The following is a 57532-nucleotide window of genomic DNA, read 5'->3' on the forward strand; positions in this document are numbered from 1 at the left end:
GGGCGGTAATCATAAAAAGCGGAAGGATAATAAGGCGAACTGTAGCCGAACGCTCCAAAGCCTGGACCTCCGAAACCATCGAGGCCAACGCCAAAACCCCCGAAGGCTGGAGCAAAACCCCATCCTGGTCCCCATCCGGGCCACGCATGGGCATAATGAGGGCCATCTCTTTCATGATGGCCTTGGCCCTCGGCTCCCTGGTGCCCCGCGCCGCTGTCATCTCCGCCGTCGGTACCGGCGTCATCTCCTTCATCGTGACCATCATCATCCCAGCTATCAAAGTCGCCATCGTGCCCATCAAATGCGCACGCCGGGTCACCAGGAGTCAGTCCCAGCAGAAGAACCGTAAAAAATGGAAGAAATAATCGCCTAATCTTCACGTAAGCCTTTGTTCCAGGCCATGTGGTGCCGACGCTCATCCTCGTTTCTGGTCGAGGCATATTGATAAGGGCCCCGTGCAACCATGTCTATCCAATCATTACGATGGATTTCCCGTCCGCCACGAGTGCCAACCGATGAGTACGGTGTGGACGCAAATCAAATAACGCACGGTCCGGCTATGCGATGACATTTTGCAGGGCTTGCCTGAATGCCGAAAGCATAGGAGAATCCAAAGCTTCGAGGGAAATCGGCGTCGGCCTTACGCACATTGGCACTATACGTTCACCGGGGCCATTACACAGCCATCCGGCATCCAGGCGGGCTTATCCATTCCGAATACCGAACTTAACCGGGGAGGAAAAATCAAAAGGATCACGCCTGACGATATGACCCGAGCGAGATGATGGCGTAAGAGTCATAGAAGGTAATAGAGGTTACCCGAAGGTTTATCTGCCAAGCGATGATAGAAACGTCGCGCGGCGAGAAGATTTTAAGTAATTGCAGGCTTGGTTGTAAAATCCGAGGCTCCATCGTGACATGGAAACTCGTTCAATAATCGGAGGAAAACTGAATGAACATTTCCAGACGTCATCCCTTGCTATTAGGCAGCGCCGTTGCCATCGCGATATTTTCGGGTTCTCTTGCAGCCCAGGGCTTGGGGCAGTTGAAAGACATCACAGGCGGGGGCGGCCTCGGTGGCGCAGCTTCGTCATTGGGATCATTGTCATCCATAACATCCGGAAGCACAGGCAATGCCGCGGGAATTATCGAATTCTGCATGAAGAACAATTACCTGAGCGGCGATACCGCCTCTTCGGTCAAGGACCAGTTGATGGGAAAGATCACGAGTGAGGGGAATCAACCAGCCCAGAGTAACCCCGACTATATCAGCGGGGCGCAGGGTATTGTGACCGGCAGCGGTGGTCAGAGCGTCGATTTGAGTATGGCCGGCCTGAAAGCTGCGGCAGTGAAAAAAGTATGCCAGAAGATACTTGACCAGGCCAAGTCCATGTTTTAATTGCCGGTCTCCGAAATACGGTGACCATGCTGGTATTTTGCGGCGGGCTTTGGAATTATCGCCCGCCCGCCTGCAGGTACCAATGAGCAAAACGGAGCACCTGTAGGAATGGACGGATGAGCGCTACCCATCTACCCATCTGCCCATCTGGGCATCTGGTCGAAGATGGCGGTTTAGGCCTGTAAGCCCGCACCCTTCCTAATGCTCAAATCAGGCAGAAATAGGGGCTGCTTTCCGGGTCGCTCCCCGCGGGTTTCTTATGCGTGTGACGAGTTTGCTCAATTCGCGCAACCAGAGCACTGAACTGGCTACAAGCATGCAAAATAGCCAATCCTCCCATCTCAACGCAACGGTTGAGAATGCTTGTTGCAGGAACGGGACGTAAACCACCGCCGCTTGCAGCAGAATCGCCAGGAGAAGCGAGCCCCAGAGCCATTTGTTCGTGAACATTCCAATGAATGCGCTTTGTTCGTCGGAACGTGCGTTGAAAACGGTGAAAACCGAAAACAGCACCAAGGTAGTAAATGCCATGGTCTGGGCGTAGCGCATGCTGCCTGAGCCTTCTATGAAGCCGCCGGGCAGGCTGGCATCCAGTACCAGCAGCGTTCCGACAGCCATGATGACACCGACAAAGAGGATACCGAACCACATTTCGGGTGTGATAACGCCTTCGCCCTGCGGTCGGGGTGGTGTGCGCATGACATTTTCCCCCGGCGGATCGACGCCCAGGGCAAGTGCCGGCGCGCCATCCGTCACGAGATTTATCCAGAGGAGTTGCGTCGCAAGAACCGGCAGCACAATCGTTTGGCCTTCGGGCTTCAAACCGATAATATCCGCTAACACCACGCCGAAGAACATCGTCAGCACTTCACCGATGTTGGACGAGAGCAGGTAGCGCAAAAACTTTTGAATGTTGGAGAAGATGGCGCGCCCTTCCTCAACAGCGGCGACGATGGAGGCAAAATTGTCGTCGGCAAGCACCATGTCGGCAGCTTCTCTGGAAACATCGGTTCCGGTGATCCCCATTGCTATACCGATGTCTGCAGTTTTAAGGGCGGGCGCATCATTAACCCCATCGCCCGTCATCGCCACGACCGCGCCGCCGCGCTGCAACGCCTGGACGATGCGAAGCTTATGTTCGGGGCTGACGCGCGCATAGACCGAAACTTCCCTGACCGCTTGATCCAGAGCCTCGTCCGTCATCTTTTCCAGTTCGGCACCGTTGATTGCGCGCGTCTCCTTGATGATTCCGAGCTGGGTGGCGATAACAGCCGCGGTGGTAGGATGATCGCCTGTTATCATGATCGGCCTTATCCCCGCCGTTTCCGCGCGAGCCACCGCTTCTCCCGCTTCGGGACGAGGGGGGTCGATCATGCCAATCAATCCGGCGAATACGAGATCCTGCTCGATACGTTCGTCAACTTCATCAGCCGAGAGCGCGTCGACGGGCAGCGAACGGTAGGCAACACCGATGGAACGCAGGGCATCGCCCGCAAGCTCTTCGTTCGCCGTGGCGATCGCGGCGCGGCGGTCCGCTGTCAACGGCCGCGTTTCTTCGCCCACGAGCTCATGCGAGCATCGCCCGAGCAAAAGGTCGGGTGCGCCTTTGGTGAAAATGAGCAGGTGTTCGTGCTTATGAGCATCGGTATGAACCGTTGTCATGAGTTTGCGCGCGGATGAGAAGGGAACTTCTCCAATACGCTTGAAGCGCGCATCGAGCGCTTCAGCTTCCAGTCCCGCTTTACGCGCCGCGACTATCAGCGCGCCTTCTGTCGGGTCGCCCTGGACCATCCAGCGCCCGTCGCGCTCGAACAGCACGGCGTTGTTGGCGCGGTCGGCGACCGCAAGCGCGCGCTCCAGTTCGATGCGCAGTGCCCCGGAAATGGCTTCCGGCGCGCCATTGCCGTCCTGCCGCACTTCACCTTCGGGCGAATATCCGCTGCCCCCCATCGTGACGCGGCCGCTCGCAGTAACCACGACGCGCACCGTCATCTCGTTCTTCGTCAGCGTGCCGGTCTTATCGGAAGCAATAACGTCCGCCGAGCCGAGCGTTTCAACTGCCGGGAGCCGCCGCACGATGGCATGGCGCCGGGCCATGCGCTGAACGCCAATCGACAGGACGGCAGTGGTGACTGCCGGCAGTCCTTCCGGTATCGCGGCCACAGCCAGCGCCACCCCGAGAATGAGTACATCGAAAATCGCCGCAAAGCCGGTCACATGCTCAACGATCATGATGGTCGCGATCATAATGGCCGCGATAACAACAACGATCACCCCCAGCAGCTTTCCGATGTGGGCGAGTTCCTTTTGCAGTGGCGTTACCTCTGCGGCCGCTTGCTCTAATAACCCGGCGATGTGGCCCATCTGAGTCTGCATTGCGGTCGCAACCACTGTTGCGTGCCCCCGCCCAAACGTCACGTGGGTGCCGCTGAAGACCATGTTGTGGCGATCACCCAGCTCGGCGTCTTCGGTAATCGCAAGCGTGTCCTTTGCTACGGGCAGGCTTTCCCCGGTGAGCGCGGCCTCCGCGGTTTGCAGGGCCGCCGAATGTATCACGCGCGCATCGGCGGGGACAGTATCACCCTCTTCAATTACTATGATATCGCCCGGCACCAATTCCGCTGCGTCGATGCTTCGCTGCTTGCCGTCCCGGATCACTTTGGCCTGTGCTGCAGACATCTGGCGCAGCGCCGCTACCGCTTCCTCCGCTCGCGACTCCTGTATGTAGCCCATGACCGCGTTGAGCAGTACGACCGCGAAGATAGCGATGGCTTCATAGGGCCAGGCCGACTCCCGCTCAAGCAACCAAATTCCCGCCGAAATGGCCGTCGCGACCAATAGAAGGATAACCAGCACATTCTGGAACTGGGCCAGGAATTTTTTCCACTTGGGTATGGGCTTTTCCGAGGCCAGTTCATTCCTGCCGTACCGACTCAGCCGGGCTCGCGCTTCATCTTCGGTCAAACCCCGGTGAGCATGGGTGGCGAATGCCGCCACGAGGTCTTCAACGGATTGCTGATAGGGATGTTTTTGGGCCTGCCCGGCATTTGAGGAAACCATCTGCGTGCTTTATACCGCCATTTGTGGCTGATAGCCGGCTCCAATCTCATGGCCGAAGAAATCAAAGGCGGGAATCTGAAAGAGGCAAACTTCAGCTCGTTTCCGCGCCATGAATATCAGTTTTAAGTAAGGCGATAAGATGTAGCGGCGAAGCCGGGCCCTACCGGAATGCGCTCCAATTAACTCATGCAATATGGTCGCTTTGCTATACGGAAGAATCTTCCCGCAAAGCTTAGTGTTCTGCCGCAGTCCGGCGCATTTTGCGCGTCATCCATGTCGCGCATTCCACAAATGCCGCGAACGCCGGGGCGATCAATCCTGCCCCCAATAAGGAATAGATTTTCATGGAAATTCCCTCGGGAAAAGCATTATTTGGTGTTTTTTTTCGCGCCGGGAAGCGTAATGACGATTTTGGGCGGGCTGGAAACCTTCACGGCGGCGTGCGCTGCGTCGAGGGGTGCGATTAATCCTTGAAGTTCTTCCAGCCCCTTGACAGACGCGAGGTTCGCGAGGAGCCGCGGGCCACCTGAAATATCAATTTCTTCCAACTGAGCCGGAGGCGCATCGGGATGCAACAGTCGAAACAGGGAGTGGTTATAGCCGGCAGGCAGGTCAATTTCTATCTGCTCAGCGCGATCGAGCAGCGGGGGCACGGCTTCGACCGTTTCACGGCCACGCCAAGTCAACTTCGTCAGAGGCTCTTTTTCCATTATTCTGCTCGTGGTTAAGGCTCAATCTTTGGGAAAACGCATCTCAGTTTCCGTTCGCTGCCGTACATAACTGCCTGTGCTGGCGAAGCACTTGGACAGTCCAAATGAAGGGACTCAAATTTCTGTTCAGGCTGCATTCTGTGAGTGTCCCGAGCGTTTGGAAGTAGCGGTTTGGTATCAGGGCGAGGTTATTGTAGGCTTGGTAGTGCGCTCTAAATAACAGATTAAAGGGCTCCTGAAGCCCCTACAGCGTTTTTATCCTCAGGGGCCCATTAAATATTAGAAGCGGTTTTGCCGGCCGATTGTTCCAGCTCGTCAATGGCTTTATCGAGCGCCTCGGCATCTTCACCACTTTCGATTCTGAGTATATTGAGTGGCTCGAAATAGACGTTTGCAATGTTTTCGCTGGTAATGACCAGGAAGGGTTTTGTCGTCCGCACGCCGGATTCGACATCGAGCGGTATGGAGTTTTTCGAGTGCGCCGGGCCGCTTGCGGTAATTTCCATGGCCGAGGTGTTGGCATCGTGCAGAACAATATAACTGATGGTGCCGTCCGCCTTGGCAAAGAAATCCTGTAGTATGCCGTCGTAAAATACGACGGTGTTCAGGTTCTGGGTACGGGACAGGACGTACGCGCGCACAAGCTCGGATTCTTCGCTTTTTCTTCCTTTCTCCAGCAGAAACAGGTACCGGTGACGGGTAAAGCCGCGGAGATGGCCGTGTTCGATCAGTTTGCCGGCTCCGAATCCAGCCAGACCTGTTAGAGCTCCCGTTGCAAGAAAATAGAGGAGGATCCAGAAAATATACCGGTCCAGCATGGCGCGGAATGTGGGGTGGGGGGTGCCGGGCAGGGTGAAGGCATCGATGCGGACCAGAGCGGAGAGTTCATCGAAATCCACGCACGGTACGGCGATCGGCGGGAAATTCACGCAAAGTGCTGTGTTGATGGTGAGATAAGCGAACGCATGGACGAAAAAGCTGATAATCACCACGCCGGCCAACTGCGCGAGGGGGCTGGCGGGAGAGACTTCCCGTGTGACCTGGTTCGGGGCGTAGAGTCCCCAGAAGAAAGCGAATCCGGGCAGCAGCAGGACAACGATGACTACCGTCGCCCAGGCTATGGACATGCCGGGTTATACGGTTGCCGCTTGGGGCAGGGAGGGAGCGGTAGCGGGTTTGTGAATATTGCGAAGCGCTTCAATTTCCTTGATTGCCGTTTTGAGGTCAACGGAAGACCTATGCGGATTTGATAGAACCTTTATGACAATTCCCGAGTCGCCACCCGCCAATCGCACCAGCTTGTCATACAGAATCCGGTCTTTTTCCTTTAGAACTCTCATATTAGCTCGCATATTATCAGTGAAATCTGATACAGGAGTTCTAATTATCATATTGCCCGATTGGCGTCAAGATTTTTTGATCTAATCCTCCCAAGTCCGATTGGCGCGGTCCAGCGCCTCAAGCCTTTCCCGAAGCGCTTCGATCTCATCCAGCAATTGCAGGGCCAGTGCCACGCCGGCAAGGTTGATACCAAGATCGACTTGCAATCTGGATGCCCTGCGGGCACGGCGCATCTGGGCCCCCGTAAAACGCCAGAAGTGAGGTGCTTCCCCGGGGCTGATCTCCGGGCCGCTTTCAGGAGTCAGCAAACCTTCGTCGACCAGCTCGATGATATAGCCGGTTTGCACGGAGCAGGCCTGGCTGATCTCGGTCAGCGTCAGAAGGTGTTCCTCGTCCAGAATGACTCCGCTCAGTTTTGGGCCATGTGGCTGGTCCTGCCCGCCTGCCTCCCGTTCACTTTCGCCTGTCATCATTTCACCCCCAATCCGGCTCGCGGGTTGTAAGATTTGAATTGCTCGGCCATTTTGCGGTAAAACGCTTTATCTGCCTCATCGGAGGCGGGGGGGGTGTCGATGCGCAGCACGACAAAAAAATCGCCTGGCGTTTTGCTGGGTATACCACGGCCTTTCAATCGCAGCTTCCGCCCCGTAGTGGAGCCCGCAGGTATCTTGAGCTCGACGACCCCGCCGGGGGTCGGCGCTTTTACGGTTGCCCCCAAGGCTGCCTCCCACGGCGCGACCGGCAGATCGAGATAAACATCGGCGCCGTCCACACGATAGTATGGATGCGGCCGGAATTCAACTTCCAGGTACAGATCGCCGCGCTTGCCTTGTCCTCCCGCCGAAGGTGCGCCTTGCCCGGGAAGCCGGATATACTGCTTTGCGCGAATTCCCCGGGGAATAACGACGTTGAGCCTGTGTTCGCGAGTCGTTAAATGTCCCTGCGCGTCCACTTCGGGCACCTGGAGCGTTATGGTGCGGGTCGCCCCCGTATAGGAATCTTCCAGGTCGATCATTACCTTGGCATAGTGATCCTCGCCTGGGGCGTGAAAATCGTGGGTGCCTCCGCGGCCGGGTGCGGCTCCCTCTCTGCCGGCTTGGGTAAAACGGAAAGAACGGCCGAAGAGAGATTCGAAAAAGTCGCTATACTGCGACGCATCACCGCCTGCAAACCCCCGCTCCGAAAACTCGAAGCCCGCGTTCCAGTCTGGCGGCGGCCGAAACTCCTGATTCTCTTTCCAGTTGGTGCCAAGGCGGTCGTAGGCCACGCGTTTTTCCGGATCTTTTAGCACTTCATAGGCCTCGCCCAATTCCTTGAAGCGCGCCTCCGCCTGGGGTTCCTTGCTTACATCGGGGTGATATTTGCGTGCGAGCTTCCGGTAAGCCCGCCTGATGTCGTCCTGAGACGCATCCCGTGGCACGCCCATGATTTTGTAATAATCCTTGAATTCCATCTAATTTTGGGCAGGGGAGAAAACAAAAACTTCTGGATTTCATGCAAGATACCGGCAACTCTCTTCTGTTACAAGCGGATTTCGGCTTATATCGGCATCGGCGGGGCGAAAGCGCCAACCCGGAGCCTCACGGCATTTTATTGCGGCAGCTCATTGCGCGGCGACGGTATTCACCGGGCAGACGGCCGTCATGGGCGAGAGCAGCCACGTGGTGAATCTACTTGACTGCTCTCATACTTCTATAACTTCCTATACTGTGACCAGCTACTGTGCATAAACGAAGGTGGGCAATTTTTTGAGCGCTCCTTTGGTAGCACCGGGAAGTATTGCCTTGGGTGCGATCTGGGTGAATTGGCGCACGGGTATTGCGACCCGGTGTTTACCCACCCCAAGGAAGCCTCCAACGTCCACGATAGCCACGGATAGGGTTCCGTCCGGCGCCAGGATCAAGTCCTCGATTTTTCCGATCTTATCGCTGGACTCATTATAGACGTCGGCACCAATCAGCTTTGACGCTCGCCAGCCGGTGGCGATGAGCTCGGTCTCAACTACCGTGACACCCAGCATAACCTTACCCGCGGGTACCGGTGGTACGACAGTTTCCTTTTTTTCTTCGGCGGCGAAGGCAGAACTACTCAATGCCATGCTGCAAAGCGCGGCGATGACGATGTTTCTTCCGAGTTGCATATTCATGATATAGCTCCTATTGAAGTTCACTTTCTACTACGTTCACTTACTACCATAGCGCGCCAGCATAGGCTAACCGCGCCACCTCCTCGCAGCCCCCAGGTTGCATGAGTGCCTCATCGCACGTTTCATCGCACCAGGCGGCCGCGAATTCATAATGCCTATGCTGTCGCCTTTAGCGCATTCACGAGGGAAGGTTCGTCCCAGCTGCCTTCATAACGCTCTCCATTGATGAAAAACGTTGGGGTCCCCGCCACGCCACTGCGTACGCCGCCCATGAAGTCGCGTTTAACGTGCTCGCGGAATCGCCGGGACGCCAAGTCCTTTTCGAAACGCTCCATATCGAGCTGAAGTCCCTGCGCAAGAGCTCCTATCAATGCTGGACTCAGCGCTGGTTGATTTTCATAAAGCGCGTCATGCATTTCCCAAAACATGCTTTGCGCGCCAGCGGCTTCAGCCGCTTCGGCAGCGAGTTCCGCCTGCGGATGAACCTGGCTGAGCGGAAAATTTCGGAATACGAAGCGGAGGAGGGGGCCAAGCTGATGCTGGACCCGCTTGACGATCACATACGCATTTGCGCAGTATGGGCATTGGTAATCGCCATACTCGACCAAGGTAATCGGCGCGGTCTCAGGGCCTTGTATGTGATCATCCGCACCCACAGGGATAGTCAGGCTCATGATGCGCTCCGCGGAAGTGATTCCAAAGCGTGCAAAACGCCGTCCACGCCTGGGTTAACGCCAATCGGCGACACATGGCTCCAATGGATCACACCATCGGGTTTGATGACGAACAGAGCACGCTCGCATACGCCTTCCTTGCTTCTGTAGACCCCATACTGGCGCGCCACTTCGCCCTTGGGTTCAAAATCGGCTAGCAGCGTCATATGGTAGCCCCGATCTTTGGCAAAGGCGGTATGGCACCACGCTCCGTCCACGGAAATTCCCAGCAGCGAGGCGTCGAATTTGGCGAACTCATCGCGAAGCTCGTTGAACAGCGCGAGTTCGTCGCCGCACACGGGGCTCCAATCGGCCGGGTAGAAGATCAGTACAACGGGCCGTCCGCGTAACTCGGAGAGCGCGACGCGCTGGTCGGGGGTGCTCGGTAATGAGAATTCGGGGGCGGATGTGCCCGCCTTGAGTGCATCCATAAGGTTCTGCCCTCCAATAATATTCAGGTCGAATGGAGACAAGCGAGGAAACGAGAGACCAGCGTCCACTCATGTCGATACCAGTACGTGCATGCATGCTTTGCCGGCAGCGGGTCGCTGAGCTATGGACTTATCGTGATTTTATTTACCACTTTTGTTACGCCCGGGGCCAACCATGCAACTCTTTCCGCTTCCTGGCGTTCCGCCCAGGAACGAACGGTGCCCCGCAGGGTGACCTCACTTCCATCTGTAACGACTATGATGTTCTTCGCATCAACTTCCGCGTTCCGCTTGAAGGCATCTTCGATCTTCTGCTTGATGTCGGTCGGCTGAGCCTTCGGCAGCAGACCGATCAGATTAGTGACGCCTGTAACTCCCCTCAGCCGCTGTACCGCCCGTTCAGCGCTTTTTCGCTCTGAGTCCCACTCGACATTGCCTTCCAGCGTGACCCATCCGTCTCTGACAATTACCTTGATGCGTTCCGCAGAACCGGGCACGTCTAGCTGAATCGCCGTAATAGCGTCCCGCGCGATTTCAGGGTCTGGTCTCTTGCTGCTGCTGGGCAACCGCACCTCAATATCGTTTGCCACTCCGCGCACGCCAGCAACGCGTTTGGCGTCGATTTCCGCAAGAGATTTGTCAACGTAGGCTTTTACGTAGCCGGTCAGGGTGACTATGCCGTTTTTTACCGCCACGGCGATATCAGTCGGGTCGATGTCGTGATCCAACCTGAGTTCCAGTTCCACGTCGTGTTTGATGTCACTATCAGATCTCATGTTGCCTCCTAAAATATTTTCATGAAACGGTGTTTCATTTCAGATTTTCATGGAGCATACAATCGCGTTTCATCTGCCCAAACCGGGGATGTGGCAAAAATAACGGGGTCGTCATAAAGGGTGGTCATAACGGGGTCGTCAACGAACGTATTCAAATTCAGGCATATTTTTCAACGCAGTCTTGCTGGCGCCGGGCAGGACCGCCTCAGGGGCGAGCGGACGGAACTGGCTCACCGGGATGGCAACCCGATGTTTACCCACCCCCCCAAGGAAGCCCCCTACCTCGACAATTGCCACCGATAAATCTCCCTTGGGTGTGGTAATCACGTCCTCGATCTTGCCGATTTTCTCTTCGCTGTCGTTGTATACCGGGGCGCCCATAAGCTTGGAGACACGCGAACCGATGGCAATGAGGTCGGCCTCGACCACGTCGACCCCAAGGACCATCCTGCCCGCTACTGCCGGGGGTATGACGGCTTTTTTTTCCGATTTGGACTCCGGCGCCTTCTCCGTAGTCTTCTCCCTGGGCTCCTGTGCGATGGCGCCTCCTATCAGTGCAACGCTGCAAACAGCGAATACGACGGTTATTTTGACGAGTTTCAAGTTCATGATTAACTCCTGTTGAAGTTCCTTCCCTACCATGCAACCGCATAGCTGGCGGCGCCTCCTGTGTGGCTGGCGCCTGCCGGCACATGACCTTATGCCGAATCAGGCTCCTCCCAAGTCCTTTTTCATGCGCTTGTCATCCCCATCTCTTTCCCTACATTCCTAAATATCTTGTGTCTCGTGGCTCTCGGTCGGCTCGCGGTCGGCGTTCGCCAATGTTAACCGTGAGCCGGGAGACTCTCCGGGGGTGTCCCGTGTTCGCTTGTCCAGCTGCGCACGCGCCAGGCCAGCGCAAGAAGCAGCATTCCCGTGACGATCGCATACATGCTGATCAGCCATACCATGGCCAGCGCTCCCGCACCGGGAAAGAAGAAAACAAATACGCCAAACAGGATGGAGACGATGCCGTTCAGAATCAGAAACCCCTCGCCCTGAATGACTTTGCGCAAGCGGATTGCCATGGCAATATCGACAATGCCACTTGCCAATGCCGTTGCACCCATCAAGAGCACCAGCATCAGCGCCGTCAATCCCGGATAAAGGATCGTGGTTGCGCCAGCCGCAAGCCCTATAAGTCCCAACACGAGCAACATCCACCAGTCATCATTGCTTTTCCGATTTCGCACAGCAGCCGACATGGATACCGCACCCCAGATCAGCGCGTATGCGGCAAACATGACGATCAACCACATGAGCGTAAGACCTGGCCACAATGCCGCCAGGACACCGAACAACAGCGAGACTGCGCCACGCAAGGCCAATACTTTCCAGGATTTCAAGAGTAGTTCATTCATGATGTCACCTCTCAGTTTTGGTAGTGCAAGGGAGCAGGTTAGGGAGTGATAACCCTACTTTCTGTACGGAAACGAACGTAGTGGATGTTTCAAAAACGACCGGTCACGCCGCATCGCTCTTCCTAAAGTGGTCCCGTAAATGGGTCGCTGCACGTCGGATGGTGACGGCTTTACTCATAATCCAGGCTACAAGGCGGAGACAAAAGCAAAGCCTGACGAAGAGAACAAAGCCACAGTCAGGGAGTCACATCAAACTTGCATATAGCGCTGCGCGGCGATAAAACGCTGATCAAAATAGTGCATCGAGACGGCAATTGCTGGAACGAGCCGGATTTGAAGGGCGGAGATTGGGTAGCAGGCCTGGAGATCGATCAGTATGAGGAGTTAAATATGCGCCTACGAGCCAGGACGTGCCGCGCGCGGCGAGATCAGACCGATCTGGTTTACAATGCCGCCAGGTCCATACAGTGCGCTTGACGGTAGCACACCGGATGCGTTTTACTCTGGATGGTATTATGGACAGCCATCCGTGCTGGAACATGCGCCGTAGGTCGATAGACCGGGCACCCTGCGCGCAAGCTCTTGCCCTGCACAGAGGCAACGCCCTGTATAGCCTTACATCAGGTTCTGCTGTTCCACGACTCTTACACGACATTATTCCCCGCCTCACCTCAAGTTTGGCGCGAATTCAATTCAACTCATTTCTTACGTATGTTATGTATGACACCGAACGGAAGCCGGGTGCGGGCCATGAGACTATCCACTTTTTTCCTTGGATGGGGTTGAATATATATTTATTCATTGTGATGCATGCCTGTGAACTCATAATTCTTTGATAGGAGGAACACGTGGCTGAATTAATCGTACTGGGCTTCGACAATACTGAAGAAGCCGATCGGGTTTTGCTGAAACTCAGCGAGTTAAAAAAGGAATATCTGATAGATATTGAGGATGCTGTCGTTGCCGTCCGCGACAAGGAAGGCAAGGTTCACCTCAAGCAAAGCATTAATACTGTCGCAGCGGGAGCAACTTCCGGTTTTCTTAGCGGCGGTTTATGGGGCACTTTAGTCGGACTGCTATTCATGAATCCAGCTGCCGGCTTTTTACTCGGTGGTGCAGTCGGCGCCGGGGCGGGAGCGCTGACTGGCTCTCTCGTCGATTACGGTATCAACGATGATTTTATCAAGTCAATAGCCGAAACGCTTCCGGTCAACTCATCGGCGCTTTTCATTCTGGTGCGCAAGGTACAACCGGAAAAGGTTCTGGCTGAACTCTCCGGCATTAAAGCCAAGGTGCTGCGGACCTCCCTATCACCTGAGCAAGAGAGAAAGCTTCAGGAAGCACTGGAAAGCCAGAGGGCGGCAGGCCCGGCATAATATCGCCAGATTTGTAACCACGAAGCTGCGGGTCGCTCAAGAGGTATGAAATGATTGTCGGGTTAGCGGGCGTAACCCGATAATCCGCCTATACACATACACCGCTTCCCTTTTTCTTCCTCTTTGCTTCCCTTTGCTTCCTCTTTCTTTTCCATTTAAACGGCTGGGAAATGGATTAAATATGCGGAAGTGAACAGCAACATGGGTGAGGAGCGAGCGGCGCCGTGAATAATCCTATATCCGCAACGCGCACTTATCGACGCAACTATTAACTGCAATTCCTGTCCAGGCAACCGGGCTGCCTCTTCCGATCTGCATGAGCCTTGCTACTAATTTTTGCTACCCTATGTTTGGCGGTGCGCAGCGGGCAGGTGAGATAGTCAGAACATCCTCAAAGGTTGAGTTGAGCACATGAGCGATCGGAACAGAAAGGGAAACAGCGGTAACGTCATCCCGCCTCAAAAGGAACATCCAAAGGAGCTTCAAAAGGAGTCTCAAGAGGAGATTCAAGGGGAAACCGGTATACGGACACCGCGGGTGGACTTACCCAATCCGAACCCGCAGGCACCGCATCAAACAGAGGAACAACCGTTATTGCCCCACGAGCGGGATCAGACAACCCGGCCCACGGGCACCAGTCTGGGTACTTCGAATAAGCAATCCCAAGACGTCATTGAGCAAGCCAGGGAAGATACCGAGCATGGGCTCAAGGATACGGATCGGCGCGGCATCCCGTCGGATATCATCGCATCGGATGCTTCCTCAAATAATGGCAAAAGCGCCAGCAAACGAGACGATAAAAATGGGGACAAAAAGAAGAAGTGACGGCTCTTGGGTAAAATCAACCCATCTTTACTGGAGGTGATTCTGACATGAAAACTGCTCTTACATTCCTTGTTCGACTATCGATCATCCTGGCGAGTGTTTTCCCTACTTTAGTTCTTGCTCAGGATAAAAGCTCATCGCTTCCGCCAGTGCAAACACAAGGTCAGACTGAGTTTCTTACCGGCGGAATCGGACAAGACGAGGCGGAGGCGATATCGCGGGCAGCAAGCTCATGGCCATTAACGATTGAATTGTCGCAGGCGGCGGCTCCTCGAGCCGAGTACATCAGTGATGTTCAGATAACGATCAAGGATAAATCGGGCAATATTGTTCTGGACACGAATGCCGAAGGGCCGTACGTCCTGGTGAAGCTCCCCCCCGCCAAATATTCCCTTGACGCCGTTTATGGTTCCAAAACCCTTCACCGGGATATCACGCTCCAGAAAGGACGCAGCAAGAGAATCTCATTGATGTGGCCCGCCGCTCCCCAGTGATGAGATGAGCGCCGACCGAACCGGGCCCGATAGCAGATCGCATCGAGTTCGAGTGAAGGCGGCCCAAGCCCGTTTATAAGCGTCGCCTCCTCATTGATGTTAAATGAGTTTGCGTTCAAGGCGGTCGACCACGTCATCGGCGGCGATCCCCGGCGTCTTGTCCTGTAGCGCTTCGTGTCAAAGATGGCGCAGTTCGCGATTCCCTGTTCTCGCAGGGTGCGCTTGTATGTCCAGTCTTCCGCTATTTTGCAATCCGCTGTCGAGTAGAGTTCGATAGTGCTCTTAACTTAGCCTAGTCGTCATGCAGCATCTCGAAACGCTGTGCGAGAAAATCAATTAACGCGCGCACAGATGGCAGAAGACCGCGTCGGGACGGAAACACTGCATGAATGATTTCCCTGCGCGGCCCAGTCGGGTACCAGCCTAACCAATAAACCAGCCGTCAGCTGGTCTCGTGCCATGACCACTGGGCAGTTGCACCACGCCAACACCGGCCACAGCAGCATTTCTTAGCGCAATCATATCCGTCGTCACGAAGCGTGGCGTATGATGAAGTGTTGCTTGTGCGCCATCCGGCCCATGCTGCACCCAGCTATGGATTTGTTGTGAGGTCCCCAGGCCCAGGCTCGGCCAATTGCTCAAAGTCGCTGGTACAGCGGGAAAGCCGAGCCGCTGTACAAGGGCGGGGCTAGCCACCAAACATTGGCCCACCGGGATTGCCCAGGTGCTCCTCCCATTTTTTGGCGTATTCGGGGGGAAAACTGCAGTTAGGACTTAAGGTCCGTAATATATAAACAGAATATTATGATAACAATCAAAACACGTGACTTTTATTTATAGTAATACTGAGTACAATTATGAAGCTTCTTCATGCATGTGCATCAGGGTTCCACCGAGTATAAAACCAGTGTTTCCCTAATGTTCCAATGTCACGGACCGCATTAGGATGGAGCGGCTATCCCTTCATCCATTTCATTGGAGTCTACCTATCATGGAAAAAGAAATAATGAAGTTTGTAGCGGCTATATCCATGCTGGGCCTACTAGCAGCCTGCTCGGAGAACGGTGCAATCGAAGCAAAGAAGGATGACGCGAGTGTGTCCGTACAAAATATCAGGTCTTTTGTCGACCACGACGGCCTCGCCAGGCGGTATGAAAACCGGGCCAGGAAACTGCTGGAAATAGCAGCGGAACACGAGAAACGGCTCCAGTATTACGAGGACAAAAGCTACCTCTACGGGAGACAGGGGCAGGATTCACAAGCGCATGCCATCGCCCTAGTGCAAAGATACAAGCTGGCGGCCGAGAAAGCCACCGAATCTGCTTTTCACCACAGGATGGTGTCGCAACTTGCGAAACGCGATTATATTGCTTCGAGGGCGTCACATTGATTTGGATTGCCCCAAGGAGCTAAGCGGTGACCCTGGCTGGAACTGGTGTCAGCTTTGCTTTCCCCTTCCGGGTTTCCCGGTGCGTAGTTCAGAGCCGTCTTGCCAATTTCATCTTCCTCATTAACACGGGCCCCCTGTTTCAGCAAAATTTAAATAGTGCTTGGAATGAATCAATGAGCGGCCGATTCCAGGTTTTTGCGCAGTTCCCTGCGGTATTCGTCAATTATATTTCTTTTGAATGCCACTATATATTGAAACACCACTAATTGAATCCCGCTCGATTAGCCGTAAAGTGGGTCAATCCATTTGGCTGAAAATGGAGTCCGCGCAACCATCCGGCTCTTTCAAAACCCGAGGAATAGGCTATGCTTGCGAAGAATATTTAAAACGAGGAGCAAAACGCTTTATTGCGTCATCGGGCGGAAATGCGGGACTGGCGGTCGCCTTTGCTGGGCGGCGCCTTTCGGTTCCTGTAATCGTCATCGTGCCGGAGACAGCTTCAAAGCGGGCGGTAAATTTGATGTGTTTAGAGAATGCGGAAGTTATAGTCCATGGGAAGTCTTTGGACGAAGCACACCGATTTGCGCTGTCACTCATGCAACCTACCGATGCATATATACATCCTTTCGATGATCCGCTGATTTGGAGAGGTCATGCCAGTCTAATTGATGAAATATTCCGTGCTGGTTTAAAGCCTGATGCAATCGTTCTGTCAGTCGGCGGTGGCGGCCTCCTTTGCGGTGTTATAGAAGGATTGAAGCGGAATGGAGGTTCCGATGTGCCTGTCATCGCTGTTGAAACTGAAGGTGCAGATTCCTATGGGAAATCCTTAAATGCAGGATTCCTTATCGAGCTTGCAAACATATCGAGTATTGCGACGACGCTAGGAGCGCGCATAGTTTGTGAACAAGCATTGGCGTACTCCAAAAATCACCGTATCGAAAGCGTTGTGTTGCCGGACAAGTTGGCCGTTTCTGCTTCTTTGCAGTTTTTGCAAGATCATGGAATTGTCGTTGAGCCTGCTTGCGGCGTTGCGCTCGCTGCGGTGTACGAAAAAGTTGGAGCGTTATCAGGGTATAAAACGGTATTAGTTATCGTATGCGGCGGCGTTGGTTCTACCGCTGATGACTTAGTTGAGTTGGCACGTCTGGAATGTGACGTAGCAAAATGTTAAGTATTCAGTGTGCCTCATTCCCAAGGAGGACAAGGGAGAAAACGTTTGTAAAAACAATTAATTTATTTTGCTGTTTTACAGTTGATAAGTATTTTATCAATTGTTCTCTATCCACAGACCCATGATATCGCGTGTGCCGTCCGGCAGCACGCCCAATGCTAAATAGATCGCCCGCGCGCAAGGGGCTAGCGTTTAGGTAATCTGTCCAGCCGGTTGTGAATGTCCGTGGCGGCAATCGCGGAATGGCCCATCGCCACGCTGATCTGATTCAATTGGTCAACCACATCCCCTGCCGCGTATAAGCCGGGAACGGTCGTGCGCTGATATCGGTCCACGATCAGTTTCCCGTCCCTGTTGCATCGAGCACCCAGTTGAGTAGCCAACCCGGATCTGGGACTTTCGCCCAGCATGGGATAGATGACATCGAATTGCAGTTCTCTCCCATTCGAAAGCACGATGGTGGGCCTCGCCCGCCCAGTAATGCTAATTTCACGCGGCGTATCCTCAACCACATCAATTTTCGCCCTTCGCAACCGTCTCTGATCAACTGCCGCCAATGTGGTTTCAGAGAGGATCAAAGTCAGGGTGCGGGTATAGATCCGCAAAAATAGCGCATGGTTTACCCCTCTCCTTGCGGAGGAGGATAGCACTGCCATGTCTTGATCCTTTGCCTCATACGCATCGCAAATGGGACATAAGCGGATCAGGCCGCGTTTCACGCCCATGGTCCAGTCGGGAATATTGCGGATACTGTCGACGGTGCCTGTCGCCAGTAAAATTGTCGTGGCGCGCAGGGTCGCAGGGGACCCGTCGCCGTTGCCGGGACGACGGTCAAGGGTTGCCTCGAATCTCTGTTCGATTTTCTTCAACTCGGTAACCTCGCCTGTCTTCACTTCAACCCCGAAATGCGTGCCCTGAACGCGCAAAAGACGCAGCAATTCCTCCCCCGATACGCCCTCCGGAAAACCGGGGCAATTATGGCTGGCAGGAATAAGCGAGGCGCGGCTAAAGCCGCTGTCCACAATCGCAATGCTTCGGCGGAAGCGTGCGAGATAGATTGCCGCTGTCAGCCCGGCGGGCCCGGCACCGATAATGAGGCAATCGGTGGATTTCAGCGGCTGGGTTTTCTTGCCTGTCATAGGGGGCTGGCGATCAACCCGGACTTTAACCGGATGGCTGCTGGCTTATGGATTCTTAAGATAGTGTAGGGCGTTCTGTCTCAAGTTCCGAACAGAGTGACAGAGTGCAAACGACAGAGTGCAGGCGGCACAGTGCGGTAGCTGCCGTTTAAATGGCTGCTCAGTCCCTACCTCAGTGCCTACCTGAGTTTGCACAATAAAGCTCCTGTTGCAGCGTGTATGTTTGATGTCGCACGGATAGAGTCGAGAGACCCACATAAACTTACGCGCTAACAAAACCATATCTCAATTCCCCCTTCCCCGATTCCTTAGGAGCCTCCCAACATGAAATCAAAAACAGGCGGTAAAACCGACAATCGATCCACCATCGGGGGGCCTTCCCGTCCGGAAGGTGAACCGGCGAATGATTTTACGGCCAAGCTTGCCGCGGCACAGGACCTTGCCGCAGCCATGGCGTATAACGCAAACAAGGCGCTTGAGTATGGAGAGGTCTCTGGTCTGCCTGAGAAAGGGCAGACAGTGGAGCCTCCCAATCCTTCCGCTACCGGCAGTACCTTAACCGAAACCATGAGTTCGCATAAAGTGGGCATCGGAAATACCCGGCCCGGCTTCAATCCCGGCAACGAGCCGCTTGACCGGGTGCGGGTCGACTCGAGCGATAGAACATTAACGACCAATCAGGGTGTACCGGTTGCCGATAACCAAAATTCCTTGAAGGCCGGTTATCGCGGGCCGGCGCTGCTGGAAGATTTCATCCTCCGGGAGAAGATCACTCATTTCGATCATGAGCGCATACCCGAGCGCATCGTGCATGCCCGGGGTTCAGCCGCGCACGGATATTTTGAATGTTATGAGCCACTGCAGCACTATACCCGGGCTTCCCTGTTCTCGGCTGCGGGAAAGCGAACGCCGGTCTTCGTGCGCTTCTCGACGGTATTCGGGGAGCGCGGGTCCGCCGATACCGCGCGTGATGCCCGCGGTTTCGCGGTGAAGTTCTATACCGACGAAGGTAACTGGGATCTGGTAGGGAACAATATTCCGGTATTTTTTATCCAGGATGCAATGAAATTCCCCGATCTGGTTCATGCGGCCAAGCCCGAACCGCACTTTGCCATGCCGCAGGCTTCCACCGCCCACGATACGTTTTGGGATTTTGTCTCGCTCATGCCCGAATCCGTGCACATGCTGATGTGGGTGATGTCGGATCGCGCCATTCCTCGCAGTTTTCGTATGATGCAAGGTTTTGGCGTTCACACTTTTCGCCTGGTAACAGCCGATGGCGAATCGCGATTTGTAAAGTTCCATTGGCGGCCCCTTGCGGGGACCCACTCGCTCGAGTGGGACGAGGCGGTCAAGATCGCGGGGGCCGATGCCGATTTCCACCGCCGCGATTTATGGGAAGCCATCGAGTGCGGGGCCTTCCCCGAATATGAACTGGGGATGCAAATATTTACTGAAGCACAAGCCGAGGAATTCAGTTTCGATGTGCTCGACGCCACCAAGATCATTCCGGAAGAGCTGGTATCCGTTAAACCGGTAGGAAAACTGGTTCTCAACCGTAACCCGGATAACTTCTTTGCGGAAACGGAGCAGGTGGCTTTTTGCGCGGCGCACATCGTGCCCGGACTGGATTTCAGCAGTGATCCGCTGCTGGCCGGCCGCATTCATTCATACGTCGATACGCAGATATCGCGGCTGGGTGGACCCAATTTTCATGAAATACCCATCAATTCACCCGTTGCCCAGGTTCACAACAACCAGCGCGATGGAATGCATCGTCAGGCTATCAATAGGGGCCGGGTCGCCTATGAGCCCAATTCGCTCGGAGGAGGTTGTCCCTTCCAGGCCGGCGCAGCCGGTTTCACGTCATTCCGCGAACCCGTGGCCGGGGATAAAGTGCGGGGAAAGCCGGAGCGGTTCGCGGATCACTATACGCAGGCCACGTTGTTCTGGAACAGCCAGACCGCGGTCGAGCAGGAACATATTATCCGCGCCTTCCGTTTCGAGTTGACCCGGGTGCAGACACCGGCCATACGGGAACGCACATTGGCCATGCTTGCCAACGTCGCGCAGGAACTTGCGGCAAGCATCGCGGAAGGGCTTGGCATGGCGTTACCGCCGGCTCAACCGAGAGCGATGCAAGACCCGCCGGTTCCGGAGGTCGCGTCGTCGCCCGCGCTTTCGCTGTTTTCACGGCCCGGCGATGGCAGTATTCGCATGCGCAGGATAGCTATCCTGGTCGCTGACGGTGTAAGCGGCAAGGCCGCCGCTGCGCTGCACGCAGGGCTCTCCCGAGAACAGGCTGTCCCGCGTTTCGTGGGCGCGCGGTTGGGTACCGTGCGAAGCGCGGATGGCGATGAAATTGAAGCTGACATAACCTTTGAGACTATGCCATCGGTCCTTTTTGATGCTGTGGCGGTGCCCGGCGGCCATCAGGAAAGCACGGCCCTGGTTCATTCGGGAGAAGCAATCGAATTCATCAGGGACCAGTATCGCCACTGCAAGCCCATTCTGGTTCTGGATGGCGGGATAAGCCTGATCGAGAGCGCGGACGTGAAATTGACGCTACCCTCGGGGGAACTCGACCCGGGAGTGCTTTATTTCGAGAATGTGAACGATGCGGACATTCTGCCCCAGTTCATTGAAGCAATCGCTGCGCATCGCCATTTTGAAAGGGAAATCGAGCCGCCTCGTCCTTAGATCCCATGATGAGCCTCCGTGGCGCCGCATGTGCCGAAAATGCGGCGCCCAGCGAGGAAGCGGTTCACCATGATCGTGACGAGCGCGACAAGCAATAGCGGGCGTGGGTGCCCGACTTTTCGACTTCTCCGCCATTTGCGGAACCAGTGATCCTCCTACCCGGATCGCACTACAGGGATCACTCTACTGTCACACTACCAATATCGCACTACCAGCCCAAATCGTACTTCTGCCCATTCTTTTGTTGGCTACGCTTGCCAGCAGAACTTCGAACGGAGCCGAGCCGAGGTGCCGATTCGAGATCTGTCGAGTTAATGGTAAAGAAAAGCAAAACCGTGTGATTGTTGAAATGGGTCTCGGCCAGAAAGGGGGGGGTCGATTGGACGAACGTACCTCCCGGCAATTCAAAAATATCCATGTGGAATTTGACGTAGCCTGTTTGATATTGGGCTTTGTAGAGCGCCAGCTCCGGCAGCGAAAAGGGGATAAGCTGACTGGTGACAGGCGGCATGCCGAAAAAACTGTTGCCTAATTCGGTGCCCAAGGCGCCCACTATTACGCTGACCCGATAATCTGCTTTATCCTCATTTTTCTGAACAGCATATCCTTGCTGCCCCAACCATCCTCCTAAAGTCCTTTGTAGCAGAATCTGGTCCGCACTTATTCCCGACGTATCGATTACCACGCGCGCGCCCTGGGGAATCGAAAGGATGCCGTCCGAGTCCTGCGGAAGACTTCGAAGCACCGCTTCGCTAATAAGAAGTTGCTCGATAGCTGCTCTTTGAGATTGGGTCGCACTATGCATGGTTGAGCAACCTGCTGCGAATAGCATTGAAACCACAATCAAGGTCAGGTTTTTAGGCATAGTTGTCATCTTCCACCCCAATATTGCATTCAATTCCGCGATAGATCTCGTTCCCACCACTCATTCTGACTGATGAACCGGCGCTGCGTTGCAATAAATATGATCGTTCCTCATCAATTACCCGTTGTGAACCTTTGTGAACTTTATCCTTCAGCCGTTATCCATGACTGATATGCCGGAATGCCATGCCTGAACGCCACGTTGAAGGTCTGAAATCCCGGCCCAAGCGATCAGCCGCCCTGGTCTATTAGCCGCCCTGGTCGCCTGATAACCTGCGACAATAGAGGACACCTTGTCTTACTCTACCTACAGATAGATGAGCTGGACCAACCTAAAGTATAACGCTCCTGCCTCCGGGCTCCTCGATTTATCCGAGGTGCATTTCGAGAACTGTTTCGTGCGGCAGCTGCCGGCCGATCCAATGACTGACAATGTACCGCGTGCGGTACGCAATGCCTGCTATACGCTCGTTAACCCGACGCCGGTACATGCACCACGGCTGCTGGCATGGGCCGATCCAGTGGGCGAAATGCTCGGGATCGCGCGACCAGACTCGCCAATTGGTTTTGCAGCCGAGGTGCTGGGGGGCAATCGCATCCTCTCCGGAATGCAGCCTTATGCGGCGCGATACGGTGGCCACCAGTTCGGCCACTGGGCGGGCCAGCTCGGCGATGGCCGCGCCATTACTTTAGGCGAGATGCTCGGCCCAGATGGCGTGAGGCGGGAGCTGCAGCTCAAGGGAGCGGGAAAAACGCCTTATTCCCGCACTGCGGACGGCCGTGCCGTGCTGCGCTCGTCCGTGCGCGAATTCCTGTGCAGCGAGGCCATGCATTATCTGGGCGTACCCACAACCCGGGCATTGAGTCTGGTCGCGACCGGTGAACGCGTGGTGAGAGACATGTTTTATGATGGTCATCCGCAGGCGGAAAGCGGCGCCATCGTATGCCGGGTGTCTCCATCGTTTGTACGCTTCGGCAATTTTGAAATACTTGCCGCGCAGAATGAGCCGGATGTGCTCAAGACCCTGACTGATTACATTATAGCCGAATATTTTCCCGAATTGACCTCGCCACCGGATCCCTCGCCGGCCCTTTATGCACGATGGTTCGAAGAAATCTGCCGCCGTACCGGGGTACTTATCGCACACTGGATGCGGGTCGGTTTCGTACATGGGGTGATGAATACCGACAATATGTCGATATTGGGATTGACGATCGATTATGGCCCCTATGGCTGGCTGGAGGGCTTCGATTTCAGCTGGACGCCCAATACGACGGACGCCCACGGGCGACGATACGCCTTCGGCAACCAACCGCGGATCGCTCACTGGAATCTGACCCGGCTTGCCGCCGCGCTGGCTCCGCTGATCGAGGATGATGCTGCGTTGGAGCAGGGGCTGGCGGTTTTTGGCGAAACGTTTAACAACACATGGCGAAGCATGCTGGCAGACAAGCTCGGTTTGAGTTCGCTCGGGCACGCGGATGACGATGTGCTGGTAAACGATCTGTTCGAGCTGCTGCAACAGGTCGAGACAGACATGACCCTGTTCTTCCGTTGCCTGATGAAAATTCCTGTAGATATCTCAGTGAACGATGGGGCCGGCAATGCGATGAGAGACGCGTATCACTTGGGGGACAGGGAGGACAGCGCTTTGGCCGGGCTGTTCCGCCCCGCGTTTTATGATGAACAGCAGGCATTTTCCCCGGAGCAGCTTGCCCGCCTGGCAGGCTGGCTGCGCCGTTATCTCGCGCGGGTGCGCCTGGACGCACAACCCGCGGAACTCCGTTATCAGCGGATGAGGCGCGCAAACCCCAAGTATGTGCTGCGCAACTATATGGCGCAGCAGGCGATCGAGGCGCTGGAGCAGGGCGACGCGTCTGTCATTAACCGCCTCATGGAGGTGTTGCAGCGTCCTTATGACGAGCAACCGGAGCATGAGGAACTTGCGGGCAGGCGCCCGGAGTGGGCGCGTAACAAGCCCGGATGCTCGGCATTGTCATGCAGTTCGTGAGCTGGATCGTTATAGCCGTGGCTGGGCAACTGAACTCCCGTATTGCGGGCCGCTTATGACACACTCGCCGGTTTTCGGGCGCAACCTGCTTGATTGAACCAAGCTTATTGTTAGCTCGCTATAGCAGGCTCTCATCCCGGTCGCCCACCGGTGCCGGCCGCGTGGCAAAGTATTGTCCTTCGGTATTGAAGCTGATCGGACCTTCATACCTGAACATATCCGACAGGGCCAGAAAATCACCGGCGGAAAGCGTTAGCTGGTGAGCTGTGCTGTCACCCTCCAGTTCATAGTAGAAATAGAATTGCTTGAGCTGAACATTGTATCCGAGGCTGTACCGTTCCACCGTCTTCCAGGCCATCATGTCGTTTCTTCCTTCTGGTTAAATGGTCTTGCCTGTTTGTGTCTGTTCGATCTGCCGGTTGCCGCAAGCCATTCAGAAACCGTTGTTTGCCCATTATTTAAATAGAGCATGTGGCAGCCATAATCAAGATATCTTGCTATTGAATGCGATGTTACCAGTTCAGTGTTCCTCTAAAGTTTATTTTCTAATTCTTTCCTGCACTGGGCGCGGGACTCCGGTCAGCCGGTAGCCGTTCTCGTCGGTCTGTCGAGCACCCAAATTTCACGTTGGCAGCTTGCCGGGTGGCTGCCAAAGCTGGCCGGGGCGAAACCGTCACGCTTGTGGAGTAGGGCAATTACAGGGGCGATCCTCATATTGAGAGGCAACATTGCACCCAGCCCACCTTGCGCCATGCGGATGGAGCGGTTGCAGTGTGAGGAATAAAGCAGTACGCTCAGCAGTTGCAACTCCGCGCAGAGGGTGCGTCCCGACACTTTCTGAGCCGAGCATTTCCGCTTGCCTGGAGCGTTTTATGAGTATCAGCCATCGCATCCTGCTAATTTTTGTACTCTCCCTGTCGTTGGGCGGATGCGCGACTCAGCCAATGTCATTTTTAGGCGCCTCATTTGCCCCGATATCATATACGGATATAAGGAAGCGGGACGTTCCGCTGCGGCTGAAGCTGACTGTCGAATTTCAGCGGAATGGCGAGCATTTCCCGAAAGGCGACGTTCCTTTGAAGGATTATGCCACGCGAATACTCAAGGACGCTGGCGTAATCAGCCCCGTCGAAGATCGGCAAGAAGGGGAGGTCAAGGTGGTGCTGAACAATATCGCGGACAGGGGCACGGTTGCCGCGGAACAATCCGGAGCAAGGCATCCTTTATGGATGATTGGAACGACCATTACCGACGCCTACGAGCTGTCGATTTTCATCACCAGCCAGGGGAAGACAATCGGGCGGACCGGCATCAGGCACGCGGTGCATACCGCGCTCGGCAACATAAGCATACCCGACTATATCCAAACCTTTCCTCATGACCAGGCTTTTGGAAAAGTCCTGGAACAGATGATCCTGCGCGGGTTGCAGAGTATGCAAAAGAGCGGAGAACTGGCGAAGCTGAATTCGCTGGGCGCTTACCATTTCGGCAAGCAAATCGGATAATGGTCGGGTGCCGATGGGCAGAGCATGGCGGAGCAAAGCATGCGGAGCAGGACGGGCGACGTCCGTCGAGTGCATAACACCCCAATCCGCTTGGCTGTTACTGTCCTGGCAGAAACCGGCGTTGCAGCGGCTCGGTCGCAGGTCCTTCGATCACCGTCCCGTCGGGCGCGAAGCGGCTTCCGTGGCAGGGGCAATCCCAGCTCGTTTCCACGCCGTTCCAATGAACTTTGCACTTCATGTGGGTGCATACCGGCGAGACCGCGAACAATGAGCCGGTGGGGTCTCTGTATGCGGCGAGGGTTTCATTTTCGAACTCAACGATTGCGCCCTCGCCCGAAGTAAGTTGCGAGAGCGGAATAGTCTTCCGGTCGGTCACATAGTCTTTGATCAGCGACTTTATTACCGTGATGTTTTCCTCGACCATACCCTTGGCGCCTCTTACCGGCTGGAAGCGGCTCGCCTTCACCATGGGTGCGAACACATTGTCGCGGCCGGCGATCTCGTCGGCGATAAGCGATGCGGCAACCGTTCCATAGGTCAGACCATCGGTTTCAAAACCGGTGGCAATGAAGCAATCGGTCGTGTCCCGGCCAATGTAGGGCAAGCCATCGGCGGGACTGTAATTCTGGGCAGACCACCGCAGCTCCACCTCGCGTATATCGAGATGCGCGCGCGCCGCCGTTTCGAGCCGGTCAAAGCTGATATCGGTGTCTTCCTGCCCCGTCTTATGTTCTTCGCCTACGCAAACCAGGAAGTTCGCATCATCGGTATCCACAGTACGCACCGAGAGCCGGTCCACGCCACTGCCCCAGAAGATTCCGGCAGGGAAAGAATCCTTGGATACGCGCGTGGCCAGTCCGTATTCACGGTTTACCACCATTTCCGCCTGCACAAGGTGGAAGCCCTTGGGCGTATGCGTCGCAAATACGATTTCCTTGGCTGTTACCTTGCCACTGGCGGTCCGCACGAGGCGCTGGTCGGTATCCACATCGAGCACCGTCGAGTTTTCAAAGATACGGCAGCCGTGGCTCGCAGCCTGGCGGGCGAGCCCGCGGACATAAGCTTGCGGGTGAAACTGAGCCTGGTTGTCCAGGACCAGCACCCGGCCATGCGGCGCCGGAAAAGGGGGAGGAAGCGTATTTTCGAGACGCACCAATAAACCTGCCTTGAGCGATCCTTGATATTCCGTGCCCACGCGTTCCTGCGCATCGTCGGAGGTCGCATAGCGGTATAACGGACAGCGCCGGAAGCCACAGGCGATATCATGTTTATGAACGCGGTGCTCAATCTGCTCCAGTGCGGAACGCCGTGCAGTGCTTACCGCGTGTGCAACGTCCTGGCCCCACCGGTCGACAATACGGTGAATGCCTCGGCTGATGGTTTCATAAAGATTTCCCGTCGAGTTGCCCGTGCTGCCGAAACCCAGATCGCGGGCTTCCAACAGTACCGCCGAGGTGCCTTGCTCGGCCAGATTCAACGCCAGCGTAACCCCGGTGATACCCCCTCCCACAATCACCACATCGGTGGTGATCTCTTCCTGCAGCATGGGAAAACCAGCTTCGGGCGCGGTGGCGCGCCAGACAGAAATTGTATTCATGATCTGTTCCTTTATTGTTCAGAACTTCTGAAGTTACCGAAGCACCACCCCCTGACGCCTGGGCCGCCGCTTTCAGTGCCTATAACCACCTTCCACCCGGCCGGATCCATATCAACGAATGAATACTCCCATCAGGAAGGAGGGGAGGTGGAGAGTGGCGACTGATCGGTATTTTTGGGTTTCTACAGGAATCGTTCTGTACGCTACGGCACACAGCTAGGAACAACGATTTTGTTGTTAGCAAAGAACGTTGCTGAAGGGTCTGCCAGGCGGGCTGCTAGGTAGCCTGCTACGTAGCCTGGTCGGGATCCGGCGCGGGAAAAGCTTCGAACACCGAAATGGAATAATCCAGAAAACGCTCGATTTTTCGCTTAAGCCCGGAGGACATCGTAATCCGCTTTGAACGCAGGTCTTCCGGGTCTGTGTGCTCGATGAGTAAACCGTGGTCGATTGCAATCTGAACGTATTTGATGGCGGTCCGCTGACTGACATTCGGCATGAGCTGGTGCAGTTCGGACTTGTGGAAGATGTGGTTGTGCTTCAACCACATCTGGGTGAACAGGTCGTAATAGTTCAGATCGTGGAAGAGCTTGTCCCCGAGAATGTCCATCCAATACCGATCCGTACGATTGATCAATTGAACGAACTGGCAGCGTCTCGCGTTGGACTGCCGCTGAGGTATGTCTACGTCTGTATTTCTGCCTTTCGCTCGCATTTTACGGATTAAATTACCGCCGAGGGCGGTCAGGAAATTAATATACTTTATTACATGTAATTTTACATGTAGAATTACGCCTAATAAACGGTGATGCTGAGCTGCTTATACTGAATTTGAGTTGGCCATTGCTGAGTTGTTCATTGCTGAATTCCTTTTCCGGTGATCATAATCATAAAGAGGAGCTAGAAAGAATGCGAGATATTATCGTTAGATTTGAGAACGGGTTCCGCCACAAAGGCAGTCTGCATCCCATCACTTTAGCTCTGCTTTACTGCCAATTGGTTTATTTTGGCGGGGCGGTGCTCATTCTGTCCCTGAATCCGATTTTCATGATGGTGGGCACGCTTGCAATGGCTCATGGCATGGTAATAGCCGCCTACATGATCCACGATTGCGGACACAATACCCTGTTCAAGTCGCCGCGTCACAATGCCATGCTGGGCAAGACGTTAAACTGGCTTACCGGTGGCTGTTATGGAACTTATGAGGAGCTGCGCGCCAACCACATGAAACATCACGTGGATAATGCGGATGTCACTATACTTGACTATAGAGGCTACCTTGCGCGACTCCCGGTTCAACGCAAAATCGTGGAGGTATTGGAGTGGCTATATGTACCAGTTGTAGAGTTTCTCATGCATGGGGCGCTCATCCTGTCGCCCTTTATTTTTAAGGAAAAAAAGGAACAGCGGCTGCGGGTTATCAGGATAATCATGATCAGATTCAGCCTGCTCGCGGTTGTACTCCTCTATTCGGCAGCGGCATACGCGTGCTACCTTCTGGCCTGCGGAATCTTCCTGACTGTTTTACGCTTCATGGATGCGCTACAACACAACTACGGCATTATCCTGGCACCCAACGGCTCTGGTCTGAAGTACAGGGGCGACCGGCGCTATGAGCAATCTCATACATTCAGTAATCCGGTTTCAATCAGATACCCATGGTTAAATCTTGTTACGCTCAATTTCGGCTATCACAATGCCCATCATGCAAGGCCTACAGCGCCCTGGCATGAGTTACCGGGGCTGCATAAAGCGCTGTATGGTGACCAGGCAGGGTTCGTCATCCCGTTTAACAAGCAATTATCAAGTTTTCATAAGGGACGGGTAGCGCGCATATTCGGCGATCCGAGCGAAATGCAAGGAAACCGGTTTGCGCAACGCCTTCAAGACGGCGGCGCGGTAGGCGTTAGCGGTGTATCTTTTCTGACACCGCTTTGAAAAACGAAAAAATCAATCTCGACAAGTTTTTCAGAGACCCTAATTCGATTAGTCGAGTCGCGCAACTTTTTTTGCGAAAAAAAATATACTGCGGCGAAATTTTTTATTTTCAGGCCCCTTTAACTAAAACACAGGAGGACTTATGAAACTAGAATCGCTTGCATTGCATCACGGATACACATCTGAGGCTACGACACGCGCTGCGGCAGTGCCCATTTATCAGACGACGTCATATACTTTCGATAATACCCAGCACGGCGCCGATCTGTTCGATCTGAAAGTGCCCGGCAACATCTATACGCGCATCATGAATCCCACCAATGCTGTGCTTGAGCTGCGCGTCGCGGAGATGGAGGGCGGGGTCGGCGCGCTGGCTGTTGCCTCCGGTATGGCGGCAGTTACCTATGCCATTCAGTGCATAACCGCTGTTGGTGAGAATGTCGTGAGCACCAGCCAGCTTTATGGCGGCACGTACAACCTGTTCGCTCACAGCTTTCCACGGCAAGGCATCGATGTGCGCATGGTATCGCATGATGATTATGAGGGCATCGCGCAAAATATTGATGAGAAGACACGGGCGATTTTCTGCGAATCGATCGGCAACCCGGCTGGAAATATCGTCGATCTCGAAAAGCTGGCTGGCATTGCCCATGAACATGGCGTGCCGCTTATTGTTGATAGTACCGTTTCCACGCCGTATCTATGCCAGCCGTTCAAGCTCGGCGCCGACATTGTCGTGCATTCGCTGACAAAGTATATCGGCGGCCATGGAACGACGATTGGAGGCATGATCGTTGATTCGGGGAAATTCGACTGGATAAAATACAAGGAGCGTTTCCCCCTGTTGAATGAGCCCGATCCCTCGTATCACGGCGTGGTTTATACGGAAGCGTTTGGAAATGCCGCTTTTATCGGCCGCTGCCGCGTCGTGCCGCTGCGCAACACCGGCGCGGCGCTATCTCCGCATAGCGCATTTCTAATATTGCAAGGGTTGGAAACGCTGGGCTTGAGGATGGAGCGGCATTGCGAAAATGCATTGAAAGTTGCTCAATACCTTGAGCAGCATTCCAAAGTGGAATGGGTCAATTACGCCGGCTTGCCGAGCAGCAAGTACCATGACCTGTGCAATAGAATAAGCAGGGGAAAGGCCTCGGGTATATTGAGCTTTAGCATCCGAGGTGGGATCAAATCCGGCACCCAATTTATCGATGCGCTGAAGATGATCCTGCGTTTGGTCAATACCGGCGATGCTAAATCGCTGGCCTGTCATCCCGCATCCACGACGCACAGGCAGTTGAGCCCTGATGAATTAAAAGCTTCAGGGGTGACCGAGGGTCTTGTCAGGATATCGGTAGGTATCGAACATATCGACGACATCATTGATGATATCGCCCAGGCGCTTGATGCAGTTGATTGAACTAACCCGGCATTTACTCGCCTGGCATGAGCGGGGCGACATCCCGGCCAAGCGCAAGCTGAAGTTCAGCATTTGTTACGCATCGATGCAACTTCAGCCCATTGCGCTAGCCGAGTAGCAGAGTCCTCTTTCAGGCTGTGCTTGCCAATTCCTCGCTTGTCCCCAGTATAATCTTCGATGCGAGCGCAGTGCCGAGCACTCGAGCCCGTATCTTTTCAAATGCGGTGTCACGGCTTGTGGAAATATCATCGCAGAAAGGCGAGAAGCCACAATCGTCTGTTGTGCCCAATTGGTCGAGGGGGATGTATTCGGCTGCTTCGAGAATCTGGTCCCGTATTTCTTCCGGACTTTCTATGCGTGGGTTGATCGGGGCAGTAACCCCGATAAAAATACGCTGGTCCGGCTTCATGTGGGCTCGTATGATCTTCAGCACGCGCGTACGATCCTGTTCGCCAGCGAGCGCGATATAAAAGTTCCTCGCTTTCAAATGGAAGAGGCTCGGTAACAGTTCCCCATAATCCACATCGGCGCTATGCGTCGAATCGCGGTCGGCGCCCGGGCAAGTGTGCACTCCGATCCACGCAAGCTCTTCCTGGCTGAAACGCGACAGCGCCAGGTTATTCAGATCGATAAAACTATTAAGAAGCCCGCCGCTGGGATCGAGCTTTATTGCCAGTCGACCCTCCGTGAAATCTATCTGAACTTTATGCGCGCCCTTATCGAGGCAGCGGCGAACCTCGGTTTCGTGTTCCCGCAGCAGGTCATCGATAAACTCCGCGCGCGAGTAGCCGGGAATCTCCTCCGCCGGATACATGAGGCTCAACGCGGAGGGCGAGATAACAGCCTGCTTGATAGGTACCTTTGAGTACCGCATCGCGATATCCATATAGTGATCCGCGTAGACGCGATAGCGAAACGGTCCGGACGTCAGCTTTGGCATGCGGCGTTGATGACCCATAAAAGGAATTGTGAAACCATTGGGAGCCGTATTGGCGAGCCCATCTACGCTGTAAGTCCAGAAATTGTGGTATTTCTTTTGTTCGCCGTCGGTAATAACCGGCGAGCCGGTGGCTTCGAATCTTTCAACGGTGTCACGTATGGCGAGTTCATAAAGACTATCCAGCTTGGGGTCCAGTGGGTTCCGTGCAAGCGCCTCGATCAACTCGAGAGGGCGGGGAATGCTACCGATGGGTTCAGTTGGTATCAACATGTCAGGCCTCCTCTCGTCGTGAAATAATTAGGGTTGAAATGGATTTCAATCACCATTCAAACGCCAGAGTAAAAACGAGTGACAAATTATATGCTACTCATATATATAAGGGCTGCTGCTGAGGTTTCAAGACAGCGATCGTCCTCAGCCGCCTGTCTGAAACAAAATGCCGAAGACGTATTGGGAAGCTTCTGCCGAGCGACTAGATAGAGGCGAGAAGGGACGTTTCCGGGAAGGGCAGCACAGGAGCCAAGCTACAGGGCCAGGCGAACGAATTGCGGAATATTTGTGTACTAGTATATTTCAATTATACGTGTACTAGTATATTTCAATTATTCGTGTTTGTGTATCCTCGCGTCAAAGTTCTGATTGTGGCAATCAACTCGTGCGATTCGACGGGTTTGGAAAGATGTCTTTGGTAGCCCGCTATCGATGTCTTCATCTTATCTTCAGGACGAACAAACGCGGTGAGCGCGATAGCCGGTATTTTTCCGCCGCAGTTTGCGGCGAGTGCCCTGACTTCGCGAATGAGCTGGTAGCCATCCTTACCCGGCATGCCAATATCGCTTATTATGATATCCAGCTTATTGCGTTTTATGATCTCCAGCCCTTCGTCAGCACTGGCGGCGCAGACCACCTCCGCTTCAGATGTTGTCAGCACTTCATGAATGAGTCCGCGGGAATCCTCCTGGTCATCGATGACGAGAATTCTAACGCCGGGAAGGGTAATCTGCTCGCCGTCCTTGGGGGACGATCTGGAGGATGCGAGGCGCAGGTGAGTCTTGGGTTCAGCAATGGCGGCGACAGGAAGGCTTACAATAAATGAAGCCCCCTTGCCCGCCCCAGCGCTTTCAGCATGAACCGTCCCCCCATGAAGTCCCACGAGCTGCTTGACAATGGCGAGCCCGAGGCCGAGGCCTCCATACTGCCGGGTGAGGGAAGAGTCCGCCTGGCGGAACCGGTCAAAAATATAGGGCAGAAACTCCGGTTGAATACCCGCCCCCGAGTCCTTCACCGTGAGTTCCAAACGGGACGCGATGCGCTCGACTATAATATCGACCTTCCCATTCTTGGGTGTGAACTTGACTGCGTTGGACAAAAGATTCCAGGCTATCTGCTGGAGCCGATGGTTATCGCCGAGGATCAGCCCAGCGGTGGGATCAATCAATTTTATCAGGCTGATCCCTTTGGCTTGTGCTGCCGGGGCTATTGACTCGACAGCCGCCTCGACCACATGAGCGAGGTCCAATCGCTGCACGTCCAGCCTGACCTTGCCGGAGATGATGCTGCTCATTTCGAGCAGATCCGCGATAAGCTGGTTCTGCGCTCGGGCGTTTCTTTCTATGGTTTCCAAAGCTCTTTGGACGCCTTCCGGCTTCATCGTACCCTGCAAGACAAGTTGCGACCACCCAAGAATGGCGTTAAGCGGGGTCCTGAGCTCGTGAGATAAGGTTGCGAGGAATTCATCCTTGAGCTGGCTGGCCCGCTCGGCTTCGGCACGGGCGATCCGCTCGCTCTCAAGGAGCTGCTTCCTCTCTTCATCCGCCCGTTTTATTGCATCAATATCAATACTGGACCCTACCCACATCGATATATGACCGTTGGCGTCGCGCTTGGCCTGTGCCCGGGTCAGATGCCAGCGATACTTGCCGTCAACATGCCGGATTCGGTTTTCCGTCTGGAACAACTCGCCCGCCGCCACACAACGGCGCCAGTGCGCAAGGGTTCCATCGATATCATCCGGATGGATGAGTTTCATCCATTCCCCGCCCATTAACTGCTCAAAGGTAAGACCGGTATAGTCTGCCCACTGCTGGTTAAAATAATCGCCCGTACCATCGGCCTGAGCGGTAAAAATCTTGAAAGGAAGCGCCTCGGCCATGAAGCGCAACCGGTCACTGCTTTCCTGTACAGCTTGCTCAGCGCGCCGCCGTGCCGTGATATCCCTGAAGCTCCAGACGCGGCCTATATGCTGGCCCTCGACATGTTGCTTCTTGGAAAAGCGTTCCAACACCGTTCCATCGAGAAGCTCCAGCATGTCATAGGTATCGGTTGGCCAGGATGCATAAATTTCGGCGGATCTGTCCAGGAACTTCTGCGGCTCTTTCATTTGTTTGCAGCAGAACTTCAACAGTTGCCAATGCTCGCGGAAATTGGCTGTCTCGCGAGGGATCTGCCACATTTGCATATACCGTTCGTTGAAACGAAGTACAGTGCCATCCTCGTCGGTCACCAGAATGCCATCGGCGGTGGCTTCTATCGTCGCGCGCAGGATAGACAGAGAGTGATCAAGCTGCCTCGTCTTTTCCTCCAGCTCCTTCTTGGCTTGTTTAAGCTCATGCTCGGCGCGCAGCCTCGCCTGGAGAATAACGCGCGAGGTTTGCAAGGCAACAGAGCGGAGAAGCGTCTCTTCGTTATCGTCTATCATTGCCATCATTCATGTACCCCTTTATGATCGCCCGTGAAACGAGGCAAACAGCAAGCATCTGCAGTCACCCACAAAGTATAAACTCATTCTTGAGGAAATAGCAGCGCGTCGAAAATGAACAGCTAGCGAAAACAGTACACATGCTCGGAAAAAACGCAGGTACAGTTTCCCGCTCCGGCTTGCCTGGGCATGAGCCATGGCGTTATCCATACGGCTCGTCCCCCCCGATGTTCAACAGTTCACGGGGTTTGGCAATATTCCCGTGGAATATCAATGGAATATCGTTGAAGACGAGGAATATATCTTGCTGGAGCAGTGCATCAAGGCTGCTTGTGCAAATACCACCCCAGAAAATCCGATATCCGATTCTCATACTCCTTGCCCGCATAGGTATGCATGTTGAAGTGGCCACCGCCGGGAACGATCCATATTTCTTTTGGCCGCCGCGCGGCATCAAATAGCCGCTGGGTTTCAGCTACTGGTGTATGGCGATCATCTGTTCCGGAGACCAGCATGAGGGGCGCGTTGAGATCGCCTATTCGATTGATGGGGTTCAACTCCTCGGGAGAGATATTCAGACGCAGCGATATCTGGAACAGCAGAAGCGGTGCGAGCATCGGGCCTAAACGGCCAAGGTGAAGCCTCAACCGATTTTCGACCGCTTCCCGAATGGTGGGGTGGAGCGATTCGAGCACCACGGCATCCAGCCTTAAGGGGTGTTTCGCGAGCACAATGGCGGCTGCCCCTAGCGAAACGCCGATGGCTCCAATGCGTTCGCCGGGGAACGTGTTCCGCAGATAGTCTATCGCAGCCTCCACATTTTCCGCTTCGCGTGCGCCGAAAGTGATCCGATCTCCCGGCGTCTCGCCATGTGCCTGAAGATCGATGAGGAGCGCCCCATACCCCTGCTCGTTCAGGAATCTTGCACGGCTCAGCATCTCCACGCGGTTGCTGCGGATCGAATGCACGAGCAGGACCATTCCGCGACCACGTACGCCGCGCGTCAGCCACCCGTGTATGTTTGCATCGGCATCTCGCCCATCAGAATTAACCGGAATCCGTACCGGCTCAACCGGCAAATCGGTCGATAGCGTATTGACTGCTGTGGGGACGCTGCCTGATAAAAGCTCACCCACGCCAAGCGCCGCAAGCAATAGTGCCGCGATGAAGGAAAACAAACCGATCAGAATCCAGCGGCGCATTCGCAATATTGACGAACTGATTGGAGAACCGGCTATGTTGCCACGTGGGCGGGATGGTCCGCTGGGGGAATGTATCAGCAGTAGTTGCCGATGGCCAGACCGAGAATGTAGACCTCCACCCGGTGCCAGTTTACCAGCGACTGGATAAAATTTTGTGTCTATTACGCAGAATGCCTTTTCCATCCGGTCAAATTCGCGACGGCGGCTACCAGTTCGTGCGACTGGACAGGCTTCGACAGATGCATCTGATAGCCGGCAAGCATGGCTTTCGTCCGGTCTTCGGAGTGCGCTAACGCGGTCAACGCAATAGCGGGGGTTTTCCCCCCCTGAGTTGCAGGAAAACTTCTTACTTCGCGTATGAGCTGAAAGCCATCTCTTTCGGGCATGCCAATGTCGCTGATCATCACATCCGGTTTCTCCTTCACCAGGATTTCCAGCGCTTCGTCGGCATTGGCGGCAGTCATTACAATCGCCTCGCATTGCGTAAGAACTTCCTTGATGAGTCTGCGAGCGTCCTGCTCGTCATCAACAACGAGCACCTTTATCCCGGACAGCATAAAGTGCTCGTTATCCGCTGCGAGTGGCTCCGCCAGAGTATGACCGCGGTCTTTTCTGTCACCGATGGGCGCGAGCGGGAGGGTCATGACAAATGACGCACCCTTGCCCTCGCCTTCGCTTTCCGCGCGAACGGTTCCTCCGTGGAGATACACAAGTTGTTTCACCATGGCCAGTCCCAAGCCGAGGCCGCCATGGTTCCGGGTAAGGGAAGAATCCTCCTGGCGAAAGCGGTCGAAAACATGCGGCAGGAATTCAGGCTTGATACCCAAACCCGAATCTTTGATCGTGACCTCAAGGTGTGAAGAGACGCGCTCGACGACAATATCGATACTGCCCTCTTTCGGGGTAAATTTAACTGCGTTGGAGAGCAGGTTCCAGATTATCTGCTGGAGCCGGTTGTTATCGCCTGAAACCAACCCTGCCGCAAGGTCAATTTTTTTCCGAATATGAATCCCCTTGGCTTCCGCAGCCGGGGTTACGGACTCGACCGCCGCTTCGGCGATACTGGCCAGATCCAACCGCTGAACATTTAGCCTGACTTTCCCCGAAATGATGCTGCTCATTTCGAGGAGATCCTCTATCAGCTTATTTTGTGCATGAGCATTTCGCGCAATGATCTCCAATCCCCGCTGGATATGCTCCTTACTCATGGTTCCCTGGAGGATGAGCTGTGACCACCCAAGGATCGCGTTGAGGGGAGTCCTGAGCTCATGCGAAAGTGTCGCCAGAAATTCATCCTTTAACTGGCTGGCACGCTCAGCCTCATTCCTGGCGTCACGTTCGTTTTCGAGAAATTGTCTCCGCTCCTCGTCCGCCCGCTTTATGGTATCGATATCAATGTTCGAACCTACCCATGTTGATATATTGCCCTTGCTGTCCCGTTTAGCCCAGGCCCGCATCAAATGCCAACGGTACTCCCCGTTAGCCTGCCGGAAGCGGCATTCCATCTGAAAAGGCTCTCCCGTGTTCAGCGAATGGCGCCATTGCCTGATCGTTTCATCGGCTTCATCCGAATGGATGAGCTTCGTCCACTCCCATCCATGCATCTGCTCGGGAGCCAGCCCGGCATAATCCCTCCACTGCTGATTGAAGTAATCCAGTGCTCCGTCCGGCCGGGCGGTGAATATTTTCTGTGGCATTACTTCAGCCATAAAGCACAGGCGCTCGTCGCTTTCCCGTACGGCTTCTTCGGCATGCCTACGTGCTGTGATGTCCCGAAAATTCCAGACGCGTCCTATGCTCTGCCCATCGCTGGAGTGAATTTGAGATATGCGCTCGAACACCCTGCCATCGACAAGCTCCAGTAGATCGTAACTGTCCGGTGGCCAGTCCGCGTAAATCTTAGTCGTCCGATCCAGGAACTGCTGCGGAGCCGCAAGATACCGGCAACAGAGATTCAGCAGTTGTTGATGTCGTCTCGCATCGGTCTCCCGGTCAATAGCCCACATGCTCAGGTAGCGCTCATTGAAGTGAAGCACCTGGCCTTCTTTATCGGTTACCAGAATTCCATCGGCCGTTGCTTCAATTGTCGCGCGCAGGATCAATAGGGAGCGATGGAGCTGCCGTGTCTCTTCCACGGTACCGTTCGTCGGAACTGATTCACGCTCCACGTGCTTGCGTGCCAGGGAGCCGGTACTGAAATCTTGGGAATCGTGGGAATCCTGGGGGGCAACCGAACGCAGCAATTTTTCCTCATTATCCTTCATTATGGCTACCTTAAATTCATCAAATCACGCAACAGCATGTTTGCCGGGCCGAAGAAACAACTTGCGCCCCAATATAAATAAGACCGCGAATTGCAGTTCCTGGCACAACTACATACCCGCCGGACAGCACCACAGTTTCTCTGAAATATTCGTATTCCATCATGATGTTTTATTCCAGCCCCTTTCTTCTATTCGGTTGCGCACAGAACGCCACAGAACGCTTGGGGGAACCTCTGTCGCGCCGCATGGAACTTATTCAGAGGTTCCTGATCAAGACAGGGCGCTGGAAAAAGTTATTCTTATGTTTGAGCTACCCATAGCCAAGCCGTTCCGTAAATGCGGCACGAGGTCAGGCTGCGCTTGCCGGCAGGCAACCCAGGGCAAAAACCTCACGAATATGATTGCGGGTGGGAATACGCAGCAAGCTTGAACCCAGACCAGTATTGCGCCCGGCGTTTCCGGGCAGGAGCAGAATTCATCGGGTAGCTGTCGGGTAGTTGTTCCCAGGCATTATGGCCCGTTGTTTTAACGTATGATACGGCGTAAACAAGCGCTGGCGCGCAGGAATACAAGCGAAATACTGATGGGGCACGGCTTATCCCATACTTTAAAAGGGGAGATTATTCAGAAAAATGATATCGAAATCTGTAGACCAGTCCGAGATGCCTCAGTGGCTGCGCGGCAGTGAAATGGGCGAGCTGATGTTTATCCGCGACTGGACCGAATCCGGCCTGGGTTCTATCCATGCATGGCCACCACATCTTCAACTCGTGGTCAACATCGTGCTACTGCTGCCGTCGGCCGCAATATTGCTGTGGGGACCAAACCTCATACAGATATACAACGACCGCTTTCGCGATGTGATGGGCTGCAAGCACCCCAGGGGGCTCGGCCAGATGGTAAGTGAATGTTGGCCGGAGGCCTGGAATTTCGTGGGGCCTGTTTGCGAAGGCGTAATGCAGCGGAGCGAATCGGTGACATTCGATGAGCAGAGACTGGTCCTGAACCGTAATGGAGGTCCGGAAGAGGCATTCTTCAGGCTTACTTACAGCCCTGTCCCCGACGGGATGCCCGGCGATGCGGTATACGAAACAGGTGTGCCAGGGGGTGTGCTCGTAACGGTAACCGAGACGACAGAGTTGGTTCGCGCACGGGCCCGGGAGGCTGAGCAAATCCGGTTGAAGGAAGCGCTGCAGTCCAAGCGAATCGGTCTGCTTGAAGAGATATTTCGCAACGCGCCATCCTTCCTCTATGTGCTTCAAGGCCCCGAGCTCGTCTTCGAGTTTGCCAACGAAGCTTTTTACCAGCTTGTCGGGCACCGCGAGCTGATTGGGCGCCCAGCCTTCGCAGCAATCCCTGAGGCTGCCGAATCCGGCTGCAAGGACAAGCTCATCCAGGTCATGGCAACAGGCGAACCCTTCGCAGGATTCCAACTGCCGGTAACGGTTGCCCGAAAACCTGGCGAACCCCCTGAGGAGCGTTTTATCGATGGCATTTATCTGCCCCTGTTCGATGAGGATGGCACTTGCCAGCGCGTACTGGGGCATGGCATCGACGTGACCGCGCATGTGCAAATGCGCGAGCAAGCCGAGGAGGCATTGCGCGCGAGCGAGGAGCGTTTCCGGCGGGCGCTCGAGGTTGACACCGTGGGCGTCATTTTCTTCGATAAGGAAGGCAAGTTTATCGAGGCAAACGATGCCTTTCTGCAGATGAGCGGGCTCAGCAGGGAGGATGGGAGGGCGGGTCTGTTGCGATGCGACGCGGAAACGCCGCCGGAATGGACGGAAATTTTCTTGCGGGCTGCAGACGAATCCGAGGAAAAGGGTCGCATCATTCCTTATGAGCAGGAATTTCTTCGCAAAGACGGCTCGCGCTGGTGGGCATCGTTTACCGCAAAACAGCTCGACGAGAAAGAGGGCGTGGGATACGTTACCGATATTACGAAGCGGAAGCATGCCGAACAGGGTTTGCGCGAGAGCGAGGCCAGATTCCGCGCCTTGGCCGAGGCATCGCCCGCGCTGACCTGGCAGGTGGATGTGCGGGGCAATGCCGTTTATTTGAATCAACGATATTTCGACGTGGTCGGAAAGACTTTTGAAGAGTTGATGGCGGCAGGCTGGCGGACAGTACTTCATCCGGAAGACGCGCCGGCCTACATGGCGGCGTTCGAGCAGGCCTTGCACAATCGCTCCCGCTTCCAGCACCGGGTCCGCATCAAGACCGCAACAGGAGAATGGCGCTGGCTGAAATCGTATGCCCTTCCATGGTTTACGGCTGCGGGAGAAGAATATGCCGGGCACGTTGGCGTGTCTGTGGACATTACTGATGCGGTCAACGCAGAAACAGCCCTGCTGGAAGCAGATCGCCGCAAGGATGAGTTTCTTGCCACACTCGCGCATGAGCTGCGCAATCCGCTTGCACCCATAACCACCGCGCTGGCGTTGATGGCGCGTCCGGATGGCGCCTCGGCTGTTCCCCATCTATTGCCGGTCATCAGCCGGCAGGTCAGTTATATGGTTCGGCTGGTGGATGATTTGCTTGAGATATCACGGATCACCAGCGGCAAGGTTGAATTGCGGCGGACTGCCACGGATTTGAATGTGCTGTTGCGCAATGCGGTTGAAGCGAGCTTGACACTGATCAATGAGAACGAGCACAAATTGAGCGTGTCCCTTACCGAGGTACCGTTGATTGTTGATGCTGATGGTGTGCGCCTGGAACAGGTGTTTACAAATCTGATCAACAATGCCGCACGATATACGCGGAAAGGCGGACAGATTTGGCTGGCTACCCGCCAGGAAGGCCCTAGCGCTATAGTATCCGTGCGCGACAACGGCATCGGGATCTTGCCGGGGATGCTGCCCCGCTTGTTCGATATGTTCGCCCAGGAGCGCCGCAATGGAATGGGAACGCAGGAGGGATTGGGAATCGGACTCAACCTGGTCTATCGCCTGGTCAAAATGCATGGCGGGACTGTCGAAGCCATGAGCGAGGGGAGGGATCTGGGCAGCGAATTTGTCGTGCGTCTGCCCTTGTCGGAAGTACCCGCTCGCGAAAAAAATGACGAACCGGGGAAAACGGCCGGCGCGGCTGCTGCCGCACCTGAAGGACTGCGCATATTGGTCGTTGACGATAATACCGATGCAGCCGAAGTCCTGCGCATGCTGCTTGAGTCAATTGGCATCAATGCTCAGGCGATCAATAGCGGCGCGGGGGCACTTGCCGCCATTCCGTCCTATCGGCCAGATGTAATCCTGATGGATATCGGCATGCCGGGAATGAATGGCCACGATGTGGCGCGTCGCATCCGCGAACAACCGGAGTTCAATAATATCAAGCTGGTCGCCTTGACCGGCTGGGGTCAGGAGGAAGACCGTCGTCAGTCGAAAGCCAGCGGCTTCGATCATCACCTCACCAAACCGGTAAACTTCAAGGTCCTCAAGGATCTGCTCGCCACAATGTAGAACTGCAGGAAACATCGCCGGGGTTATCGGTCGACTCCTTATCAGGTTCGTAAGCGTCGCTGAACAAGTCCCGGCGCTGTCTCTTGTACGGAGTTCTGCTCCAGTGCCGCGATGGATTATATGTGCGTTCCTGCACGGTTGCCTGCGGTCGATGTTTCTACTCTTCCAGGATGCAGATCTATTCCCCTGCGCGGCGGCACTGCCGAATTTTCGTTGTGGGATGAAATCTCATGTCAGTTACCGTTTGTTCGATTTTTTGTCAAGGAGAAATCATGTCCACTTCTCTTAAACCCCTGAATCAGCAAGTGATGGTTATTACCGGCTGTTCCAGCGGTATCGGCCTGTGCACGGCAAAGTTGGCCGCTGAACGAGGCGCCAGGCTGGTCCTGATTGCGCGCAGCGCTGAAACGCTCAGGAAGCTGGCGGCACAGATCACAAATGCCGGTGGCGAAGCAATTTATATTGTCGCGGATGTTGCCGACCGCGAAAAAATGCAGGCCGCGGTCCAGGAGGCTATAGCTCGCTTTGACCGGATCGACACCTGGATTAACAATGCGGGCGTATCGATTTACGGCCGTCTGGATGAAGTAAGCGATGCCGACAGCCGGCGGCTTTTCGATACCAACTTTTGGGGCGTGGTGAATGGTTCGCTCGCGGCTTTGCCTCATTTAAAGGCGCGTGGCGGATCGCTCATTAACATAGGAAGCGAAGTATCCGAAGCCATCGTGCCTTTGCTGGGCATGTACTCGGCATCCAAGCATGCGGTGAAGGGTTTTACAGATGCGCTTCGCGTGGAAATCGAAGAACTCGACAAGGCGCCCGTGTCGGTTACGCTGATTCAACCGACAGCCGTTAACACGCCATTTCCGCAACACGCAAGAAATTATATGGATAAGGAACCCAGGTTGCCCCCACCGTTGATCAATCCGGAACAAGTTGCCGAAGCAATCCTCAAAGCCGCAACGGAAGGCGGCCGTGATGTGAAGGTCGGTGCGATGGCGGTCGTCAATACCGCGGTGTCGAAGCTGATGCCCAGCCTCGGCGATAAAATGTCCGCCAGGAGAGAAAGCGAGCAACAGGAGAAGATTCCCCCGCTTCACCCGCAGGGCACGCTCTATGAAGCCGGAGAGTCGGGGTCCGCCCGAGGTTATATATCCTCATGATTATCCTCATGACGAGAGAATGATCTATGTTGCCGCCGAATTTGCATTTTTTATTTTTATCTGTTTCGAGCGAATGACTTGATTTTTTTGAATTTATGTGCGTCTCCGTACATAAAAAAGCACGGCTGTTTATTAAGATGTAATCGCATCTCGGCCTATGACGTTATGACGGCGGAGATAAAGCTTCCGGAGACAGATCGGTTCGCTGCGACTGCAAGCACAATGTCAACGGGATTTTTTTATTTTTTTGCTTACCAGGAGATAAATATGCCCTCAGCAAAAGGCGGCGGCCACGATACCAGCAAACGCGGTTTTGCGTCCATGGATGAAGCTAAGCAACGCGAAATTGCAAGCAAAGGTGGCAAAGCGGCTCACGAAAAAGGTACCGCACATGAGTTTGATTCTGAAGAGGCTCGCGAAGCCGGCCGGAAAGGCGGTGAAGCCTCTCATGGCGGACACGGAAGAAGCAGCTCCAGCAGCCGTTCTTCATCTTCTTCATCCAGGGGCGGTTCGTCTGCCCAGCATGCGAAGGCCGGCAGCCAAAGCCATAAAAATGGCTAGTAGCCATTGGTGGCCCGTGACTGATTAGTAGATTGAAGAAAAAAGGTGGGTTTTCTCACCTTTTTTCTTTCCAATCTTATCTTGAGGAGTTTTCCATGAATCGCATTTTAATATTTAAAAACAAGGCCATCCTCTCCATAGCAGCCGCGGCGCTGGTTCTGGCAGGAGCAGGTACTGTGCATGCGCAGGGCAGTGCTTCGGATCAGGGAACGATGGGCGGGCAATCCGGATCATCTACGGGACAGTATGACAAGGGTTCGGGTTATCATAAAGATCAGGGATCCGAAAAGCGTCACGGCCAAGGACATCACAAGAAAGGCGCCCATTCTAAAAAAGACACCGATGTGGGCCGGCGGGGAGATGAGGGCTCTTCCCGGTATGGATCTGGCAGCTCAGGAGGGACCGGGGCGGGCGGTTCTCAGCCGGGAAGCGCCAGCGGCGGGGGGGCGCAAACCGACCGGGACCCAGTATTAAAATAGGTAGTAGGTGGTACTAGCGAGTACTAATGATTGAATTCGAATTCGCTGCGACCGATGTGACCAAATCGATAAGGTTGCCTGCCTGAGCCTGATAAGGCTGAAAAACACGAGAGACAGGCATATAAACGGGGAAGAGGCTGAAACCTCTCCCCCGTTTCTTTAGTGCTGGTTATTCCTAGTCGTTTTTATGGCTTTGGCTGCCAGCTTTGGCGTGCTGCTCGGATGAGCCGCCGCGAGTGGAACGCGACTCGTCGTCCCGATCCTTATCGCCTTTATGACTTTGGCTACCGGCCTTGGCATGCTGTTCCGACGTGCCGCCATGGCTGTGTTCGCCGCCTTTCCGGCCAATATCCGACATGTGCTCCCGATCATGGCTGACCGATTCGCCGCCTTTTCGTCCGATTTCAGACATGTGTTCCCGGTCCTGGCTGACGGACTCACCGCCCTTGCGGCCGATCTCCGCCATATGCCCTTTATCCTGGCTGACCGTTTCACCGCCCTTGCGGCCGATTTCCGCCATGTGTTCTCTATCCTGGCTGACTGCTTCGCCGCCTTTATGGCCGGCCTCGCGCGCTTCCTCGGAATTGAACTCGTGTGCGGTCCCTTTCTCATGAGCGGCATGGCCGCCCTTGCTGGCTATCTCGCGCTGCTTATCCTCATCCATCGATGCAAAACCACGCTTGCTTCCACCGCTCTTGTCGTCGTTGTCCTTTCTGTTATCTGAACTCATGTTAATCTCCAAGTGTGCTGGTTATGGAACATCCCCAGCTGAGTTGAAATTACTATGGCTCTATCGGCTGGGACCCTAGCATTATTAGATTTGTTAATTCTTATAACATCCAGGAGTAGTTACATCCGTGCGCCAACGTACATTGATTGCCTCTGGTTGAAATGGTCAGGCTTTTCAGATTACTCATTTTTGGTTTCCATCAACTCCTCTTTGCGTTCCGCTATTTCAGAGCCGATTTCCTCAAGATCCATCCTGGATTTCTGCACCTTCGGGAACATCTTGCTCTCCTCTTCTTCCACATGATGGTTGACGTACTCGCCCAGCACCGTTACCACAGCGTCATACATGGGATCGGAAACCTTCATGGATTGGATCTCCGATATCAGATCCTTGGCGGACGAGTGCTCAACTAATGCCTCGTTCAGCAGGCTGTCATCCTTTATTGCCTCGCGCGCAGCGGGATAAAATATTTCTTCCTCCAGTTGCGCATGAATAGTCAATTCCTCGCAGATCTGTTGCGCCAGCTCTTGCTTTCCTTCATCGTCGTTCTTCTTGCATAGCTTTTCATATTCCTTGAACATTTTCTTTACCTTATTATGGTCTTCGGTTAACAGCTTGATCGCATCTTTTTGCGTCTTGCTTGCCGTTTTGCCAGTTGAAGGTCGTCGGGTTGTGGTCCTGTTTGTGGTGGCGCTTGGGGATGTTGGCATGATACCTCCAGATGGGAATGATGAATTGGAAAGAGTTTGATGTCGATTGGATATATCTGTCTGGTATGAGCGGCAAGTTATTCTTTGCGGCTTATCTGCAATTCCAGCGAGGCTAAAACTAACCTTTGATGCGTTGAAGTTCTGTTCGGTAAGCCACACTTGTCTCCAACAGTGTCGCCAATTCTGGATTTATTACCTTTGCATATGACGGATGACGCCTCGTTATGTCTCCTTCCGAACAGATACAACCTCTTTTGCTGAGTACGATACGGGTATCTCTACTATTTATTGTTAGAGATAAGGATCCCACAGGCAAGGAGGCAAAGATGGAATCTTGTCCCGCGAGGATAATGATTGACATTCGAGATCAGGAGATTCGATGATGGCTTCAGGTAGAGATAGCGATAGACAAGGCAGCGAAAAGGAAGATAAAAGCGGCAGAGCCGGCGAACAGGGAACCAGCAAACGCGGTTTTGCTTCCATGGATGAGGATAAGCAGCGCGAGATAGCAAGCAAAGGCGGTAAGGCCGCCCATGAGAAGGGCACAGCTCATGAGTTTGATTCGGAAGAGGCGCGCGAGGCGGGCAAGGCCGCTCATGAAAAGGGTACAGCGCATGAGTTTTCGTCCGATGAGGCCCGCGAAGCTGGGCGTAAGGGCGGACATGCGGCACATGAGAAGGGAACCGCGCACGAGTTCAGTTCCGAGGAGGCTCGTGAAGCCGGCCGTAAAGGTGGGGAATCTTCCCATGGGGGACAGGGACGAGGCGGGTCCCACCGAAGTGACTCTTCGTCTTCAACCCGCGGTGGAACTTCCGAGCAGCACGCCAAGGCCGGCAGTCAAAGCCATAAAAACAAATAGCAACCCTATTGGCGGGTGGGTTCACTGCCCGCCATTATTTCGTCCGGAATTGGCGCAGGCTCATCCCATGAAGCCACGGCACGAAGGAGCAACCGGAAGCAAATACTTCCTGTCATTACCGGCCGTTTCGAAACCAGGCGAGGAAACGAGGGCGGAAATGAGGAATGTAGGGACTCTGGTTTAATCACTTTTGTTGGCACCGCAACGATCATCATTCACTATGCGCGATTGACCATTCTTATGGACCGCAATATCTCCTATCATTACTACGGAAGAGTCGGCGGGGATGCTGAAAGGTTGGCGTCCGCGAAGCTTCTGCGTATCGCTGGCTGCGCAGTTTCCATATTCCGGTTTGAGTTTTATTCCATATGCATAGCAATCGAGGCGATGCAGACTTCGTACGGAAGCGTACGGAAGGATTCCGCCATCTGTTTAGTATGGCAATGCAGCAATTTTGCTGAATGACAGATATGGAGGACATCATGGAAAATATTTTCACCCTCAAAAATACGGTCCGGTCCGCGTTATTCGCGAGTATTCTCGTTTTAGGTGCTGCCGGCACGGCTCGCGCCGCGGGCGCCGGAGACCAGGTAGGAGAGCATGGGGATATGTCCGGGCAGGGCGGCCCGGTATCCAAGCAGCGCGGCTCTCAGGCTGGCTCTCAGGCCGGTTCGCAGAGCGGTTCCATGGGAGATCAGCCCAAACCCGGGCAAAGAGATTCCTCTTCAGGCCAAGGCAGCGATCGGCCAAGACCGGATCGCTCCGCACCACGAGACTCCTCCTCGGGCCAAAGTGGCTCGGGGGGGCAGTCTGGCGGTTATTGACGCGGTTTGAACATGGGTGGCGGCGGTCCGTAAAGCGTGTACGTATCGTTGCTGTGCAGGTCGGGCGACCGGACCATGATGCCACTCATCCGGGCGCCTGAATTTTCTGCATATCTTTTTTCCTGCACATTTCCGACACATTTTCTCCTACAGTTCACCTTTCGAAAATTCCACCGATTCGGCGGGTTGCCCGCCTACCCAGCCTTTGCCTTTATCACGCGTCCTTGCATTTATCGTCGTCCGAATGGGCGTTCAGGTGGGTCCAGGCGTCAGATCACGTGAACGCTTGTTCATCATTGCGTTGAACATATGCCGATAAATACCGTCTAATCTATTGATGAAGATCGGTAATTCTTCCATACAATTTCAATAGGCCTGTGCCGAGCCCGGCTGCCGGGTGAAGTGCTGGCTCCAATCCTGAGCGATACGGGCCGTCCTCATCAGTTCCGGACTGACGTATCGATGACTTTTGATCGCAGCTGACCGTATCTTTTCTCCCGGTCTTCAGTCAGGAAGGTTGCGTACAGGCTGACTCGAATGAATTCCTGCCGAGCCTTGCGTGGAATACCGTATTTCCGATATTCAACAATTACTATTCAGGCAAATTACAATGGACGGGAAAAAAGGCCAGAGCTTCGGTGATGACCTGATGCTCTGGGGTGGTCTCGAATGTACGATCAATCGTGTAGGAGATGAATATTTCAGCCAGTTGGATCGCAATGGCCACGGTGTAAGGTTGTGCGACCTTGACAGGTTTGCGTATCTGGGCATCCGCGCCATCCGTTATCCGGTGCTGTGGGAATACATTGCCCCCAATGGGCTCGCTGTAGCCAACTGGTCGTGGCCGGATGCACGCCTGCCCGCGTTGAAAGAACGCGGCGTAATGCCGATTGTAGGGTTGGTGCACCACGGCAGCGGGCCGGCAAATACGAGTTTGGTCGACCCGAGTTTTGCGGACCGGCTCGCTGAATTTGCGGGTGCCGTGGCTCACCGGTACCCTTGGGTGGAATATTACACGCCGGTGAACGAGCCACTGACCACCGCCCGATTCAGCGGCCTGTACGGATTCTGGTATCCCCACGGACGTGATGATCGAATTTTTATTCAGGCATTGCTGAACCAATGCCGTGCTGTGGTTCTCTCGATGCGGGCTATCCGCCGGGTGAACTCCCGTGCCAAGCTTGTCCAGACAGATGATCTGGGTAAATTCTACAGTACTCCGCAATTGTCCGAGCTTGCCGATTTTTACAATATCCGTCGCTGGCTAAGCTGGGATTTGCTATGCGGAAAAGTTGGGCGGGAACATCCGCTCTGGGAATACCTCATCAGTATGGGGATCGATCCATCGCAACTTCTATGGTTCGAGGAGAACGCTTGCAAGCCGGATATTATCGGGGTCAATTACTACATTACCAGCGAGCGATGGCTGGATCACCGTACCGAACGCTATGCTGGCTGGCCGGTTTCAAATTATCGCGATCATCGTTACATCGATACCGAGCCGGTACGCGTGCTTGCCACCCCCACTCCCGGGATTGGACCTTTGCTTGAGGAAGCCTGGGAACGATATCAGCTGCCATTGGCTGTTACAGAGGCGCATATGAACGGGAGCCGCGAAGATCAGATGCGGTGGCTTGTCGAGATCTGGCAGGCGGCCAAAAATGCAAAGCAGCAAGGTGTTGATATACGCGCGGTTACAGTATGGGCGCTTTTAGGGTCATACGACTGGAACTGTCTTGTTACGGCTTGCAAGGGATATTACGAGCCTGGTCCATTTGATGTCCGCTCAGGCACGCCGCGCGCCACGGCTCTGGCGGCTCTCATGCGGGATCTGACCGCAGGGCGGCCCCTTTCTCATCCGGCATTGGGAGGGCAGGGCTGGTGGCGCCGCGCAGGCCGGACCAACGTGCAGCCGGTCGCGACACGTGCAGCCATTGCTTCGCTTCATCCAGAGCATCGGTCGGAGGGCAAAATGGCCCAGCCGATTCTCATCACAGGAGCCGCAGGCACGCTGGGCAGGGCGTTCGCAAAAATCTGCAGGGGCCGAGATCTGACCTGCGTGGTGCTGGACCGGCAGGAGATGGATATCGCGCTCCCTGCATCGGTCGAGTCTGCCGTTTCCCGGTATCGGCCGTGGGCGATCGTCAATGCAAGCGGTTATGTCAACGTCGACAATGCGGAACACGAAGTGGACCGCTGCTTTCGCGAAAATGTGATTGGGCCTTCTGTCCTGGCGGCGATATGCGCCGAGCACGGGATCCAGTTGCTGACTTTTTCCAGCGATCTCGTATTCGATGGCAAACAGCAATCGCCTTATCTGGAAAGCCATCCGGTTGCGCCATTGAACAGCTATGGCAGGAGCAAAGCAGAAGCGGAGCGAAAGGTTCTTGAACTGTTTCCGCAAGCCCTGGTGGTGCGCACCAGCGCATTCTTCGGGCCGTGGGACCTCCATAATTTCGTTACCCTTGCGTTGAAGTCCTTGATTGAAGGTATCATATTTACCGCCTCGAAAGACGTTACCGTCACGCCCACCTACGTGCCGGATCTGGTGAACGCAAGCCTCGACCTGCTGGTCGACAAGGAAGCCGGTATCTGGCACCTGACAAATGCCCAGTCGATCACGTGGGCGGATTTCGCCCTTCGGGCTGCCGAAAAGGCGGGTGTGGACGCCAGCATGCTTGATGCCCGGCCCAGCGATGAGCTTGGCTACGTTGCCAGACGCCCCGTATACAGCGCCATGTCCAGCGAACGGGGTCTTCTTTTACCCACGCTGGACGACGCGCTAGATCGTTACATCCAATCGCAGGGGCAGGGCATGATGTCAGGATATTCAGGAAGAAAATCCGGGACGAGCTGAGATAGAGCAACAAAATCGCAAACCCGGCCTGAGTGCCCGCTCGGCTCGGCCATGTGGACGGTTCTCTGCCGCTCCAGCTTCCTCGGAATTTCTTGCTCAAGGTTACTGTCTTTATTTCTCCTCAAAACGATCCCCGCGGCGTAATGCTCAAGCTTTTCGCATACTGTGTGTGCTCCCGAACGGAGGTGCGACCGGTTTAGCAATATTCAGTTTTAATGCAGACTTTTTTTCCCGTGCATGAGTAATAATTGCTTCAGCATTAACCGTGCCAATTCAAAGCGAGCATTATTGTTTTTTAGCCGGAATTCAATCCCTTGGATTAAACTTTTGACATGGGTTTGAAAGACTCCATCGTTATCTCGTCGCTATTTATTTCTTCACGAGCGAACAGGAGGAAAAAATGAAACGCATATCCATCGGAAAGGATAGGGGTTGCGCGACGCAGGTATTGACTCATACTCGCCCAAGTCACATAGGGATAAGATGTATAAATACCCTTGCCATAGATCCATGGCTCACGATTTTACCAGTGGACATTTTTACCCAGGAGCTTCAAGTAAAGTTCCTGAGGTCGTGATCACATTGTAAAACATGATGTGCCCTTAAGATCGAACGTAAAACCGCTTTCCGGAATAGCGCGATACCACCCGCCGATCATAGTCGTTCCTGTCCGGTGAAGTGTACTCGCGAAGGTGATACTGGGCTCAGTTCGGTCGGCCCCGCGCTTATAATGATGCAGTCACAGCTCGGTACCGGCTCGCTTCCTTTGTCCGGATGAGCTATCTTGAGACTGATCTGATGGCAGAGCCGGACAGAGATGATTGGGCGATTGAAAATTGCCTCGGAGGCAACATTGACAACAAACCGTGCATTTTGTCCGCCGTGTTCTCCCAGGACCCGGCAGATACTATACTTTCCGCCGCTTTGATCCTTTCCGCTTGTTGCCGTGGCGTCTCCATCAGAGACTTCTCGCATGCCAGAATAAATTCTTCCGGCGTGGAGGCGATGGAAACCGCACTTCCATAAAGTTCCACTACATCTGCGATATTGGTACTTACGATGGGTAGCTGCGCCGCCATATATTCCAGTGTCTTGGTTGGACTGATAAAACGCGTCGACTCGTTCAGCGCAAATGGAAGGAGACAGGCGTCCCAACCGGCCAGAATTTGCGGCAATTCTTCATAAGGACGCTGGCCCAGGTAATGAATATTTTGCCGTTGAGGCAATTCAGCTACGTCAATTTTTACGACCGGGCCCACCAGTATTATTTGCCATTCGGCGTGCGCGTCAGCAAGCTTAGCAATAAGTCCCAGGTCGAGCCGTTCATCGATTACACCGTAATATCCCAGTCGCGGCCGAGGCAGCATACTGTGCGTCGGATGGGTATTGGTGCGATCCAAAGCCTGGGCAAAATGAGCAACGTCGACGCTGCTTGGGAAACAATGCACATTGGGATGCCGATCACGTTTTGCACGAAAAAGGCTGGGTCCGCCCGTGAACACGATGTCCGCTTTTTTGAATAACGCATTTTCACGTTGCAGCAGCTGCTTAGGTGAATTCTTGAAAGCGGCCAGTTCATCCATGCAATCATATACGACAGAATTGGGATCCATTTCATCCAGCAGAGGCATCGCCATAGGGGTATAGAACCATGCTATATGGTCCTCGTGGTCTTTCGCGAGTTCCCGAACCAGCGGTTTCAAATACGATAACTGATCGTCATGAAAGCCTGCCGCTTTCACCGGCGTATGAGGCGTATATACCGTAACGTTTGGATGAGGTGTCGTAACAACCATCAGATGCTCTTTTTCATGGAATACCGGCTCCTCAAAGAAAACGACGTCGTAATGCTTTGCCAGTCGCGAGAGCAAGTGTTGAGGGCGTTGGTATACAAAATTCCACCTGAGGTGGGACATTACAATGATGACTGACATGGCATCTCCAAAAATTTAAAACGGCGCAATATGAATTGACAGGTCAAATTAGCCGTATCATCGTCATATGACGAAACTTTATGCACTTCAACTCATTTACGCTGACTGAGATCCATGATCGCTGCATGGCAAGCACTGGGCACGAAAGGCTGGCATCCGTGCGGACACTCGCGGAAGATCGCTCCTGCTCGTGCCTGCCTGGATGGAAAGATATTCCCAATGGCTGAAGGGTTCCGTTCGCTAGACCACATTTCCTTACAGCTCAGCATGATGGGCAATATGATGCGAAGGTGCTTAATCGCTATGTCAAAAGTACAAGGCCATCTCCATGAGTTAAACCAGATTGTGTCTGTACCTGCTCGGGAGAGCTCTGTAGTTCGGATGAAATCGTCCTTTATTCCGCGGTGTCCTTCCCAAATACGAGCATGTCTCTCACGGCTGCTTTCATGAATGGAAACATCCGTTCAGGTTATCCAATCTATGATCTCCAGCAAGAAATAATCCTGAAAGGGCGTTCGAGTTTGTGCCGGCAATCTGTTCATGCGGAACCCAATAGATAGATCACAATCGATCTAAAAAAGCGGCTGGGTTGCGACCGACGCGGTAGCTGGTACGCGGGTAGCGTCGATTCCAGGCTTTGGCCACTTTAAAAAATTTGGATGACGATACAGCTGCATGACGATACAGCTGCATACGTGTCGATGTTGTTAGCTCATGGCACCTCATCCGGTTGTGCGCTATCGCACTGAATGGACCGCCAGGCTATAGCATGATCCAATCTGGCGCTTTTGCCGGAATTTACATGGAAACGATTTATGGAAAACTCACAGGAAGACAAACAGGATAATCCGAAAAAAGGCGGGCAGCCGGGCGTAAGTCAGCCGGAGCCTGCCGAGACTCTCGGCCAGCCGGACTCATCGCCGACCGAATCCGACGAAGGCATTCCTGTCAGCGAGGAAACACATGGCAACAGGGTCGAAGAGAAAATCGAAAATCGCGCCAGGAAAAAACAGGAAACGCATGAGGAAGCAAAGTCGATCACAGGATCTGAAGCGCATCACGACCCTCGAAACGAACACCCGGACGCCGGGCCTGCTCCGCTCGACCGGTATTAGTCAGTAATATTGAACCAACTGCGTCACCATTCATGAAGAGTCCAAAATCCGCACCCCCGTCGCCCGGAGACAGAGCCGCAATGCTTACGGTACGCCGCAAGCATAAAATGGCGCGTTCAGTGCATGCTTTCGTTCGAGGCAATACGAGCGAGTTTTATGATTGGCTGGACGGGACGGAAGGCCGGGCAATACCTCAAGGCCCGGCGATCTGGATAGGCGGAGATTGTCATTTAGGCAATCTCGGTCCAGTCGCGAATGCACAGGGTAAAATTGATGTGCAGATCAGGGATCTCGATCAAACCGTGATCGGGAACCCAGCCCATGATTTGATACGCCTCGGTTTGTCGCTTGCAACCGCTGCGCGGGATTCCGATCTCTCGGGGGTCGTTACCGCCCGGATGATGGAACAGTTGACGAAGGGTTATACAAACTGCTTCGATGAAAAAACCGATCGGACGAAAGCGTTCCCCAGCCCGGATACGGTGAGGGTCACCATAAAAGAAGCGGTGAGGCGATCATGGAAGGACCTGGCCAAAGAACGGATCGAGGATACGACTCCACACATCCCTCTGGGGAGGACGTTCTGGCCGATTTCGAAAGAAGAAAGAAAGGCTGTCGAAAAGATATTCGAGGCCAAGAATCTGTTCTGCCATATTACGTGCGCGGGTATCGGAAACGAAAATACATCCGTTAGAATTCTGGACGCAGCGTATTGGGTCAAGGGCTGCAGCTCGTTGGGAAAACTGCGCTATGCCGTCCTGCTTGATGCGGAAACAGCGGGATCTGGGAAAACGCAGCGCTGCCTGATCGACATCAAGGAGGCAGGCCCAGCGGCAGCGCCCCGACAGCCCGGCGCGCGAATGCCGCAGATAAATGGCGAACGCGTGGTCGAGGGCGCGCGCCATCTCTCGCCTTATCTCGGCGATCGCATGGCCGCTGCGGATATTCTGGGCCGCTCTGTATTTGTACGGCAGCTGCTTCCGCAGGACATGAAAGTCGACATAAAAAAAATGCCTCAGGAAGAGGCTGGGAAGATTGCGCATTATCTCGGCACGGTAGTGGGTAATGCCCATGCACGTCAAATGGATAGGGAGGTGCAGAAACTGTGGAAGAAGGAGCTGCAGCGCAACCGGGCGAAAACCCTGCAGGTCCCTATCTGGCTATGGTCCAGTATCGTGGGACTCGTTGCCGGTCACGAAGGGAGCTATCTGGAGCATTGCCGCAAACACGCATTTCACGCGAAACCCTGAGCCAGATGCAGACAAAAGTACCCATGAGAATCCAACATGGTAGAAAAAAGCACAGGAAAGACGAGGAATCGGGCTGCAGGGTGTGACGCGACCCGGGCCTGATCCCCTTCCTATCATTTCCCGATTAGTAGCGCATTTGATCCACGTAAGTGTGGGTTTGGTCGGCATACTCAAGATGCGAGGCAAGAGCAGGACGAATTTTGGCCAGTAAGTCTTGTAACTCCCTACTGCTGGCGCTGGGCATCAGCTGATTGTCGACCACTTGGAGTACTTGCTTGTGAAACGCCAGCTCATCATAGAGGTAGGCCTTATCGAATTTCCTGCCACTCAGCTTTTGTAGCCTGTCGTGAACCCTTTGGCCGTCTGATTTCATACTCTTGCTGATCTTGCTCTCCTCAGGTTTTACATCCAGTTTCCCGGCCAGATCCTTCGTTTGTTTGTTTAGGTCGGTATGCTCGCGGACCATGCGTTGGGCATAGGCTTTAACCTGATCATTCATAGTCTTGGATTCCGCGAGCTTGGCGGCGTCGATAGCCACCTCATTCGCGGCAATGAGGGCTGCGACGATCTGCGCATCACTGAGTGGTCCTTTTTTATCCGCGGCGTGCGCACCAGTGGCAAATGCGGGAACTATCACGGCAAAGATCAGAATCAGCAAATTTTTCATGGGAATCTCCTCGGTCTTGGTATTTGAATTGGAAGAAACGGGCGGCTTGGTCAGTAAGTCGTTGACAATGATGGGGTGTGCGCCAAGACTCTTCTGTTCGATAACATACGCAACCGCGTCAATCTCGTAAAATATTCACTGACAAGACAGTATGCCGGGCTTCTCGAGAACATAGCCGTGATCTTCAATATAGACGATTCAGGGCAAATAGCTAATTCCGCAAACAGGATAATTCCGTGTAAGCACCTTTGCCACCTCTTTCCATCCAGTCGAAAAAAACACGGCACTTCTTGCGAACTGAATAAGTACGTCAAACTCTGCCGTGACCTGCCCATAAGCGATGCGTCCGGCATTTGCTCAACGTCATACACCGCCGCGTGTGTTACCGCACAGATTCTTTTTTTAGCGCAGCTATGCTTTTTCCTCCGCTTATAGAAATTCCTTGAACAGGAGATCGTATGAAGACAAAAATACTTACGTTAGTCGCCTTGCAGCTTACCATGGCGTATGCAGTCTCTGGTTTTGCCGGCGAAGGGGAGGAACTTAAGTGGTCGCAAGTGCCACCCACAGTTCAAAAAACAATCTCGGAAAATATGGGTGGCGGAAAAATAGAAGAAATCAAGAAGGAAACCAGAACAATAGGTGGTAAATCAATCACGATTTATGAAGCCAAGGTCAGAAAACCGGGTATAAGTGGTAAAAAACTCGAAATTGAAGTGGATGAAAACGGCAAACTTGTTGAGCTGGAGGACGAGTAACATACACGTGAAGCGCAGCTGGAAGAAGCATGAGCGAGGGAATAGTTCCGATGCGGAGCGGGCGCTTGCGATTACGCGCGTTTTAATGCGGGGCCCATCCTCTTTCAGCTCTGGACCCTGCCTGAGCATCTGGCTGATTTCTTGTGGATAGGCTACGCCGAAGTGTCTGCATCTTCGGCTAGCTGGAGTTGATGCAGGATGCCGTCAGTGAAGACCTGAAAATTTATATCGTAATACAGGCGATACTGGATCTTTCGCGCTTCAGGCCGGGGCTGCACCGATCCCGGGGTTGCGGTCGTGCCCTGATAGACCTTGGCTGAGAACTCATAACGGAGTGCCGGGCCCACACCCGCGTAAGTTAGCGTCAGTGTCTCCGAATGTATCAGCTTGTCAGAGCCATCGAAGATATGGACGTCAATCCACGCATTGGCCCCAAAGGCGGTTTCCCTAACCCATGCGCTCACTTTCAGCAGCGTTTGCAAGTCTGTGCCCTGTTGCGGGCCGCCTTCCGGAAGTGACGGAAAGACATTGATCTTGGCCGCGTTCTGCTCCAGCACGTTCACCATCTCTGGTCTGGCTAATGCGCCGCTGCGGTATCCGACCGGCTGTGCCGGGCTTGCTGGCGGCGCACCGCCGATGTCGAACCAGTAATTGCGGCCAAACCGGCTGTCCCACGCGTCACAGCGAGCGCTGGTCTGATAAAAGTTGTGAAACCAGATTTCCGCCTGGGTCGCATCGTCCGGCACCCCAGTTTCAAATGGCGCAGGCACATGCCCGATCACCATGCCGGGCTGGATTTCCTGTTCTCGGACCGGCGCAACCACGCTGCCGCGAATGATCTCCCCGCGGGGATGGAAACGGATATATGCCGTGATATCGCCGAACTCCGCGCCACGCCATGCCGTGAAACATTTCGGCAGGCGCTGCATGTCATACTCGACCTTCACCCGTCCATTGCGCTCAATCGCACCATGCTGGAGCTCGCGCCAATCCCTCAGGAACTGAATAACAGCTTTTGATTTCATTATCTCCTGCTTTCCGTTATGGCGCGAGCTACGCTGTCCTGATGCGGATGTGACGCCAGGCCACAATGCTGCCGGGATATGCCTGGATGCCGATGAACCCGGGTGTCAGGCCGCGATCCGGGTCGGTATTCTGGAATGCCGTCGTCTGCTTGCGTTCCCCGGTATCGATATTGGTGAGGAAGACGGTGTAGTTGTTGCCCTGCACGACGATCTCATATTCGAACCAGATGCCGGGAACGAGCGCGGGGCCAGGTATATAGTTCTGTACGGCTGGCTCGTTGAAATTCAGATGCCAGACGCGATCGCCCGCCTGAATTTTGTAGATCGCACCGGTACGGTTTTTAAACAAACCATCCGGCTCAGGCTTGATGCCGTAAAAATCCTTGCCGGCGTCCCCCCGTGCGTTATCGTCAATCTGAACCTCGAAACCTGCGACCACCGGCTTCCAGGCGGGGTTGCCCGGATCGAAGGCGGGCTCGGGCGACGGTCGTTGCGAAATGCGTGCCTGAAGCGCCGGAGTCAGGCCGAGCGTCGGGCGCGGAAAGCGGACGAACACCCCGCTGTTGTGGTTTGCCGCATCCCAAATGCGGAACTGCAGGCGCAACGTAAAATCCCCGAAGGCTTGCTGCGAATAATAGAACAGCCGCAGCGCGCCGTCACCATAGCTGACCATCTCGCCATTGAGGTGGAGCATGCCACCCCCCGGGGGGCCGACAAGCGTCCAGTTCTTGAACGTTGATGCTGTGCCGTCGAAGAGTGGCTGGAACCCTGTTTCGTCCTGCGGGCTGACGATCGGGTCCGGAGTGAAGAGCACACCGCTATTGAGCAGATCTCCCGTACGGCGGCCCAGCGCGACACCTGTGAGCATCGGGTTGGGTGAGCCCAGCGAGGGAAAGAGGGCGGGGCTGGCGACGTAGCAGTTGGTCGTATCGTGAATGCGGCCAAAGTCGTTGGTCACGGCGTCCGCAATGTCGTCACCCATGCGCATTGTGCCGGCGTCGTGATGTGTCGTACCGAGATCGTCACGACGGTTCCTGAACGCCGCAAGTATTGCAAGACGCTGGGCCCGTAGACCGGCCGGTACCGGGATGGCACTCGCGGCGTTGGGCAGTATCTCGAACGGCTCGTTGCCGGCGAAGATAAGCGCAATCTTATCCGCCACCGCATCCATTGCGTCCCACGTCGTGCGGTCATTATTGGTCTGTACACTGCCCGAAAATTCCTGTGGACTGGCTTTGGCGTTGCCGAGATGAACAACGGCCTTGGGACGTTCGAAGTCGCTCTCCTGGGTGGAGAGGTCGATGAAGCTGTCGGGATTGCGAGGCGTCATTTCGCCAATGCCGCGAATGGTGATGACAACGGTGCTGTCATTTGCCCGGCGCATTGCTTCAATGAGTTCCAGGTCCGGGATTTTTTTGAAAAGCTCGGCTTCCGAATCGATGCCCAGTTTACCCAATCCCGAGGCGGTAATCTGGAAATGGAAGGTCTTGTTGTTGGGACTTTTGCCTTTGATCAGCAAAGCGGAGGACTGGAGGCTGGGAATTGTCGTAGGCGGCAGGTTGGCCACAATGGCCGCGCGCGGCACGCGAATGGTGAGGTTGGTGCGCAGATGGGCAATGAGATTT

The 57532-nt window shown here is 54.4% G+C and carries 53 protein-coding genes (2 of these 53 only partly in view); 23 read left to right on the plus strand and 30 right to left on the minus strand.

Annotated features, from left to right (window positions below; translation table 11 throughout):
- Nucleotides 1-380, minus strand: the 5' portion of a protein-coding gene (locus BMX00_RS03520) for a hypothetical protein (RefSeq protein ID WP_143053035.1). Its footprint begins 205 nt before the window's first position; only the first 380 of its 585 coding nucleotides appear in the window; the start codon lies at nucleotides 378-380; its stop codon lies beyond the left edge, outside the window.
- Nucleotides 381-952: 572 nt separating this feature from the next.
- Between BMX00_RS03520 and BMX00_RS03525 the strand changes: the two genes are divergently transcribed.
- Nucleotides 953-1399, plus strand: a complete 447-nt coding sequence (locus BMX00_RS03525) for a YjjA family protein (protein ID WP_090827181.1) — start codon at nucleotides 953-955, stop codon at nucleotides 1397-1399.
- A gap of 210 nt (nucleotides 1400-1609) precedes the next feature.
- On the opposite strand, the gene BMX00_RS03530 is transcribed toward BMX00_RS03525, so the two are convergent.
- From BMX00_RS03530 to BMX00_RS03585, 12 genes are all read right to left on the minus strand, one after another.
- A complete protein-coding gene (locus tag BMX00_RS03530) occupies nucleotides 1610-4459 on the minus strand; it encodes a cation-translocating P-type ATPase (protein ID WP_090827184.1) in 2850 nt (949 codons plus the stop codon).
- Between the two features lie 368 nt (nucleotides 4460-4827).
- On the minus strand, nucleotides 4828-5169 hold the full coding sequence (locus BMX00_RS03535) for a hypothetical protein (protein ID WP_090827185.1): 342 nt from the start codon (nucleotides 5167-5169) through the stop codon (nucleotides 4828-4830).
- A 272-nt stretch (nucleotides 5170-5441) separates the two neighbouring features.
- On the minus strand, nucleotides 5442-6296 hold the full coding sequence (locus BMX00_RS03540; RefSeq protein WP_090827187.1) for a hypothetical protein: 855 nt from the start codon (nucleotides 6294-6296) through the stop codon (nucleotides 5442-5444).
- Between the two features lie 6 nt (nucleotides 6297-6302).
- Nucleotides 6303-6509 carry a hypothetical protein gene (locus tag BMX00_RS03545; protein ID WP_090827189.1) on the minus strand — a complete coding sequence of 69 codons (207 nt, stop codon included), beginning with the start codon at nucleotides 6507-6509 and terminating at the stop codon, nucleotides 6303-6305.
- 81 nt (nucleotides 6510-6590) lie between these two features.
- On the minus strand, nucleotides 6591-6983 hold the full coding sequence (locus BMX00_RS03550) for a chaperone modulator CbpM (RefSeq protein ID WP_245727644.1): 393 nt from the start codon (nucleotides 6981-6983) through the stop codon (nucleotides 6591-6593).
- The gene (locus tag BMX00_RS03555; RefSeq protein WP_090827192.1) at nucleotides 6980-7963 is read right to left on the minus strand and encodes a DnaJ C-terminal domain-containing protein; all 984 of its coding nucleotides are present in this window, start codon (nucleotides 7961-7963) and stop codon (nucleotides 6980-6982) included. Before BMX00_RS03555 ends, BMX00_RS03550 begins: the two co-directional genes overlap by 4 nt.
- Before the next feature lie 264 nt (nucleotides 7964-8227).
- Entirely contained in the window at nucleotides 8228-8656 is a 429-nt protein-coding gene (locus BMX00_RS03560) for a PRC-barrel domain-containing protein (protein WP_090827194.1), read from the minus strand.
- Nucleotides 8657-8811: 155 nt separating this feature from the next.
- Nucleotides 8812-9330 carry a DsbA family protein gene (locus BMX00_RS03565; RefSeq protein WP_090827196.1) on the minus strand — a complete coding sequence of 173 codons (519 nt, stop codon included), beginning with the start codon at nucleotides 9328-9330 and terminating at the stop codon, nucleotides 8812-8814.
- On the minus strand, nucleotides 9327-9800 hold the full coding sequence (locus BMX00_RS03570) for a redoxin domain-containing protein (protein WP_090827198.1): 474 nt from the start codon (nucleotides 9798-9800) through the stop codon (nucleotides 9327-9329). The genes BMX00_RS03565 and BMX00_RS03570 overlap by 4 nt, the downstream gene beginning before the upstream one ends.
- 122 nt (nucleotides 9801-9922) lie before the next feature.
- Nucleotides 9923-10576: a BON domain-containing protein gene (locus BMX00_RS03575; RefSeq protein WP_090827200.1), complete on the minus strand. Its 654-nt coding sequence runs from the start codon at nucleotides 10574-10576 to the stop codon at nucleotides 9923-9925.
- A gap of 138 nt (nucleotides 10577-10714) precedes the next feature.
- Nucleotides 10715-11185: a PRC-barrel domain-containing protein gene (locus tag BMX00_RS03580; protein WP_177171750.1), complete on the minus strand. Its 471-nt coding sequence runs from the start codon at nucleotides 11183-11185 to the stop codon at nucleotides 10715-10717.
- A 215-nt stretch (nucleotides 11186-11400) separates the two neighbouring features.
- Complete coding sequence (locus BMX00_RS03585) at nucleotides 11401-11976, minus strand: HdeD family acid-resistance protein (RefSeq protein WP_090827204.1); 576 nt, start codon at nucleotides 11974-11976, stop codon at nucleotides 11401-11403.
- Nucleotides 11977-12231: 255 nt separating this feature from the next.
- On the opposite strand from BMX00_RS03585, the gene BMX00_RS03590 reads away from it, so the two are divergent.
- The 4 genes from BMX00_RS03590 (at nucleotide 12232) to BMX00_RS03605 (ending at nucleotide 14671) form a co-directional block, all read left to right on the plus strand.
- Nucleotides 12232-12453, plus strand: a complete 222-nt coding sequence (locus BMX00_RS03590; protein WP_090827206.1) for a hypothetical protein — start codon at nucleotides 12232-12234, stop codon at nucleotides 12451-12453.
- A gap of 371 nt (nucleotides 12454-12824) precedes the next feature.
- The gene (locus tag BMX00_RS03595) at nucleotides 12825-13352 is read left to right on the plus strand and encodes a DUF1269 domain-containing protein (protein ID WP_090827208.1); all 528 of its coding nucleotides are present in this window, start codon (nucleotides 12825-12827) and stop codon (nucleotides 13350-13352) included.
- A gap of 411 nt (nucleotides 13353-13763) precedes the next feature.
- Complete coding sequence (locus tag BMX00_RS03600) at nucleotides 13764-14177, plus strand: hypothetical protein (protein WP_090827210.1); 414 nt, start codon at nucleotides 13764-13766, stop codon at nucleotides 14175-14177.
- Nucleotides 14178-14224: 47 nt separating this feature from the next.
- The gene (locus BMX00_RS03605) at nucleotides 14225-14671 is read left to right on the plus strand and encodes a carboxypeptidase-like regulatory domain-containing protein (protein ID WP_090827212.1); all 447 of its coding nucleotides are present in this window, start codon (nucleotides 14225-14227) and stop codon (nucleotides 14669-14671) included.
- Between the two features lie 423 nt (nucleotides 14672-15094).
- Here the strand turns inward: BMX00_RS03605 and BMX00_RS14530 are convergent, their stop codons facing one another.
- The gene (locus tag BMX00_RS14530) at nucleotides 15095-15313 is read right to left on the minus strand and encodes a LysR family transcriptional regulator domain-containing protein (protein WP_177171751.1); all 219 of its coding nucleotides are present in this window, start codon (nucleotides 15311-15313) and stop codon (nucleotides 15095-15097) included.
- Between the two features lie 349 nt (nucleotides 15314-15662).
- On the opposite strand from BMX00_RS14530, the gene BMX00_RS03615 reads away from it, so the two are divergent.
- Both BMX00_RS03615 and BMX00_RS03620 read left to right on the plus strand, forming a co-directional pair.
- On the plus strand, nucleotides 15663-16061 hold the full coding sequence (locus BMX00_RS03615; RefSeq protein WP_245727645.1) for a hypothetical protein: 399 nt from the start codon (nucleotides 15663-15665) through the stop codon (nucleotides 16059-16061).
- 238 nt (nucleotides 16062-16299) lie between these two features.
- Nucleotides 16300-17235, plus strand: a complete 936-nt coding sequence (locus BMX00_RS03620; RefSeq protein ID WP_090827217.1) for a pyridoxal-phosphate dependent enzyme — start codon at nucleotides 16300-16302, stop codon at nucleotides 17233-17235.
- 185 nt (nucleotides 17236-17420) lie between these two features.
- On the opposite strand, the gene BMX00_RS03625 is transcribed toward BMX00_RS03620, so the two are convergent.
- Nucleotides 17421-18374, minus strand: a complete 954-nt coding sequence (locus BMX00_RS03625) for an NAD(P)/FAD-dependent oxidoreductase (RefSeq protein WP_090827220.1) — start codon at nucleotides 18372-18374, stop codon at nucleotides 17421-17423.
- Nucleotides 18375-18698: 324 nt separating this feature from the next.
- Between BMX00_RS03625 and BMX00_RS03630 the strand changes: the two genes are divergently transcribed.
- Nucleotides 18699-21074 carry a catalase gene (locus tag BMX00_RS03630; protein WP_090827222.1) on the plus strand — a complete coding sequence of 792 codons (2376 nt, stop codon included), beginning with the start codon at nucleotides 18699-18701 and terminating at the stop codon, nucleotides 21072-21074.
- Nucleotides 21075-21282: 208 nt separating this feature from the next.
- On the opposite strand, the gene BMX00_RS03635 is transcribed toward BMX00_RS03630, so the two are convergent.
- Entirely contained in the window at nucleotides 21283-21948 is a 666-nt protein-coding gene (locus tag BMX00_RS03635; RefSeq protein ID WP_245727647.1) for a hypothetical protein, read from the minus strand.
- Nucleotides 21949-22255: 307 nt separating this feature from the next.
- Between BMX00_RS03635 and BMX00_RS03640 the strand changes: the two genes are divergently transcribed.
- A complete protein-coding gene (locus BMX00_RS03640; RefSeq protein ID WP_090827224.1) occupies nucleotides 22256-23950 on the plus strand; it encodes a protein adenylyltransferase SelO in 1695 nt (564 codons plus the stop codon).
- 118 nt (nucleotides 23951-24068) lie between these two features.
- Here the strand turns inward: BMX00_RS03640 and BMX00_RS03645 are convergent, their stop codons facing one another.
- Together BMX00_RS03645 and BMX00_RS14295 are read right to left on the minus strand one after the other, a co-directional pair.
- Complete coding sequence (locus BMX00_RS03645; RefSeq protein WP_090827226.1) at nucleotides 24069-24311, minus strand: hypothetical protein; 243 nt, start codon at nucleotides 24309-24311, stop codon at nucleotides 24069-24071.
- A 218-nt stretch (nucleotides 24312-24529) separates the two neighbouring features.
- Entirely contained in the window at nucleotides 24530-24784 is a 255-nt protein-coding gene (locus tag BMX00_RS14295; RefSeq protein ID WP_143053036.1) for a hypothetical protein, read from the minus strand.
- Nucleotides 24785-24822: 38 nt separating this feature from the next.
- On the opposite strand from BMX00_RS14295, the gene BMX00_RS03650 reads away from it, so the two are divergent.
- Complete coding sequence (locus tag BMX00_RS03650; protein ID WP_090827227.1) at nucleotides 24823-25455, plus strand: hypothetical protein; 633 nt, start codon at nucleotides 24823-24825, stop codon at nucleotides 25453-25455.
- Nucleotides 25456-25552: 97 nt separating this feature from the next.
- Here the strand turns inward: BMX00_RS03650 and BMX00_RS03655 are convergent, their stop codons facing one another.
- Together BMX00_RS03655 and BMX00_RS03660 are read right to left on the minus strand one after the other, a co-directional pair.
- Nucleotides 25553-27052 (minus strand): FAD-dependent oxidoreductase, encoded by a 1500-nt coding sequence (locus BMX00_RS03655; RefSeq protein WP_090827228.1) that lies wholly within the window; start codon nucleotides 27050-27052, stop codon nucleotides 25553-25555.
- A gap of 289 nt (nucleotides 27053-27341) precedes the next feature.
- Nucleotides 27342-27767: a MarR family transcriptional regulator gene (locus BMX00_RS03660; protein WP_245727648.1), complete on the minus strand. Its 426-nt coding sequence runs from the start codon at nucleotides 27765-27767 to the stop codon at nucleotides 27342-27344.
- A 194-nt stretch (nucleotides 27768-27961) separates the two neighbouring features.
- Here BMX00_RS03660 and BMX00_RS03665 point away from each other — a divergent pair, with 194 nt between their 5' ends.
- The 3 genes from BMX00_RS03665 to BMX00_RS14960 all read left to right on the plus strand — a co-directional run bounded on the left by BMX00_RS03665 (nucleotide 27962) and on the right by BMX00_RS14960 (nucleotide 30525).
- Nucleotides 27962-28990 carry a fatty acid desaturase gene (locus BMX00_RS03665; protein WP_090827230.1) on the plus strand — a complete coding sequence of 343 codons (1029 nt, stop codon included), beginning with the start codon at nucleotides 27962-27964 and terminating at the stop codon, nucleotides 28988-28990.
- A 142-nt stretch (nucleotides 28991-29132) separates the two neighbouring features.
- Entirely contained in the window at nucleotides 29133-30407 is a 1275-nt protein-coding gene (locus BMX00_RS03670; RefSeq protein WP_090827232.1) for an O-acetylhomoserine aminocarboxypropyltransferase/cysteine synthase family protein, read from the plus strand.
- Nucleotides 30394-30525 (plus strand): hypothetical protein, encoded by a 132-nt coding sequence (locus tag BMX00_RS14960; protein ID WP_281245892.1) that lies wholly within the window; start codon nucleotides 30394-30396, stop codon nucleotides 30523-30525. Before BMX00_RS03670 ends, BMX00_RS14960 begins: the two co-directional genes overlap by 14 nt.
- A 12-nt stretch (nucleotides 30526-30537) precedes the next feature.
- On the opposite strand, the gene BMX00_RS03675 is transcribed toward BMX00_RS14960, so the two are convergent.
- The 4 genes from BMX00_RS03675 to BMX00_RS03690 form a co-directional block, all read right to left on the minus strand.
- Nucleotides 30538-31617: a uroporphyrinogen decarboxylase/cobalamine-independent methonine synthase family protein gene (locus tag BMX00_RS03675; protein ID WP_090827234.1), complete on the minus strand. Its 1080-nt coding sequence runs from the start codon at nucleotides 31615-31617 to the stop codon at nucleotides 30538-30540.
- Between the two features lie 328 nt (nucleotides 31618-31945).
- The gene (locus BMX00_RS03680) at nucleotides 31946-34054 is read right to left on the minus strand and encodes a PAS domain-containing hybrid sensor histidine kinase/response regulator (RefSeq protein WP_245727650.1); all 2109 of its coding nucleotides are present in this window, start codon (nucleotides 34052-34054) and stop codon (nucleotides 31946-31948) included.
- Nucleotides 34055-34365: 311 nt separating this feature from the next.
- A complete protein-coding gene (locus BMX00_RS03685; RefSeq protein WP_090827236.1) occupies nucleotides 34366-35247 on the minus strand; it encodes an alpha/beta hydrolase in 882 nt (293 codons plus the stop codon).
- A gap of 161 nt (nucleotides 35248-35408) precedes the next feature.
- Nucleotides 35409-37511 (minus strand): PAS domain-containing hybrid sensor histidine kinase/response regulator, encoded by a 2103-nt coding sequence (locus BMX00_RS03690; RefSeq protein WP_090827238.1) that lies wholly within the window; start codon nucleotides 37509-37511, stop codon nucleotides 35409-35411.
- Between the two features lie 632 nt (nucleotides 37512-38143).
- On the opposite strand from BMX00_RS03690, the gene BMX00_RS03695 reads away from it, so the two are divergent.
- The 4 genes from BMX00_RS03695 to BMX00_RS03710 all read left to right on the plus strand — a co-directional run bounded on the left by BMX00_RS03695 (nucleotide 38144) and on the right by BMX00_RS03710 (nucleotide 43178).
- Nucleotides 38144-40975 (plus strand): PAS domain-containing hybrid sensor histidine kinase/response regulator, encoded by a 2832-nt coding sequence (locus BMX00_RS03695; RefSeq protein WP_090827240.1) that lies wholly within the window; start codon nucleotides 38144-38146, stop codon nucleotides 40973-40975.
- 272 nt (nucleotides 40976-41247) lie between these two features.
- Nucleotides 41248-42138 (plus strand): SDR family oxidoreductase, encoded by an 891-nt coding sequence (locus tag BMX00_RS03700; protein ID WP_090827242.1) that lies wholly within the window; start codon nucleotides 41248-41250, stop codon nucleotides 42136-42138.
- Nucleotides 42139-42405: 267 nt separating this feature from the next.
- Nucleotides 42406-42699, plus strand: a complete 294-nt coding sequence (locus BMX00_RS03705; RefSeq protein WP_090827705.1) for a KGG domain-containing protein — start codon at nucleotides 42406-42408, stop codon at nucleotides 42697-42699.
- Nucleotides 42700-42794: 95 nt separating this feature from the next.
- Nucleotides 42795-43178 carry a hypothetical protein gene (locus BMX00_RS03710; protein WP_090827244.1) on the plus strand — a complete coding sequence of 128 codons (384 nt, stop codon included), beginning with the start codon at nucleotides 42795-42797 and terminating at the stop codon, nucleotides 43176-43178.
- A gap of 175 nt (nucleotides 43179-43353) precedes the next feature.
- On the opposite strand, the gene BMX00_RS14820 is transcribed toward BMX00_RS03710, so the two are convergent.
- Nucleotides 43354-43908, minus strand: coding sequence for a con-10 family general stress protein (locus BMX00_RS14820; RefSeq protein ID WP_245727652.1), 555 nt, complete (start codon nucleotides 43906-43908; stop codon nucleotides 43354-43356).
- Nucleotides 43909-44087: 179 nt separating this feature from the next.
- Complete coding sequence (locus BMX00_RS03720) at nucleotides 44088-44618, minus strand: hemerythrin domain-containing protein (protein WP_090827246.1); 531 nt, start codon at nucleotides 44616-44618, stop codon at nucleotides 44088-44090.
- Nucleotides 44619-44997: 379 nt separating this feature from the next.
- Between BMX00_RS03720 and BMX00_RS03725 the strand changes: the two genes are divergently transcribed.
- The 3 genes from BMX00_RS03725 (at nucleotide 44998) to BMX00_RS03740 (ending at nucleotide 49158) form a co-directional block, all read left to right on the plus strand.
- Complete coding sequence (locus BMX00_RS03725; RefSeq protein ID WP_245727662.1) at nucleotides 44998-45477, plus strand: KGG domain-containing protein; 480 nt, start codon at nucleotides 44998-45000, stop codon at nucleotides 45475-45477.
- 482 nt (nucleotides 45478-45959) lie between these two features.
- Nucleotides 45960-46301 carry a hypothetical protein gene (locus BMX00_RS03735; RefSeq protein WP_143053037.1) on the plus strand — a complete coding sequence of 114 codons (342 nt, stop codon included), beginning with the start codon at nucleotides 45960-45962 and terminating at the stop codon, nucleotides 46299-46301.
- 610 nt (nucleotides 46302-46911) lie between these two features.
- Nucleotides 46912-49158, plus strand: coding sequence for a family 1 glycosylhydrolase (locus BMX00_RS03740; protein ID WP_090827253.1), 2247 nt, complete (start codon nucleotides 46912-46914; stop codon nucleotides 49156-49158).
- 779 nt (nucleotides 49159-49937) lie between these two features.
- On the opposite strand, the gene BMX00_RS03745 is transcribed toward BMX00_RS03740, so the two are convergent.
- On the minus strand, nucleotides 49938-51092 hold the full coding sequence (locus tag BMX00_RS03745; RefSeq protein ID WP_090827255.1) for a glycosyltransferase: 1155 nt from the start codon (nucleotides 51090-51092) through the stop codon (nucleotides 49938-49940).
- 815 nt (nucleotides 51093-51907) lie between these two features.
- On the opposite strand from BMX00_RS03745, the gene BMX00_RS03750 reads away from it, so the two are divergent.
- Nucleotides 51908-52207 carry a hypothetical protein gene (locus BMX00_RS03750; protein WP_090827257.1) on the plus strand — a complete coding sequence of 100 codons (300 nt, stop codon included), beginning with the start codon at nucleotides 51908-51910 and terminating at the stop codon, nucleotides 52205-52207.
- A 32-nt stretch (nucleotides 52208-52239) separates the two neighbouring features.
- A complete protein-coding gene (locus BMX00_RS03755; protein ID WP_090827259.1) occupies nucleotides 52240-53457 on the plus strand; it encodes a DUF2252 family protein in 1218 nt (405 codons plus the stop codon).
- Nucleotides 53458-53581: 124 nt separating this feature from the next.
- Here BMX00_RS03755 and BMX00_RS03760 read toward each other — a convergent pair whose 3' ends face one another.
- On the minus strand, nucleotides 53582-54124 hold the full coding sequence (locus tag BMX00_RS03760; protein ID WP_090827260.1) for a DUF4142 domain-containing protein: 543 nt from the start codon (nucleotides 54122-54124) through the stop codon (nucleotides 53582-53584).
- Nucleotides 54125-54582: 458 nt separating this feature from the next.
- Here BMX00_RS03760 and BMX00_RS03765 point away from each other — a divergent pair, with 458 nt between their 5' ends.
- The gene (locus tag BMX00_RS03765; protein WP_090827262.1) at nucleotides 54583-54882 is read left to right on the plus strand and encodes a hypothetical protein; all 300 of its coding nucleotides are present in this window, start codon (nucleotides 54583-54585) and stop codon (nucleotides 54880-54882) included.
- A gap of 152 nt (nucleotides 54883-55034) precedes the next feature.
- Here BMX00_RS03765 and BMX00_RS03770 read toward each other — a convergent pair whose 3' ends face one another.
- Together BMX00_RS03770 and BMX00_RS03775 are read right to left on the minus strand one after the other, a co-directional pair.
- Nucleotides 55035-55907 carry a DUF6209 family protein gene (locus BMX00_RS03770; RefSeq protein WP_090827264.1) on the minus strand — a complete coding sequence of 291 codons (873 nt, stop codon included), beginning with the start codon at nucleotides 55905-55907 and terminating at the stop codon, nucleotides 55035-55037.
- A gap of 28 nt (nucleotides 55908-55935) precedes the next feature.
- Nucleotides 55936-57532, minus strand: the 3' portion of a protein-coding gene (locus tag BMX00_RS03775; RefSeq protein WP_090827266.1) for a 3-keto-alpha-glucoside-1,2-lyase-like domain-containing protein. 1130 nt of this gene lie beyond the right edge of the window; only the last 1597 of its 2727 coding nucleotides appear in the window; its start codon lies beyond the right edge, outside the window; the stop codon is at nucleotides 55936-55938.

Origin of the sequence: Nitrosovibrio tenuis (assembly GCF_900109785.1) — a bacterium.
Taxonomy (GTDB): Bacteria; Pseudomonadota; Gammaproteobacteria; order Burkholderiales; family Nitrosomonadaceae; genus Nitrosospira; species Nitrosospira tenuis_A.

Coding starts and splice junctions, on each gene's coding strand:
- BMX00_RS14960 (WP_281245892.1), top strand. CDS start 30,394: ATGCAGTTGATTGAACTAACCCGGCATTTACTCGCCTGGCATGAGCGG.
- BMX00_RS03585 (WP_090827204.1), bottom strand. CDS start 11,976: ATGAATGAACTACTCTTGAAATCCTGGAAAGTATTGGCCTTGCGTGGC.
- BMX00_RS03525 (WP_090827181.1), top strand. CDS start 953: ATGAACATTTCCAGACGTCATCCCTTGCTATTAGGCAGCGCCGTTGCC.
- BMX00_RS03705 (WP_090827705.1), top strand. CDS start 42,406: ATGCCCTCAGCAAAAGGCGGCGGCCACGATACCAGCAAACGCGGTTTT.
- BMX00_RS03580 (WP_177171750.1), bottom strand. CDS start 11,185: ATGAACTTGAAACTCGTCAAAATAACCGTCGTATTCGCTGTTTGCAGC.
- BMX00_RS03565 (WP_090827196.1), bottom strand. CDS start 9,330: ATGAGCCTGACTATCCCTGTGGGTGCGGATGATCACATACAAGGCCCT.
- BMX00_RS03680 (WP_245727650.1), bottom strand. CDS start 34,054: ATGATGGCAATGATAGACGATAACGAAGAGACGCTTCTCCGCTCTGTT.
- BMX00_RS03650 (WP_090827227.1), top strand. CDS start 24,823: ATGAGTATCAGCCATCGCATCCTGCTAATTTTTGTACTCTCCCTGTCG.
- BMX00_RS03620 (WP_090827217.1), top strand. CDS start 16,300: ATGCCACTATATATTGAAACACCACTAATTGAATCCCGCTCGATTAGC.
- BMX00_RS03640 (WP_090827224.1), top strand. CDS start 22,256: ATGAGCTGGACCAACCTAAAGTATAACGCTCCTGCCTCCGGGCTCCTC.
- BMX00_RS03540 (WP_090827187.1), bottom strand. CDS start 6,296: ATGTCCATAGCCTGGGCGACGGTAGTCATCGTTGTCCTGCTGCTGCCC.
- BMX00_RS03750 (WP_090827257.1), top strand. CDS start 51,908: ATGGAAAACTCACAGGAAGACAAACAGGATAATCCGAAAAAAGGCGGG.
- BMX00_RS03760 (WP_090827260.1), bottom strand. CDS start 54,124: ATGAAAAATTTGCTGATTCTGATCTTTGCCGTGATAGTTCCCGCATTT.
- BMX00_RS03630 (WP_090827222.1), top strand. CDS start 18,699: ATGAAATCAAAAACAGGCGGTAAAACCGACAATCGATCCACCATCGGG.
- BMX00_RS03740 (WP_090827253.1), top strand. CDS start 46,912: ATGGACGGGAAAAAAGGCCAGAGCTTCGGTGATGACCTGATGCTCTGG.
- BMX00_RS03675 (WP_090827234.1), bottom strand. CDS start 31,617: ATGTTGATACCAACTGAACCCATCGGTAGCATTCCCCGCCCTCTCGAG.
- BMX00_RS03755 (WP_090827259.1), top strand. CDS start 52,240: ATGAAGAGTCCAAAATCCGCACCCCCGTCGCCCGGAGACAGAGCCGCA.
- BMX00_RS03545 (WP_090827189.1), bottom strand. CDS start 6,509: ATGAGAGTTCTAAAGGAAAAAGACCGGATTCTGTATGACAAGCTGGTG.
- BMX00_RS03725 (WP_245727662.1), top strand. CDS start 44,998: ATGATGGCTTCAGGTAGAGATAGCGATAGACAAGGCAGCGAAAAGGAA.
- BMX00_RS03550 (WP_245727644.1), bottom strand. CDS start 6,983: ATGATGACAGGCGAAAGTGAACGGGAGGCAGGCGGGCAGGACCAGCCA.
- BMX00_RS03535 (WP_090827185.1), bottom strand. CDS start 5,169: ATGGAAAAAGAGCCTCTGACGAAGTTGACTTGGCGTGGCCGTGAAACG.
- BMX00_RS03530 (WP_090827184.1), bottom strand. CDS start 4,459: ATGGTTTCCTCAAATGCCGGGCAGGCCCAAAAACATCCCTATCAGCAA.
- BMX00_RS03695 (WP_090827240.1), top strand. CDS start 38,144: ATGATATCGAAATCTGTAGACCAGTCCGAGATGCCTCAGTGGCTGCGC.
- BMX00_RS03560 (WP_090827194.1), bottom strand. CDS start 8,656: ATGAATATGCAACTCGGAAGAAACATCGTCATCGCCGCGCTTTGCAGC.
- BMX00_RS03615 (WP_245727645.1), top strand. CDS start 15,663: ATGGAAAAAGAAATAATGAAGTTTGTAGCGGCTATATCCATGCTGGGC.
- BMX00_RS03765 (WP_090827262.1), top strand. CDS start 54,583: ATGAAGACAAAAATACTTACGTTAGTCGCCTTGCAGCTTACCATGGCG.
- BMX00_RS03720 (WP_090827246.1), bottom strand. CDS start 44,618: ATGCCAACATCCCCAAGCGCCACCACAAACAGGACCACAACCCGACGA.
- BMX00_RS03635 (WP_245727647.1), bottom strand. CDS start 21,948: ATGACAACTATGCCTAAAAACCTGACCTTGATTGTGGTTTCAATGCTA.
- BMX00_RS03600 (WP_090827210.1), top strand. CDS start 13,764: ATGAGCGATCGGAACAGAAAGGGAAACAGCGGTAACGTCATCCCGCCT.
- BMX00_RS03670 (WP_090827232.1), top strand. CDS start 29,133: ATGAAACTAGAATCGCTTGCATTGCATCACGGATACACATCTGAGGCT.
- BMX00_RS03690 (WP_090827238.1), bottom strand. CDS start 37,511: ATGAAGGATAATGAGGAAAAATTGCTGCGTTCGGTTGCCCCCCAGGAT.
- BMX00_RS03605 (WP_090827212.1), top strand. CDS start 14,225: ATGAAAACTGCTCTTACATTCCTTGTTCGACTATCGATCATCCTGGCG.
- BMX00_RS03555 (WP_090827192.1), bottom strand. CDS start 7,963: ATGGAATTCAAGGATTATTACAAAATCATGGGCGTGCCACGGGATGCG.
- BMX00_RS03575 (WP_090827200.1), bottom strand. CDS start 10,576: ATGAGATCTGATAGTGACATCAAACACGACGTGGAACTGGAACTCAGG.
- BMX00_RS03660 (WP_245727648.1), bottom strand. CDS start 27,767: ATGCGAGCGAAAGGCAGAAATACAGACGTAGACATACCTCAGCGGCAG.
- BMX00_RS03655 (WP_090827228.1), bottom strand. CDS start 27,052: ATGAATACAATTTCTGTCTGGCGCGCCACCGCGCCCGAAGCTGGTTTT.
- BMX00_RS03700 (WP_090827242.1), top strand. CDS start 41,248: ATGTCCACTTCTCTTAAACCCCTGAATCAGCAAGTGATGGTTATTACC.
- BMX00_RS03735 (WP_143053037.1), top strand. CDS start 45,960: ATGGAAAATATTTTCACCCTCAAAAATACGGTCCGGTCCGCGTTATTC.
- BMX00_RS14820 (WP_245727652.1), bottom strand. CDS start 43,908: ATGAGTTCAGATAACAGAAAGGACAACGACGACAAGAGCGGTGGAAGC.
- BMX00_RS03570 (WP_090827198.1), bottom strand. CDS start 9,800: ATGGATGCACTCAAGGCGGGCACATCCGCCCCCGAATTCTCATTACCG.
- BMX00_RS03625 (WP_090827220.1), bottom strand. CDS start 18,374: ATGACAGGCAAGAAAACCCAGCCGCTGAAATCCACCGATTGCCTCATT.
- BMX00_RS03685 (WP_090827236.1), bottom strand. CDS start 35,247: ATGCGCCGCTGGATTCTGATCGGTTTGTTTTCCTTCATCGCGGCACTA.
- BMX00_RS03645 (WP_090827226.1), bottom strand. CDS start 24,311: ATGATGGCCTGGAAGACGGTGGAACGGTACAGCCTCGGATACAATGTT.
- BMX00_RS03710 (WP_090827244.1), top strand. CDS start 42,795: ATGAATCGCATTTTAATATTTAAAAACAAGGCCATCCTCTCCATAGCA.
- BMX00_RS03770 (WP_090827264.1), bottom strand. CDS start 55,907: ATGAAATCAAAAGCTGTTATTCAGTTCCTGAGGGATTGGCGCGAGCTC.
- BMX00_RS03745 (WP_090827255.1), bottom strand. CDS start 51,092: ATGTCAGTCATCATTGTAATGTCCCACCTCAGGTGGAATTTTGTATAC.
- BMX00_RS03665 (WP_090827230.1), top strand. CDS start 27,962: ATGCGAGATATTATCGTTAGATTTGAGAACGGGTTCCGCCACAAAGGC.